This window comes from Legionella stuttgartensis (assembly GCF_977063405.2).
Genome location: NZ_CDRUHA020000044.1, coordinates 288358 through 346028, shown reverse-complemented (window position 1 = coordinate 346028; position 57671 = coordinate 288358). Strand labels below are relative to the sequence as shown.

Sequence of the window (57671 nt, the reverse complement as noted above, 5' to 3'; positions counted from 1 at the left end):
CACTGGTTTGAAATTATTATACGGCGGATGAAAACAACTACTCAGTAAACAGGTGATTAAACTACAAGATAGAATTCGTACTTTAGCTAATTTGAGTGACATGTTCACTCCCTTGTCCCGTGATTTTATCATTATTAAACATCTGGTTAAATTTCGCAATTGTAGCAAGTGTTATAAGAAGCGTAGCCTGAGTCCGCAAAAATGAACCCCATTTTTTTGCATTACCCCCAGGCTACTAATATATAATATAAAACGGCAGAATTCAGAAGAATTATTGACTAAAACAACAAGAGGCCTCTAACTCTTCATCGTTAGTTGAGCTATTTTCTTTTTCTTGATGAACTGGTTTAAAGAATGAAACCAAACTTATCTCATTAGTGTACTCAGTATCGTGGCGACTTAATGATCTAAATTCGGTGAGACAGTTACCGGCTTTGTGTATTGCTCCAAGCATTGCTCCAACAATAGTTATTCCGACTGCAACACCTAAAACAGGTTGGACAATGAGTACAGGTAGCGCGATACCGAAAATCCCTGCATATAATGAAAATGCTGTTGCTGCATAGAACATGAGTTCGCATGCTTTAGCAAGATTATGGAATAAAACGCCAATTTTTCTGGACTCACAGGCACTTCCAATGTGTTCTAATGCTGCTTTTGGATTCAGTTCCCCACTTTTTACCTTGGTTAATTGGTCAACAAATAATCCGTAGCTGGCGACAATTTCTTCAACCTTTTTGGCAGAGGTTGCTTTGGTATAAGAAAGGTTATAATACTTTTTTACTGCTTTTATTTGGCTTTGTATTTTTTCGTCGATTTCAGCGTTAGCAAACAGAGCATGTAATTTTTTGTCACAGGCGCGTAAACGTTTTTCAAATTTTGTATGATTAAAAGGCATGATTCATCTCGTTGTTATTATTAATAATAGGGAAACCATGGGGATTAAAACATTCAATTGAGTTTGAATGGGTTAAAAAGTCTTATATCATAATTAACATGAGTTCGACATAAAAATAAGATTATTTTTATGCAGAACTCAAAAGGTGAGTACTTATTCTTCTATTTGAAAACGACATAAACTCTGAAAATCACATTGCTGGCAAATAGTTATATGGACAGGTTGCGGTGCGCAGTAACCCTCTTGAAATTCTGTTGCTAAATCAGTGAGTTGTTTTTGCCAAATATCCCTATATTCTTCCCATGTTTCTTCTTTCTTTAAGGAAGTAATCCCACTAATACTTTGTTTTTCTTCACTAAAACCGGAACAACTAATTTTCCCTGTTTTCAATTGTAGGAGTAAGAGCGTATTAATTTGTTCATCGAGCAACGCATAAAGCAATAATTGTGATTCTTTAGGTCGTTCTTCATTCCAGGGTTTGCTGCTTGGCAGGGTACTTTTATAATCAATAACCCATTTTTTTTCTTCAACCTTATCTAAGCGATCAACCCGAACTTGAAAATCAAGACCAGCTAAATTGATTTCATAAGATTGCTCTAGAGCTTCGACTGTAAAAGGAGTTCGTTGTTTTTCCCATTCAAGGCATGTCTGTACCAGTCGTTTTAAACGCGTATACTCCACGTCCCGAAGTGAATCAATGGAGTCACAGTCTTGATTTTTTAGTAAGGCTAAAGCCGCATGAATGGCTTCATCAATATGCTGTTGCAACAGCTCGTCGGCTAAATGAAGCAGTTTGTATTGGCTCTCCAACTTTTGCCATAACAGCTCCATTACCTTATGAATGATTTGACCGCGTTCTTTATTATCTAACCCGTCTCTTGTTTGTAAAAAGGTTTTTGCACGGAGGCGGTGTTCCGCAAATGCTTTAAAAGGACATTTAGCTTGATTCGACAGGATTGCAGTGCCTCCATGAATTTTCTCTTCTGGCAATACAGGAATGTTAAAGCCTTCCTCTATAGTCATTAACTCAGATAAATTTATAGACTCGTAATGTGTTGGTAGTGGTTCAAAATTAGGGAGATGAGTAATTAATGAACAAGGTAAATTGGGTGTATCTCCCTGTAATTGTGCATAGCTAAATACTATTGAGTTGGCACCTCTTTGTAATCGTTGCAGGATCTGATAAGCAAATTGTAATTCACGAGCAGGCAAGCTATGAGGCATGCATAACTGACGTTGTAACGGTGGTGGAATAAATGCAGATAACTGAACTTTTTGAGGCAAACATTGATCGGTTAATCCCATGAACCATAAACTATCAAACTCACATCCTGAAGCTTCCAGGAGACCTGAAATTTGAATGGGGGCATTAGTTTTTTGCGCCTGGAAAATGGTGTTGTCGGTAAGATGTCGTATTGTTTCAAGGGCATCTGCTTTTGTGAAACTTGGCTTGAGTAGAGCAAATTGCCTCAGTTCATCAAACACAGCAATAAAACGATTAAGACACTGATAGTTTTCAGAGCTGAGGGTATAATCACCTGGAAATCCCAAAGTATTTAGACGCTTTTGAAATAAGTGAATCCATTCTTGTACCGTAGCTTCGCAAGGATAAGGCGTAAGATTGTCTAATAAATTAGCAAGACTTGGGGCGTATCGATGCAGTTCTTTTATCAAATTACTTAATGGGATTGAATGATTTTCTAATAATACTCCATCTTGCAAGTACTCAGAGCGTGCGATGAATTCTTCCTTAGAATCACCTAAGTAAGGTGATTGCAAAAGCAAACCTGCTTGATGTGAACTTAGATGTGTGGCATCTAAACTGAGCCAGCATAAGGCATGGGCCACTAAAGGGAAATTGCTTAGAGATTGTCCTAGAGAGATATTAAAGACGGAAGGATCGAAATGATGGGCCAACATTCTTTGTAATGAAGGAGATTCTCGCTCTAAATTAGGTACCACCACAGCGATGCGTTGGTTTCCTTCTTGTATTTTTAAATGCAGCCATGACATGAGCTGTTGATATTCTTCCTTGCTATCCTTAGCTGCGAATATTTTAGTATTTGAGAGTTTTTCTGCTAAATCATATTGGTATTGAGCGAACCCCTTGTTAGCCAGATGCTCCTGCAGAAGGATCTGCTGAGGAGTAAAATCATCAAAACAGACCCAAACAATATCTTGGGAAAAAAAAGAACTATCGGCATTGAGTAAATATGGGATTAATTGATATTCAGTAATTAAATGGAGTTGTTTTAATTGTTTATCAAATAATTGCCACCACTTTTGAAATTGTTGTGTTTGTGTTGTGTAATGAAAGGTTGGATCGTCCATACTAATTTGCCAGAGCTGGCAGCGCTCCCACGCACTGATGACGGACTGGAGCAAACCGTCGCTATAGGTTATATTCAACTCAGACTGAATTGTTTTGCGCCACAAATACTGACATTGAGAGCTGTTTAATAAAGTGGGATGGGAACTATGTGGATTAATACAATTGAGTTGCTCATAAGCCTTAACGAGTGCAACGCTAAAAGGCATGCATCGTGGTTTTTCTATGGTTTGCTTCTTACATTGGGCGAAATACTGTTGAAGTATTGCTTCACTAAGTCGGTTATTGGGGGTGAGAACAGTGTTGTTTTGAGCTAATCGAAAAAAAAGATGTTCTTTATCAGTGAAAGTACATGTAGGCATAAAAGTCCAAATCAATTATATCCTGGATTCTTTGTAGCCTGGGTGAAGCGAAGGTGAAACCCGGGAAATCTCGGATGGAGCCCCTGGTTATGACTTAAGCATTCACCCAGCCTAGAATGCAATGACAAGCTGAGTAATAAACGATTTTACTTAAGTTTTTTTGCGCTGCAAAGTACGAGTTTTTGGTGCAGGCTTGGATTTGGTTTTTTTTGGTGCACTTTTATACCGAGGTAGACTATGACTTTTTCTCTTGTCCGTATACAAAATATGGTGGACAAATTGGCCGCGTAGATAGATAGAGGCTAAACCCGATGCAATGGCGAGCAAGAAACCAAAAAGAATATAGCTATATAAAAGGACAACACAATACGCATACAGAAAATCGCTAAAATTATTAACTTTCAATGCTTGGTTTTCTGTTGTGTCCATAAAGAGCAACAGACCGAGATCAAAAAAGGGTAAGGAAAGGAGAACCATGATAAAGCCTAACAAAAAAGTTTTGAGTTTATAAGGTTCAGGGCAATGAACGATTCGTTCTCCAAATATAGCTCCAGTGATAGAAGCTACAATCATTCCCAGAATAATCGCCTTAAATAGAGGTACAAGTTCAACATAACCAATTGTTGTGAGAAAAGCATTAATGAGAATCGTTCCGACAACAGAGAGTAATCCATAATAAACACTTGCCAGTAAACGGGGGTTGGAAAATTCAAGTGCAGGATCTTGCTTATTCATTTGGCACTCCATAGCTCCACCTATATATGTATCATTTTAGTATAAATAATTACACCGTGGTGTTGGATTATTGATTTTTTTATCATTCTTGTTTTGGTGAACTCGATTCCATTGTGAGATAGAGGTGTATCAACATGATAATTTGTATATACTAAAAAAAATAATTATTGATTTTGAATATGAAAAAATTTGGTCGTTTTATTTTGAAGCTGTTTGGATGGAAAGTTGTCGGCGAATTGCCAAAAGATAAAAAATATCTGGTTGTTGTTGCTCCCCACACCAGTAATTGGGATTTTGCTGTTGGTTTATTTGCTCGTTTTTCAATGGGAGTTAAAATTAACTTTTTAGCAAAAGATCAATTGTTCTTTTTTCCTTTAGGTTTGTTGTTAAAGTCTTTGGGTGGAGCTCCTGTAGATCGTTCTAAAAAAAATAAGACTGTAGATCAAGTCGTCGATATATTTCGCTCTCGTGACGAGTTTAAGCTTGCGATTACTCCTGAGGGGACGCGTAGTGCAGTGACCCGTTGGAAAGAGGGCTTTTATCATATCGCTTGCCAGGCAGGGTTGCCTATAGTTATGGTAGGGCCTGATTATTCAACTAAAGAACTTCGCATTCATGAAAAGTTCCAACCATCAGGAGATATTGATAAAGATTTCCCGATGATTCTTGATTTTTTTAAAACGATAAAAGGTCGTTATCCTAAGGAAATCCCAGAATATCATTCCAGAAAAGAGGACTAGTTTTATGGGGAGGTTGAGTACAGCAGAAGAGGAGCCTATTATATACTTCATGCGTCACGCTGTACTCAGGCTTCCTATTAAAATACTATGATTATAAGTGTTTTGTCATTTTTAACATTTTAAACTTTTTCCCATTGGGGAGAGCAAAATATTCTGGTCCAATAATTTGATAGCCACAAACCTGATATAGTTTTACACCAGGCAAGGTCGCCATCATTTCCATTTTTATAAATCCATGGAATAAGGCTTGTTGTTCACAATACTCCAGAAGCATTTTTCCAAGACCTTGGCGAGCATGGTTTGGATGGACAAAGAAAGCCCGAATCTTGGCAAAATCAGTTTGTGGATTTAAAAAACCTTCTTCACGTGCATTACATTGATCGCCACCGAATAAGGTTTTCCGTTTACTCCACCCTCCGCAGGCAACTACAGTTCCTTCTTTTTCTATCACGTAATAGGTTTGGTCTTGAATAAGCTCTTTATCTATTCCAAAAATAAAATGAATGGCGTCTTCAATTTCATGTTTTGAATAGTCCTCTTGGCTCAACCCCCGTGCTGAGTATTCAATGAGTTTATTTAAGCTATTAATTTCGTCAATTCGCGCTTTTCTTATCATGATTGTATCCTTTTGGTTCTTTTGATGGGATTGAGAATTTATCATGAAATAAAAATAAATAAATTTTTAATTTATTGACTATTTATTTCGTTTTATAATGAACCATCTTTAATAATGGGTAATATATGAAAAAAAATGAGAGAAAAGTGTCAGAAAATATAACTGAACCGGTCCATTTGGATAAAATTGATCGGAAAATTTTAAATTTATTGCAAAAAGACAATCAAATTACCAACTTGGCTCTTGCTGAGAAAGTAGGAATTTCTGCTCCTCCTTGTTTTCGTCGTGTTAAACGATTGCGTGATGAGGGCATTATTGTTAAGGATGTTTCTCTGGTAGATCCTTTTAAAGCTGGCCGTGGGCTTATTGTCTTTGCAAATATTACTTTGGAAAAGCAAAGAGAGGATTTGTTGGCTCATTTTGAACGTAAAATGGCGGAACAAGAAGAGGTGAAACAATGCTATTTTGTTTCAGGGGAGACTGATTATTTGTTAGTGATCCATGTTGCGGATATGAATCATTATAATGAGTTTGCACGCAGAGTATTTGCCAATGAAGCAAATATTAAAGTATTTCGCAGCAGTTTTTGCCTTAATCGCACTAAGTACAACACCAATATTCATTTTTCAGAGGATTAAGAATGTGTTCGTGAATCCCTCGTAGATACAGTCTCTAATAGCAAGCAACCTATTTAATGAAATAACTTGCTTTTAAAGGACTGTATCTACGGGTTACGATAAAATTATCTTTTCAATATGGATTTGCCTGCATAAGGTAAGGTGGCAATTTCATTAATGCGTAACAATTGATTGTACTTTGCAACGCGATCGGTACGGCATAAAGAACCAGTTTTAATTTGACCACATCCTGTCGCAACGGCAAGATCTGCAATAAAGGTATCTTCTGTTTCACCTGAGCGATGTGACATCACACAACGATAGCCATTTTGGTGAGCTAATTGAATTGTTTGTCGGGTTTCACTTAAGGTTCCGATTTGGTTGACTTTAATGAGGATGGCGTTAGCCACTTTTTGAGTGATGCCTTCTTGTAAAATTTTTGGATTAGTAACAAATACATCGTCACCTACCAATTGAATTCTTGAACCCAATTGAGCAGTCAAATGACTCCATCCAGTCCAATCTTTTTCATCCAAGCCATCTTCGATACTTACTATAGGATAATTAGCAACGAGATTAGTATAATAATCAATGAGTTGCATCGAAGTGAATTTTTGATTTTCAGAAGCCATATGATACATGCCTTGGTCATATAGTTCTGAAGCAGCGACATCCAATGCGAGTACTATCTCATCACCTAATCTAAATCCTGTTTTTTCAATTGCTTCACAAAGTAGGTCTAGAGCTTGGCGGTTCGATTTAATATTGGGTGCGAAACCCCCTTCATCACCTACTGCGGTATTTAAACCTTGTTTTTTTAAAACAGATTTTAATCCATGAAAAATCTCAGTACCCATTCTTAAAGCAGTGGGAAAATCAGCAGCGCCCACAGGCATGATCATGAATTCTTGAATATCCACATTATTGTCTGCATGAGCTCCGCCATTTAAAATATTCATCATAGGTACAGGCATGCACATCTTTTCACCTTGGTTTAAGGCTGCATACAAAGGTAACTTATGCTCATTTGCGCGCGCTCTAGCCGCTGCAAGAGAAACTGCAAGAATGGCATTGGCTCCTAGACGTGATTTATTTTCTGTGCCATCTAATTGACATAGTTTCTGATCCAAGGCGTCCTGATCTTCAATGGAAAAAAGGTGTAAGGCGTGATTGATTTCTTGATTAACATAAGCAACAGCGTGTTGCACGCCCTTACCATTATAGCGTTTGGGGTCCTGATCGCGGAGTTCACAGGCTTCGCGACTTCCTGTGGATGCCCCGGATGGAACACTCGCTCTTCCTTGGGTTCCACTTTTTAAAATAACATCCGCTTCAACAGTAGGGTTACCACGAGAGTCCAGAATTTCACGGGCTTGTATTTTAGTAATTTGCATGTCGAGTCCTGGTTACGATTAAATTTTTTTCAATCTGCGAAAAGCAGTGGATTTTTACTGCTTATTCAAATTGAAGTATTGTTTTGATATGTACTGACTTTGTCAAGAGATAGATTGTTTCCCTGCTGTTACTTTACCCAGGTATTCATATTCTTCTGAGGTATCTTCTGATTGAGAGTATCCAAAAAGATAACTGATAAGTCGTTTAAACTGTTGAAGCAAGGATTCATCATGCTTGCCTTCGTTTTTGATCTGCAGTGTATTTTGCATCTTGGTTAAGATTTCCCTTGGGGAAATTTGGTTGAGTTGCTCTAAATGCGCTTTTAATTCATAGATACCTTGAGGGACAGATACTTTTTGTTCACCTTTATTTATCTTATGGCGTGATCCAAAATATCCGAGCGCCCAGGGCTGAGTATTTTCGTTCAAGGCTTGATCTATTTTTTTATCAAGGTACTTATTAATTTTGAGTAACAAATCACGGATTGCAAGGTTTTCTTTTTCGATAATAAAGGTTTTATCCGTGTCAGTTTGAACCTGTTTTTTGAGTGCAGCAAAAATATTTGATAGTTCAAATGTGTATTCCCGGGACGCTAAAATAGGGGCTAGCGCCTTAATGATCTCTGGGTCTTGGTGAGTCATATCCGCTAATTGATGGTTAGGAATTTTTGCAATGAGTTTCGGAGTCTGAATAATGAGTAAAGCTGAGGATTTATTTTTTAATGCTTCCTGAAATAATTCACTCGGGTCGAAAGAGAACAAAAATTTTAAAGATTTTATTTGCAGCAATTGTGATTGTAACTTTTCCAGATATCTGTTTTGTCTATCAATTTCACTGGTAATTCGAGGATTTAATTCCCATGTGTGGTTTATATATGCTTTAGCGGCGTTCAATTTCTCTTTATAAACTGCTACCTGCTCTTTAACTGTTGCCATCATCTGCTCATGTAGCCTAATAAGAGCATCATGTTCATTTTGTAATTCTAACTCGGCAATTCTCTTCTCATTATTTATTTTAAAAATTGCACACTCTTTCATATAGTTGGTGAATTGAGTTTTAAACTCAAACAAACTTAATGCAGGTGTTTCTACAACAGGATTTTCAATTTTTCCTTCCATTTTTTCTCAATTCCATAGCAAGTGATAAAGAATCATAACAAAATGATCTTAATAAATACAATAATTGATTAACCTAATGATTTTGTGGATTTTTTTGTGGAATAGATAGCCTGGTGACGTGCAACGAAATCCGAGAAATATGAAGTTCTTTTGTTCCGGCCTACGTTTTGCCTCACCAGTCCCTGAGCAAATAATCAGAAACGAACAGCCCCAAGCTTCATTAATGCGTTGGATAAAGGAAGTAAAGGTAAACCTAAAATAGTATCTTCAGAGCCTTGAACTTCTTTAAATAACCATTTACCTTGGCTTTCATATTGATAAGCTCCACAACTATGATAAGGCTTTTCACTTTGTAAATAAGCCTCGATTGATTTCTCACTTAAATGGTGCAATGTTAAGTACGCTGTTTCATGATGTTGCCAAAGGAGTTCATTATTTTTTGCGATGCAAAGACAGGCAATTTGCAGATGCTCTTTGCCACTTAATAAACGTAAGTGTTCAATAGCAGTAGGGTGGTTCAAAGGCTTATTCAATAGAGTTTGTCCAAACAGACAAAGTTGGTCTGCGGCAATAATAAAATGTTCTGGGTATTGCAGGCTTACTGCCAAAGCTTTGCTTGCTGCAAGCGCATAGCCTAAGTCTAGTGTGCTCTCTGACTTGAAGGACGCTTTAATTGCATCTTCATCGCAGTGAGAAGGAACCACAGAAAATTCAATACCAAGAGATTGCAGCAATTTTAATCTTATTGAAGAGCTGGAGGCGAGGATAATGGGTTCTTGTTGGAACAATTTAGACATAAACAGCCACCAATGCCATCAGTGAGAAGCCTATAATCACGAAACTGAAATCTTTCAGATTACAACAACGTTCTACCATTACACAGCGTTCCAAGCCATGTAGGGTTCCTAGATAGAGAAATGTTCCTGATGAAGCAGCAAGTAAAATGGGATCAAATAAGGAGTCAGTTTCTACTCCATGACCAAAATACCAACCCAAATAGATCCCGAGTGGGGTCATCAAGCTGAATAAAATAAAAAAGACTAAGCTGGTATTCATGCTCATAGAACTTTTATTTAATTGCACTGCAACGGCAAAACTTTCTGCCCATTTATGAGTAATAATTGCAAGAAAGATCATAATGATCATGGAGTTATAATGGGATAATCCTAAAGCTGCACCCAACATAATTGAATGAACAGAGAGCATACCCCAGGCTAAAAGGGCAAAGGCTGGATGTTTTGTATTGTTATGATGGTAAAGCTCTTTTCCTAAATGTTCGAACCAGAGGAAAATCAGAAATACAGCACCAGTAATGATGTAGGCAAAAGGGTAGTTATATCCCATTTTATTAAATAATGAATTCGCATCTGGAAGCATATGCAACAATCCAGCCCCTAAAAAAACTCCGGTTGCCAGAGTTTCTCCCACTGGAAAATCAATATGCTGATCATCTTTAATACGTTTTCTAAACGGATACCAGCCTGCAATTAAAATGACTATAAAAATGGAACATGCAAAAAAAATCTTTAAGCTGGTAGGTGATACCATTGTTTATCCTATTACTTATTCTAGAATTTAATCGTTTAAATTGTGTAAGCATTCACGCCATTCCCCAAGATTCAAGTACTCCCTGAACGGTTACTAAATTGTAGCCTGGGAGAAGGCCAGAAGAAACCCAAGCCATCCCGAGCGCAGCGAGGAATAATGGGAGATCCCCGTTACATTCGGGATGCGGTAAAAGAACCCCGAGTTCAGCATTGCTTCACTACTAAAGCTAAAACTACGTAGTTTAGTGGTGATGCATGGCCTCATGCAAGCTAAATAAACGAACTTCTATAATATTGGACTGTAGTTTTAATGCCAAAATTACTCGATCATGTAATTCTTGCCACTGGTTGAAGGTTTCGTCACAGACTATATCTATCCCGATTTTGCCATCTAGATAATGTAAATTCCAAAATAGAATTTGTGGAAAATCAATGTGTACTTCATTAAATAATAGTTCGTGTAATACCTCTCTGCTTGGCAAATGCAAAGAGGGGCAACAACGTTCATCATCTTCAGGATCCACATGTACAATCACATCTTTGACGCTTTCGATTTGATCTTCAAGAGCATGGTGGACGTGTTGTGCAATATAATGTCCTTCAGATACTGATATTTTAGGTGAAACTAAAATATGTACATCAATTAATACATTCTCTCCCATAGAGCGGGTTCGCAATTGATGGATTTTTTCAACCCCATCTACATTTTGGATTACTTCTTCAATTCGTGACAATAACTCAGGACTGACTGCGGTATCTACCAATTCTTTGACACTATTCCAAGCATAATCCCAACCCATTTTAACGATCATAAGGCCGACTATAATGGCTGCTACGGCATCAAGAGAACGAAAACCGGCAATAGTGCCTATCAAGCCTACTAAGACAACTAGAGAGGAAGCTGCATCTGAGCGATGATGCCAAGCATTTGCTGTAATTAATTTCGAATTAATGCATTTTCCTATATATAGGGTGTAGTGAAACAAAATTTCATTGCTCAGGATGGAAATACAAATTATTGGCAAAGTGAACCAATTGGGTGTGATGTAATTGGAATGTAGTAAGTCATATATTGAATCCCAGGCGATGCCAATACCTGCAAAAATAAGTAAAAGAGATAACAATAAAGTCGCAGCTGTTTCAATGCGTTGATGGCCATATGGATGACTGGCATCCGCATCAAGACTACCGTATTTAGACGCAAATAAAACCATTGCATCTGTTATGAGATCGGATAAGGAATGAACTCCATCTGCAACAAGTGCATGCGAGTGGAAAAAATACCCACCAATGAGTTTAATGAGACCAAGTAGAGCGTTTGAAATAGCTCCCAAAAGGGTTACTTTTTTTGCTTGTAAATATCTATCGTTCTGAGCCATATGATGTTTTTTTTAAGTTAACATAACCTAAGTAAAACGAAATGAGACCTTTAGTTTTTCACCCTGATTCGAGATTCAGTTTCGTCTATTTTTGTTGGTCTATTTAAACATGGTTAAGAATTTTTTTATATTAAAACTTTCATTAAATTGAATGGGTATGAAATCATCTGGCGCATTATAAGACGCACGCAAATAAGCTGATTCCACAAGATGTTATGCATCCTATACACAGGATTATCCACAGATTTTGTGGATAAATCGCTTTTAGTCAAATAATGAATAAAAGTTGAATAAGCCTTATAGAATAAGAATTTGTCGAAAATAAATATAAGTCTGATTTTTTATTCAGTGGTATGAGGAGAGAAATTATCCACAGGATGTGTTACGTGAGAATGGGAAATTTTCTTGGATATATTAACAAAGAAAAAAATAAAAAACAGTCTTGACTTGGGTATTTTTTTAAAAAAATTTTAACTTTAAGAAGTATATTTGCATTGATTAAAATTAATTCATTTTCGATGTCTAAAACTAAACCTCAGAGAGCACTTTGGAAAGTTCTGGAGCAGGTGCCAATCACGCTGATTGTATAAGGTGTTCTACATCATGTTCACAGGATTATCCACAGATTTTGTGGATAAATGATTTAAGAAAGTAAAATGACTAAATAAGTAATAAGCCTTATGAAACAAGGATTTTTCCAAAAAAGGTGAGGATTTAGTGCTTTTTACTCAGTGAAATGAAGAGGTGAGTTATCCACAGGATCTGTTTTGTGGAATAGAGGAATTTTCTTGGATATCTTAACAAAGAAAAAAATAAAAAACAGTCTTGACTTGAGTATTTTTTTAAAAAAAATTTAACTTTAAGAAATATACTTGCATTGATTAAAATTAATTCATGTTTTATTTCTAAACTTAAACCTCAGAGAGCACTTTGGAGAGTTCTGAAGCAGGTGCTAATCAAGCTGATTTTATATGGTGTTTTACATCATGTTCACAGGATTATCCACAGATTTTGTGGATAAATGGTTTAAGGCAATAGAATGACCAAATAAGCAATAGGCCTTATAAAATAAGGATTTTCCTTTTGATGCATGTAATTTGGGTTTTTATCAAGTGATATGGTGAGATTGAGTTATCCACAAGATGTGGTTTTTGAAAATAAGAAAAATAGCTCAGCTATGTTAACCAAAGAAAAAAATAAAAAACAGTCTTGACTTGGATATTTCTAAAAATATTTTTATCCCTGTAAAAATTGTTCAAAATTACCTAACCATCGCTGGGTAATTTTGCGGGCAGTTTGAGGTGACTCTTCTAATAGTTTTTTTGCTATAGCGGGCAAAAGTGGAAGTAAATTCCGATCCCGTTGGATATCCGCGATTTTAAATTGTCGATAACCCGTTTGCCGAGTTCCGAGTACTTCGCCGGCTCCTCTTAACTCCATATCTTTTTCGGCAATAATAAATCCATCATTGGTTGCGCGCATTATTTTTAATCGCTCAGTACCCTGTTGTGATAGGGGGGATTGATAAAGCAAAATGCAATGAGATTGGGTACTGCCTCTTCCTACCCGGCCACGTAATTGATGGAGTTGGGATAAACCCAAACGCTCGGCATTTTCGATAATCATAAGACTCGCATTAGGGACATCTACTCCTACTTCAATAACTGTTGTAGCCACCAGTAAGTTAATTTCACCACTTTTAAAGGCGGCCATAGTTGCTTCTTTTTCTAAAGGTTTCATCCGACCATGTACAAGACCTACACGAGCTTCGGGGAGTTGTTCTTGTAAGGCATGAGCTGTTTCGGTAGCGGCCATACATTGTAATTTTTCAGATTCTTCAATGAGTGTACATACCCAATAAATTTGTCGACCACTGGCTATGGCTACTTCTAATCGTTCAATGACTGTTTCCCGTTTGTTCTGACTTAAGACTGCGGTAGCAATGGGCATACGTCCAGGAGGTAATTCATCGATAATTGAGAGGTCCAAATGGGCAAAGTGAGTCATGGAGAGTGTTCTGGGGATAGGTGTGGCGGTCATTAATAATTGATGCGGAATGAGTTGGTCCTGTTGTCCTTTTTGTTGCAAAAGCAATCTTTGTTCCACACCAAATCGATGTTGTTCATCAATAATGACTAGACCTAAGCGAGCAAACTGCACTTCTTCTTGAAATAGGGCATGGGTGCCAATAATCAACTGACAACTATGATCTGCTAACGCAGCAAATGCCATTCGTCGTTCACTTAGTTTCATTTTGCCACTAAGTCTAAATATTTTGATTCCCAAAGGTTCTAGCCAACGGATCAAATTATTGGCGTGTTGTTCGCTCAGTAAATCAGTGGGAGCCATAAAAGCGACTTGTTGTCCATTGGCAATCGCTTGTAATGCTGCAAGGGCCGCGATGATGGTTTTTCCTGCCCCCACATCGCCTTGTACTAAGCGTAACATGGGTTTATTATGAGTCAGATCCTCGCTAATCTCTTGGGCGACTCTCTGCTGCGCGTTCGTGAGCGTAAAGGGGAGGGACTCTAAAAAACGCTGATTCAAATTTTGGTCCATAGGCAAAGCAACAGCATGTAATGTATTACGTGCTTCTCTGGCGAATTGCATACTGAGGCGTTGTGCTAACAATTCATCAAAAACTAACCGTTTTAGCGCGGGGTGTTGCCCTTCTTCTAGTGACTGCACGGAGATATCTGGCGGAGGATTATGTAATAATTGAATTGCATCACCTAAAGGGAAAAAACTATTTGCCTGTAATTGTTCTTCACTCATCCATTCCAATTGTTGAAGCTCGTGTTTGCAACTATTTAAGGCGACGTTCACCAATTGTCTTAATCGTGATTGACTCAAACCTTGTGTACTTGGGTAAATGGGGGTGAGTGTTTCATTGACTTGGCATTCGCTTTCATCATCGAGCAACTGATATTCAGGATGGGTCATCGTTAGGGTATTGCTGAACTCCCGAACCTCCCCAAAGGCATGAATCATTGTGCTGTTTTTTAGATTATTAATTTGAGTTTTATTAAAATGAAAAAACTGCAGTTTTATTATTCCGGTTTTGTCCTCTACATAACAATGCAGCATTGCGCGCTTCCCGGTTTTAATTTCTGTTTTGCATACCCGCCCAGCAATCACGCACCACTCATTAGCGCGTAAATCTTGAATGGGTGTTATTCGTGTTCTGTCTTGATAGCGATAAGGTAAGTGGAACAGTAAGTCACCTACAGAATGGATACCACATTTTGCCAGTTTGGCTGCAAGGGTTGGTCCGATACCGCTTAATGATTCACACGAGTTAGATAACACAGTATTAATGATATTGAGAAAAGTGAGTATTCAAGTGTAACTCATAGTTCATATAGGAACAATTTACTGTTTTTCAATAAGAGCGCAAATTGTGTTTCATTAGGTATATAAACCTTTTCATATGGTACAAAAAAGCGCATAATAGCATCATTTTTTGATGGAAAACTAAGTAGCATGAAACATACTGTAGAGCAGCTTTTAAAACACGCTTTAATATCATTACAAAGATCAGGCGAGGTACCTACTGATTTGGATGTTGATATTAAGGTAGACCGTTCAAAAGATTCTGCTCATGGTGATTATGCCAGTAATTTAGCTTTGATTTTAGCCAAACCGTGTCGTCAGGCACCGCGAAAAATAGCAGAGCTTTTAGTTCAAGCCATGCCAACTGACCCCTCGGTGGACAAAGTGGAAATCGCTGGGGCAGGGTTTATTAATTTCTTTATACGTAGCACTTCTCGTTCCCAAGTTATTGGGGAAATACTGGAAAAAGCCGAACATTTTGGACGTAGTACTATTGGCCAAAATCAAAAAGTATTGATTGAATTTGTTTCTGCTAATCCTACAGGCCCTTTACATGTAGGGCATGGACGAGGCGCTGCCTTTGGAGCTACTTTAGGTAATGTTTTAAAGGCTGCAGGTTATGATGTAACCTTAGAATATTATGTGAACGACGCTGGAAGGCAAATGAATATTCTTGCTGCCAGTGTGTGGTTACGTTATCTCGAGCTTGCTGAGGAGCCTGTTGTTATTCCTGCCAATGCTTATAAAGGTCAGTATGTTTCCGAAATAGCACAGGAGTTTTGGGCAGAACATGGTAAAGAATATGTACATCCATGGGCTAGTGTAGTTGACGGATTACCTCTTGATGAGCCTCATGGCGGAGACAAAGAAGTTTATATCGATGCTTTAGTTGAGCGTGCAAAACAATTGTTGAGCATGGATGTTTTTGCCCTATTTCACCAACATGCATTAAATACAGTGCTTGATGACATCAAAGATGATCTTGCTGAATTTGGTGTGAAATACGATAGTTGGTTCTCCGAACAATCCTTGTTTGAAGATGGATCTATTCAAAAAGGAATTCAGGCGCTTAAGGATAGCGGTCATACCTTTGAAAAAGAAGGGGCGCTTTGGTTTAGAGCGACTGATTTTGGTGACGAAAAAGATCGAGTATTGGTGCGTGCTAATGGCAATACTACTTATTTTGCTTCGGATGTAGCTTACCATTGGAATAAATATGATAGAGGTTATGACCGGGTAATTGATATTTTTGGTGCGGATCATCATGGCTATATCACCCGATTGCGAGCTGTAGTAAAAGCTTTGGGGCATGATGAAAGCGCACTGGATGTATTGCTTGTTCAATTTGCCATTTTATATCGTGGTTCTGAGCGAGTGCAAATGTCTACACGTAGTGGTTCTTTTGTTACTTTAAGAGAATTACGTAACGAGGTAGGAAACGATGCGGCACGCTTCTTTTATGTGGCACGCAAGTCAGAACAACATATGGATTTTGATTTGGATTTGGCAAAATCAGAATCAAGTGATAATCCGATCTATTATATTCAGTATGCTCATGCAAGAATATGCTCTGTATTAAGACAGTTAAAAGAACGAGGCTTGTCTTGGGACAAGGCACTTGGGTTAAAAAATATTGATTTATTAGATCAAGCTCATGAAACTCATTTGATTTCTTTAATTAGCCGGTATCCAGAAATTGTAGAATTAGCGGCTGCGCACTGTGAGCCTCATCAAGTGGCTTATTATTTACGTGAAGTAGCCAACGGCTTGCATAGCTATTATAATGCTATTCCGCTTTTGTGTGAGCAAGAGCAATTACGATGTGCTCGTCTTTGTTTGTTAGAGGCAGTACGTCAGATATTAAAGAATGGTTTGGACTTATTGGGCGTATCAGCTCCTGAGAGTATGTGATGGCAAAAGAATATGGAAATAGGCGTTCTTCACGGTCGCGCGGTGCTACACCGCATCAGCTTTTAGTGATTACGTTGACTTTTTTAGTAGGGTATATGACCGCTTCTTTTCTAGATATAGAAACCGTAAGTCAGTGGGTAAACTCCCAGGTTTTGGCCCATCATGAAATAAAAAAAGAACCCCCTAAACCCGGGGCACAGCATGCTGCGATCCCGCCTAAACCAAAATTTGAGTTTTATACACTCCTGGCCAATGAAAAAGTTCCAAACTCTCAACCCAATGGTAGTCCTGCCGCTTCCGTTCAATCCGCTGCAAATGCAACTGCAACAACCGTAGCGACCACACCAACTGCAGCTACCTCAGCGGTTAAGACAACGGCCAATGTCGCCAGTGCAGCTGCACCAATAAAACCAAACGGGGCTCGAGTACCTGTTGCTGCAAACAATGCCCCCGCTGCGAGACCTGCTACCGTAGATAAAAGTAAATATTTAGTGCAAGTAGCTTCTTTTAAGGCGCGTAGAGATGCAGAGCAAATGAAAGGTACATTGATACTTAAAGGTTTTAGTGTATACATCATTCCTGTAAGCCATGCCACAAAAGGTAATTGGTTCCGGGTTGTAGTAGGACCTTATTCTAATCGTGCTCTTGCCCAACAGGCTCAAATGAATTTGGCAAAAAATGAACGTCTAAACGGTATGGTTACCAGTGGCGGATAAGCGCGCTGTTAACACATAACTCAGGTTAGGATGAAGTAAACTCACAATTTGCTTAACGACGCACTACTACCTGAATGTTTGCAGCATTCTTGATTGCATGTGGCTTACTAATCCCTACTGTAATTTGAGAGACTTTAAACTGTTTTTTGATTAAGTCTGCAACTTCATTGGCAACTGTTTCAATGAGTTGGAATGATTTCGATTCCACATAGAGCGTTACACTATTACACAGCGCTTCATAATCTATAGTCTTAGTTAAATCTTCCTGGCACGCCCTGAAATCAGTATCAATACTGATATCAATCAATAATTGTTGATTAATGCGTTGCTCCCATGCGTAAACGCCAATTTTAGTACTTACGTTAAGAGCTTTGATATTCAAGGTATCCAAATTTCCGCCTACCCAAAGTAATTTATCGATGATTTTATCTAAATAGTTATAGTGATGTATAGAGTTATGTCGCCTGGGTTTGAGGAAACTTAACCCAGGTTCCAGCTCCATCATCATTCTATAAATCATTTATACCTTTAATTCATTGGTTTCTTCTTCCTGATTTTGAATTGCATCGGATTTATTAAAGAGGAGGCTCGCTCCTTTATCGTATCCCAGTATTGGTAATGCAAGTACTAACATCAAAGATAAGCCAAGAATCATTTTACTTAATAAAATAGGTCCAGCGACACTACCTGCCATTACGCGAAACGAAGTATGAACATTTTCATCCACAGCAACACGCCATAAATAATTAGCCATGGCGGGAACTAAAGTTAGGTCTAATAAACCAAAAGCAGGAAAACCGGTATACTCATCATCAAATTGTTTGCCTGTAATTGCATGATACGCGCTTTCAAAACGGACTGCTAAGCTGGATGAAGGGGAAAACAATAAACCTAAATGACGATATCGACTTTCACTTATAAACTGCCCTATTTTTTTGACGCTAAATTGTTCTATATCGTCTTTTTTTAAAATTTGCGAATGAATCTGTTGCTCATCCGCGTCCATATAAATTCTGGCAATGGAGTTTTTATCTTGTTCGGTTTTATCTTGTGGGAAATTGTACTCAACTGCATTGGCAATTAATCGCCCCATAATCGCAGACCCTTGTTCATTAGGTTCAATTTGCCAAGTATGCTTTCCACCTAAAGGGTTTAATGACGACGTCATATCAACAAAAACAATTTCTTTTTCTTTAGCGGCTGCGTAATTCAGGATTTCTCGATATAGTTCATTCATGGTTTCTTCAACCACAGTAAAAGGAGCGCGGCCTTTTCCTTCGGCGCGTGCTAAATGAGAAAATCCAGTATAAATAAAATAAGGAGTTAATTTTGTAATCGAGGGATAATATTGAGATAAAAGGACAATACGACTAAGTTGAGGGTTATTCTCAATTAACTCATCAATAATTTTTTTATAATCATTTAGTATCTTTGTTTTTACTTCATCGAAAGCCAAGTTGATGGCGGGTTTTGCATGCTCTGGTGTAATTCTTAAAAGGAGTTGGGGGTAATTCATTTCCTGCATTAAGGTATTTGCTAGCGCTTCTCGATAATTATTACCACCCACGCTGATGACCGCAACATCGGGTTTCCATGCTGTAACTGCCTTCAATTGCTGTACATAAGAGCTAGTATGATCCAGATCTTTGGGTAGAACTTTATCTAAGCGACAGTACGACATTAGATCTTCTGTTGTCGCACCATCAACAGCAAAGTTTCCTACCTCATAAGAATCTGCTAACTCATGATGAGCGAGAGCGACTGCAGTTTGATGCGTTACTGTATGGGTTTTTTGATCATAAGCTTTTCTTTTATCGACCCAATATCCATTGTCTACAGTGGAGTCGCCCATTAAAGCAACTTTTTTGGGGGATTTTTCATGACTTCCCTGCACAAGTTTTAATCTACCTGTGTCTTTAGGATATCCTAATCCTATCGATTGAGAAGAATTTTTAATTAGTCCCATAATAAACTCTTTATAGTAAAATTGATGCTGATTATGTTTCTAAACGTATTCCATAGTCAATTAATAAACAATTCTTGTTTTAGTTCGAGTGGATAATGCGTAAATATGTTAGCATTAGCGTATTTTGATGATGTTGGGATAACACGATGTATGATTTGGATCAATCTTTGTTCCTACGTGCTTTAAGAAGACAACCTGTAGAACGAACTCCTGTATGGATGATGCGTCAAGCAGGACGTTATTTACCTGAGTATCGAAAGACAAGACAACAGGCGGGTGATTTTTTAAGTCTGTGTAAGAATCCCGAGCTTGCGTGCGAGGTTACATTGCAGCCTTTACGTCGTTATGCTTTAGATGCTGCTATTTTATTTTCTGATATTTTGACCATTCCAGATGCAATGGGATTAGGTTTGTATTTCGCCGAGGGCGAAGGACCTTGTTTTCAGCGACCTTTGCACGAGATACAAGCAATTGCCAATTTGCAAATCCCAGAAGCAGATTCTTTAGCTTATGTAATGGATGCGGTACGACTAATCCGTCGAGAAATGCCAAAAGAGCTTCCTTTGATTGGTTTTGCAGGCAGTCCATGGACTTTGGCGTGTTATATGGTTGAAGGGAGAAGTACCAGAGACTTTAAGCGTATTTTGCATTTAATTTACACCGAAAATGAAGCGGCTCACATGTTGCTGCATAAGTTAGCAGTATCCGTAGCAGATTATCTTATGGAGCAAATTAAGGCGGGTGTTAATTCAGTTATGCTTTTTGATACCTGGGGTGGAATTTTAACACCAGAGAATTATCAAAAATTTTCCTTAGGATATATGCAGCAGATTGTGCAGCAAATTAAAGCGAATTACCCTAACATTCCCGTTATTTTGTTTACCAAAGGTGGGGGGCAATGGTTGGAAAAAATGGTTAGTACGGGTTGTGATGCTTTGGGTATCGATTGGACCTGTGACTTGGGGGAAGCGCGTCGGAGAGTCGGCAATCAAGTCGCATTACAGGGGAATCTTGATCCCTGCGTGTTGTTGACTTCTAAACAATGTATCCGAGAAGAGGTAAAGAAGGTGTTGGCGTCTTTCGGAGCAGGTTCGGGACATGTCTTCAATCTCGGACATGGTATCACTCCTGATGTGCCTCCAGAGCATGTTGCGGCTATGATTGAGGCTGTTCATGAATTTAGCCCTTATTATCATCAATAATGATATCAAGTTGCCTGGGTCTTACTGTACTCAGGCCTACAAGCAGGGAGATAGCGCTCTGGCTGGTTTTCTCTTTAAATGTTAACAAAAGAGATACTTAATTCCTACAGTAATTTCATTACCACTTAAAGAAGAACTATAAAGGCCTTTGGGATTATTAAAAGTAATAATTCGATGATCAATATTCGCGTGTGCATGATTGTTGTAGAAGTTATGAGAATATTCTAATTGAGCAACCCAATGTGTCTTTAAAATTGGTAAGTCAAAAGGCAATTGTGTTTCAGTCTGGTTTTTTAAATTTATTACACGAAATAGATTATTAGAAATAGTACATCCATTGTTTTGCAACAAAATATCAGATTTGCCTAATGCATTAGTATTGGTCTCTAAATTACCGAATTGATAAAATCCTTGGCGATAAGGTGAATTATTAAAAGTAACTCCACCCGGACCTTGGCCTAACTCAGACTTTGGGAGCGCGTCCCATTGTTGTAGTACAGTACCTTTATTCGCATCAAATAATGTAAGAGGGTATTGATGGCCCACTGGAAGTTTTTTGCAAATAAGAAATATGATAAGCAAGAATTGCTTTACTTGAACTATTTTTATCAAAATAAATAATTTTTTTCGTATTAATACCTGTAGTAACAGGATTTCCGGCTGCTGCTATCGTTTCTGCTTGTGCAATTGAAATTTTACCCTCTAAATTAGGAATATCTTGAGCAATATCATCAATTAATAGGCCTGTTACCGTTGGATTAGCTTGTGGTGAGATATGATAAATGACTTGTGCGCCAAAAACAGGTACCCCCCCATAACATTGATTATAACGAATATGACTTACTTGAAAGGCATCAATGTCACCGCCGACAAATTGTAAGGTATTAATCGCATTTTTTTGAGTGGATAAATTTGTAGGTAACTGTAGCCCTGGTGAAATAGGTGTTGCTTGTGTCAGGGAAAATTTTCTAATAATGATGCAGGATCATCCACTGTTCCCCATAGAATCTGTTGTTGAGCCGCATAACCAATTGTAAGAGGAGATAGGTATATGACTAATGTGAATCCTTGCAACAGTCTTGGCAACTTCCTTGCCTTCATGTTTTTACTCCTTTAATAATATATATCCTGAGACAAAACTAATTTCAGATTAAAAAATTACTTTAACTAAATTTTGGAAAAAAACTAGGGCTGTCGCTCATTTATTCCTCCCTATCAAATGTACAGAAAAATTTAATAGGGAAGTGATTTTGCTTATTAAATTCCCGTTAAGCATTTAGAGGTAGCCTGAACTTGGGAAATTATTGTGTCAAACATTTACTTAAACTAGATGGCACACAATCTTCTGAAAAATCCATCATAACATGAGACTCTTTGTGGAAAGAAACAGAGTATTCTTCTTCTACTGCTTGTTTTAGTTTCTGATATCGTTTGTCTTTAAGAGCATGCACTTTTTCAATGAGTTGATGATATAAGTCAATATCTGATTGGGTTTGGGGACGTGTTAATTTTCTTAATTGATCGGCATGTTCTAATTCTTCCTGAGTGGGGAATGTGGATTTTTCCGATTTATGAGAAAATAGCGAAAAAAGAGAAAAAGAAGGGCGAGGCTGAAGCGCAACCGATTTTTCTTCAGAATTCTGTGAAAAGGATGATGAAGAACCATTCTCAACCTCCTTTAATTTTTTAGAGTTATCTTGGTGCCTTGGTGAATTCAAAAAATTAAGATTTAATGATATTCTTTTTCTTGATTTGTTTGGCAAGGGATCACCGGCTTTAGTACCAAATGATGATGTTAATAAAGAGTTAGCCTCTGGCTTTTCTGCTATTCTAGAATTACTTTGATATCGAGGTGATAATAGAGGGTCCACAGAACAACTCACCTGTGATTTTTTTTGCTTTCCCGAATGTGAATGCTCTTCGGCCCACTCATAAATGATCCTACCAACATTCTTCATTTTCTTTGCTAAAAGTGCTTGCCTTGGTCCCCACGGCTCAGGAGCCATTAACGAGTTTACTTTCTCCCATTTCGTTACGGCTTCATTGAACGCTTTCTCTCCTGTCTTGGCTTGCTGAATTCCCTCATCCCCGAGGAGGCTTGGAAGAATTCTGGCTAAAATGAGATTTGCATTGTTTATTGTATCAAGCATTAATTTCTCAGGGGTTGTCTCTGGATATTTCAACGATTCAATGTAGCTTTTAGGGATATCGATTAATCGCTTCCTTACCTTTAGATGATTTAATAATTGCAGTTCAGTGGAAATTTGTTCAATTATTTTCTTACCTTCTTTTGCAGCACTTTCAAATCCTGAGTTTGCGATCCAAATACTAGACAATGATATATTTAGATGAAAGCTGCCTGTTTCATTAATACATTCTGTCCAAATCTCATTAAGAAGAGAAAAGGCTTGTTGGAGTGCTTGCTCTGCTTGGGATTGATATTTTTCTTGCAAAAATTTCTGGAGCTCATCATCTGAATCAAGTAATTCTTCTTGGGCTTTGCTCAATTCAATATAATTTTTTAGATAAGTAAGATACTGATTTAAACGTTCTAGAAAAAACAATTGATCTTCTAGGAACGCCGCAATGGCTGCCGCTTGAAAACCCGCACGCAAAGAAATATTTGGCATGCTTAGCCATTCTTGAACCGTATGGATTTCTTTGCCAATGGTTACATTTTTTTGTAATAAGTTATCGATTTTTAATATGTTTTCTTCGTGAAGAACCGTAGGCGACTTAACTTGCGCGTTTGAGGTTTGATGGTGAGTTAGCAATTCGGCCTCTTATTTTTCATGCTGAATTAATTATGCGCCGATTGTCGCACGATGTTTGAAAAAATCAAGCTAAGCCTGTTAATGAGTTTGTGACCAAAAAACATATCATCCTGTAAGCAGTTAGGCACCCACTACCTCATAGTACACGCTTTATCTAGGGATCTTATAGTTCTCTGGATTTGAATTTTCTTGACTTACCCTCTATGTTAAAAAGAGGAGTCTTCTCTCAATAGAAACGGATGTCACACACCATGACGCACTCTCAAAGAATAACTAATGATGTTCTTGTTGATTTAGCACTACAAGGTGGCGGTGCTCATGGAGCATTTACCTGGGGCGTGCTGGATCGTTTATTAGAAGAAAAGAAGCTACGAATCGATGGTATTTCGGGTACATCTGCTGGAGCTATGAATGCAGCAGTCCTTGCCGATGGTTATACCAAAGGGGGTTCTGAGGGAGCACGCGATATGCTCGAGTTGTTCTGGAGGAATGTCTCTGAAGCGGCACGTTTTAGTCTTTTACAACGCAGTCCTCTTGATATTCTATTGGGCCAGTGGTCGCTCGATTATTCTCCTTTTTTCATGACCGTGGATATCATGTCTCGATTGTTTTCACCCTATGATCTTGATCCATTCGGAGTGAATCCACTTCATACTATTTTGGTGAACACCATTGATTTCAAAATATTATCACGCAGTCCGATCAAATTATTTATTACTGCGACAAACGTGAGTACTGGCAGAGGAAGAGTTTTTCGCAATGACGAAATCACGCCTAATGTTCTTCTTGCATCCGCATGTCTGCCTACTCTTTTTAAGGCAGTGGAGATCAATGGAGAGCACTACTGGGATGGAGGATACTCAGGGAATCCCACAATTACACCGCTTGTTCGCGAATGTGAATCAAATGATACAATTTTAGTGCAAATTAATCCTGTCGCACGCCCAGATATTCCTCAGTCAGCACGGGCTATTCTTAATCGTCTGAATGAAGTTTCGTTTAATGCTGTGTTACTTAAGGAACTTCGTATGATTGCTTTATTACGGCAGCTGGCGCATCCACAAGATTCTGAAGGGGCAAAATGGGCTGGTATGCGGATACATCGGGTGAGCAGCGATATTATGCTTGAGCTTGGTTATTCCTCCAAACTCAATGCAGAATGGGACTTTTTACTTATGCTGCGAGATGAGGGACGTCAAGCTGCTGACGCTTTTCTCTCAGAACATGCGAATGACCTTGGCAAACGTTCTTCTCTTGATCTTGATGTATTACTTGAGGGCGTTTAGCGTTATTCATTTCTAAACTGTCTACTCAATTGAATGGCCATTTCTATTGATTGTTCGTAATTAAGCCGTGGATCAACCAAACTATGATAGGCTTTTTTCAGATCATCCGCTGATAATCCGCGAGCGCCACCAATACACTCCGTAACGTTATCACCAGTCAGTTCAAAATGAACGCCACCTAGATAACTACCCATATTGCGATGAATTTCCAACGCTTGTTTGAGCTCTAAGAGAATGTTATCAAAGTGACGGGTCTTAATACCATCCACTGTAGTTTCTGTATTTCCATGCATAGGATCACAAGACCAGGTCACTGGAATTTTTGTTTTTTTCACGGCCTCAATCAGTGGAGGAAGCAGTTTATCTATGTGTCGTGCTCCCAGTCGAGTGAACAACAAAAGCCGTCCCTCTTCACGCTGAGGGTTTGCGCGATTTAATACTTCTTCTAACCATTCGGGAGTAGCTCCTGGGCCAATTTTGATCCCAATGGGATTTTCGACACCACGCAAAAACTCCAAATGTGCACTGTCAGCTTGTGCGGTGCGCATACCAATCCAGGGTAAGTGCGTAGAGAGGTTATACCATAAGCCATCTTCCATTTGACGGGTCAATGCTTGTTCGTAATGTAAATGCAAGGCTTCATGAGAAGTGTAAAAATCTACTTTAGCTAAATTACTGGCTTGTATTCCACCAATGGTATCTAAAAAGTCCAAGGTATCACCAATTGATTTAACCAGGGTTTGATACTCATCTTTTTGTTTTGAATGTTCAACAAAACCCAAGTCCCATTGCTGAGGATGATTAAGACTGGCAAAACCACTGTCGAGCAAGCTACGAATAAAATTTAAAGTGATGGCTGAGCAGTTGTAAGCCTGCAATAATAATTTAGGATTGGGTTCCCGTGCTTCCTGAGTAAATTCAGGGGAGTTAACCAAATCACCTCTATAGCTTGGTAAAGTAACTCCCTCAAGTGTTTCATAATCGGAAGATCGGGGTTTTGCATATTGTCCAGCAATTCGCCCAACCCGAATAATGGGTTTGCGTAACCCGTGCAATAAAATCAAGCTCATTTGTAAAATGATTTTTAATTTATTGCTAATAATTTCTGAACGACAATCATTAAATGATTCGGCGCAGTCGCCGCCTTGAAGAATAAACGCTTCCCCACGTCCAGCACGTGCAATTTCTTTTTTTAAATTTTTTACCTCACTACTGGTAACCAGAGGAGGTAAAAGGCTCAGTTGTTCTACAATTTTATTTAACTGCTCTTCATCAGAATAAGTTGCAGCTTGTAAATACGAGTACTGGAGCCAAGACGTAGGCGACCATTTTTGCATAAAAAAACCTATGTAACTTTTTTGAGTCTAAGTATGGAATAAATGAACACATACTGCAAGCGAACCTGACCTTAAATGATAAAGCTTTTATCCATCTTGTCTATATGCATAGAAACTTTAGGAGCTTTGAGGGGCATATGGGAGAGGGAGTATACTTGATAATGGAGCAAAGCACATGACAACCTCTGTTGTCATGAGGTTCTTGAAGTCATTACTAACTTTTGCTCGGGGTAAAATCACTAAGACTTTCCATTGTATCCTTCACCATAGACACTATTGTATCTCGTTTGGCATACGCGACACCGCCCAAAAAGAGAGTACCTACGGCAAAGATGGAAAATTTTATCAAAGAGCTCTTAGAAAAAAAGGGTTTTTTCTCTTCAGGTAAAGCAATTTCTTTTTTGGTATCATACCAATCTGGTAAGTTATCTCTGTCATATAGCTCATGAGAGTCAGTATTATCTAATACAAAAAAGGAATAGGTATCTGCATTATTAATTGCCCTTGCTGTAACTCTAGAACATTCTACTTGAGTCGTTCTGGGTAACAATCGAAAATCCTCCGGATAAGGGCGTTCCTCAGTACTGTTTTTTACTTTTTTTTGACCATGATAATATCCTCTATCATTCACAAAACCATATCGATGTGAAGACTCATGGAGCAATGTTGCTAAAGCCTTGGAAGGATGGTTTGTAAGCATTCGATAATCAATATGGATTGGACCAAAATAGTCTCTTACGAATAATACCTCTCCCAAATCACTCTTTACCTCATGACCAAAAACATATCCAACGACTGTATTTTTAGGATTATTTAATAAGGACTGTCTGATATTACTGATATACACCTTATTAGGCTTAGACTCCACATTTTTGGCATGATAAAGCATTAAGTCTCTAAGTAATAAATGATAATTCAGTTTTGCGCCATCAACCGTTGATTGTGTGTTAATTTGAGGAATTAGCTCATCAATATTGTGTTCTACTGGGTTATCGTTCTTATTTTCAAAATAAAATAGATACCACTGATTATTTGCTCTTACCAGTACATAAGTCTTTTCTTCGAATGCCGCGATTTCATGCTGCAAGGGCTTGTGATCCATTATTTCAAGAGAGATGTTTAATTGCCTGTTTAATCCTTTATAAGTTTTGAGTAGGTTATTTTTAATTGATTCAATGTTTTCAAGAATATTATTTATAGAATGACCACCAGTAATGGGAACATAAAAATGTCTTTTTAACATTCTTAAAGCATGTAAAACTTTAGGAGGGGCATGATCATCAATGAACATCTGTTTAATATTTATATTTTTTTGATGTTTAATCCCTTGATCACAGTTATTTAAATAATCTTGGAGTTGAGTTAATAAGTATAGAGTTCTTTCCAGCCTCATTACGGATTCATTATAAATTTGATTAAGTGTTTCTTTTTCTTGTTTTGTTAAAAGTTCATCTTTAGACTTTAATGAAACAATTGTTTGATCCTGTGCAATATATTCAGGTTTTTTTTTCGAATTTTTATGATTTTTTGGCATTTTGGTTTCCTCGATACAACTGGAACTCAGTCCAAATTAAATTCAATACTTGATGCTAATATTGTACAATAATTAACCTTAATGAATTATTAAATTCCATTCGGGATAAAAATAATAAAATCAAATGCATTATTGAAGCGCTTTTAGTTGCGTAATCTGTGCATTAATCAGCGATTCGGAATAAAGTACCTGGTTATTTATTAATAAAATCAGGGGGGGAAATACTTTTTAGGTTTGTATCGCTGTGATTTACATTAATTTGTTGCAATAAAAATTTAATAACCCTTGAAATCTTATTAGGTGCCCCCATCTCTGGTTTTCACATAGCTAAGCTGTTGAAAAGGAGTAATTGCATGAGTAAAAAACAAGATAAAAATTGGCATCAATTTAAAGAAGAGAATGAATCAAAACATGTTGAAAATTCAGAAGACACTGTAGACTTATCTGAAGAAATAGACCACTCAGAACCCTCTTTAGCTCATCCAAGTTACATTGAGTTGAGTGAAAAGCTGACTCTTGCGGAACAGCAATCTCATGAAAATTGGGAAAAAGCAGTTCGTGCTCAGGCTGAATTGGACAATGTTCGTCGTCGTGCTGATCGCGAAGTAAGCAATGCTCATCGCTATGGTGTTGAGAAGATAATTACGGATTTATTACCGGTAATCGATAGTCTAGAACAAGCTTTACAACTGGCTGTTAAAGAAGAAGATGCAGCAATGCGTGAAGGCTTAGAATTAACTCTGAAACTTTTTATGGATGTATTGAAAAAATTTGAGGTTCAGCAAATTGATCCCATGGGTATGCCTTTTGACCCACAGATTCATGAAGCAATGTCGATGCAAGATGTACCCGGTGCAGAACCTAATACAGTATTAGCAGTATTCCAAAAGGGATACAAACTAAGTGATCGAGTGATTAGACCTGCACGTGTGGTTGTGTCAAAAAAATAAAAATGTAAGTTCTGTGGGTTGAAATTGGCAGGCTATGCCCCATATAAGAATCATTGCATTAGAAAACTACTACTTTGGAGCAAGAATAGAATGGCTAAAATTATAGGAATCGACTTAGGTACCACCAACTCATGTGTTGCGGTGATGGAAGGGGATAAACCTAAGGTAATCGAAAACAGTGAAGGTCACCGCACAACGCCTTCCATCGTCGCTTTTACTGATGATGGTGAAGTATTGGTGGGACAAGCTGCAAAACGTCAAGCAGTAACCAATCCAGATAATACTTTATTTGCGATTAAGCGATTGATCGGTCGTCGTTTCGAAGATGCGGTTGTGCAAAAAGATATCAAAATGGTTCCTTACAAGATCGTTAAAGCAGACAATGGCGATGCTTGGGTTCGTGTGAAAGGTCAGGACAAAGCACCACCACAAGTTTCTGCTGAAGTATTACGTAAAATGAAAAAAACTGCAGAAGATTACCTTGGTGAAGAAGTGAAAGAAGCGGTAATTACTGTACCTGCTTACTTCAATGATTCTCAACGCCAGGCAACTAAAGATGCGGGTCGTATTGCTGGTCTTGAAGTAAAACGTATCATTAACGAACCTACTGCTGCAGCTCTTGCTTATGGTATGGATAAAAAACGCGGTGATTCAATCATTGCTGTATATGACCTTGGTGGTGGTACTTTTGATATCTCGATCATTGAAATTGCAGAAGTTGATGGAGAACATCAGTTTGAAGTACTCGCAACAAATGGTGATACGTTCTTAGGCGGAGAAGACTTTGACTTGGCGTTGATTGAGTACCTTGCTTCTGAATTCAAAAAAGACACAGGTATTGATTTGCACAATGATCCATTAGCATTACAACGATTGAAAGATGCTGCTGAAAAAGCAAAAATTGAACTTTCTTCAGCACAACAAACAGATGTTAATCTGCCTTACATTACCGCTGATGCTTCTGGACCTAAACATCTAAACATTAAATTAACTCGCGCTAAACTTGAGTCTTTAGTTGAGAAATTGGTTGAGCGTACAGTAGAGCCTTGCAAAATCGCATTGAAAGATGCTGGATTGAACGTATCACAAATTAACGAAGTCATTTTGGTTGGTGGTCAAACACGTATGCCTTTAGTACAAAAAACAGTAGAAGAGTTTTTTGGTAAAGAACCACGTAAAGACGTTAACCCCGATGAAGCCGTTGCTGTGGGGGCTGCTATTCAAGCTGCAGTTTTATCTGGTGAAGTAAAAGATATTCTGTTACTTGACGTAACTCCTTTGTCTTTAGGTATTGAAACTATGGGTGGTGTAATGACCAAACTCATTGAGAAAAATACCACAATTCCGACTAAGGCCAATCAAGTGTTCTCTACTGCAGATGATAACCAAACAGCCGTGACTGTGCATGTACTCCAAGGAGAAAGAGAGCAAGCATCAGCGAATAAATCTTTAGGTCGATTCGATTTAGGTGATATTCCTCCTGCTCCACGTGGCGTACCACAAATTGAAGTAACTTTTGATATCGATGCTAATGGTATCCTGAATGTTTCTGCCAAAGATAAAGCTACTGGTAAGGCACAATCCATCGTTATTAAAGCATCAAGTGGTTTGAGTGACGAAGAAGTAGATGCAATGATAAAAGATGCTAAATCGCACGCCGAAGAAGACAAGAAATTTAAAGAAATGGCAGAGTTACGTAATCAGGCAGACAGTTTGATTCATAGTTGTGAAAAATCAATGAAAGATTTGGAGGCTGAACTTGCGGAAGATGAGAAGAAAGGCATAGAAACAGCAATTGCTGAATTAAAAGAAGCGATTCAGGGCACTGACAAAGCACAAATTGAAGAGAAATTAAAAGTGTTAAACGATGCTTCTGGTAAAATGGCTGAACGAGTTTATGCTAAAAAAGCATCTGAAGGACAATCAGGACAAGGTGAGGCTCCTCAGCAAGAACAAGCGAATACTCAAGAGTCAGCTAAAACTGATGAAGGAGTTGTTGATGCTGAGTTTGAAGAGGTTAAAGACGATAAAAAATAATTGTTATCGTGACTTAGTCGCCTAGGTGCTTTGTAGCCTGGGCATAATGAAGCGGGGCCCGGGATTAAAGTTTATTCTAGAAATCCCCGGTTCCGCTTCGCTATGCTTAGGCTACATTGTCAGTTTTATATTTTTAATATTGTGAGTAGTTATGGAACAGCAGGATTATTATGAACTTTTAGAAGTAAGTCGAACTGCAAGTGATGCCGAAATTAAAAAAGCATATCGCAAGTTGGCAATGAAGTATCACCCAGATCGCAATGCTGGTGATTCTGCTGCAGAAGAAAAATTTAAAGAAATTCAAAATGCTTACAGTATTCTCTCTGATCCACAAAAACGTGCTGCCTATGATCAATTTGGTCATGCAGGTGTTGATCCTTCTATGAGAGGCGGACAAGGTTTTGGTGGTGGTTTTGGCGGTTTTGGTGATGTTTTTGAGGATATTTTTGAAAATATCTTTTCTGGGGGACGGGGTGCTGGAAGGCAATCTCGTGGTCAACGAGGCGCTGACTTGCAATTTAATGTGCAATTAACGCTCGAGGAAGCGGCTTTAGGTAAAGAGGTGCAAATTACAGTTCCTAGACATGGCGCTTGTTCTACCTGCAGTGGTAGTGGCGCTAAAAAAGGAACCCAACCTAAAACGTGTGAAACCTGTAATGGTATGGGACAAGTCAGAATTCAACAAGGTTTTTTCTCTATTCAGCAAACCTGCCCTAGTTGTCATGGTGAAGGAAAAATTATTTCTGATCCTTGTCCAGATTGTCATGGTCAAGGTCGAGTTCGTGAAAGTAAAAAACTAACTGTTAAAATTCCTGCTGGTGTAGATAACGGTGATCGCGTTCGTTTAAGCGGCGAAGGGGAAGCCGGCATGCATGGTGGTGGCCCTGGTGATCTGTATGTACAAATCAACGTAAAAAAACATACCATTTTTGAACGTCATGAAAATGATTTACATTGTGAAGTACCCATAAGCTTTATAATCGCTGCAATGGGTGGTTCCATTGAAGTACCAACCCTTGAAGGACGAGTTACTTTAAAAATCCCTGAAGAAACGCAAACCGGTAAAGTGTTTCGTTTAAGAGGCAAGGGGATGAAGTCGGTACGGGGGCATGGTCAGGGCGATTTATTATGTAAAGTCGTGGTAGAAACTCCCGTGAATTTATCACGAGAGCAAAAAGAATTATTAACTAAATTCCAAGAATCATTGGAAAATGCCAAAGGAAAACACTCTCCACGCTCAAATTCCTGGTTTGCAGGTGTGAAAAAATTCTTTGAAGACATGAAATTTTGAACTAAGTAAGTTACAATGCTCACATTTATCTAAATGTGTATTTTTTGAGCTTGATGACCAAGGGATTTGTTATCGTTATGACTCTTATAAAAAGGAGTCATCGTAGCCCGAGTGAAGCGAACCTAGCCCGAATTGATCTGAACATTCTGGGCTCCTTCGCTTCCTCCAGGCTACAGATTCATTAAGGCTACTAAAAAACACATTGAATAACCAGACTAATAGAGTAGATCCATGATGAACCAACCAGCAATTTTAGTATTAGCCGATGGAACTGTTTATGAAGGTATTTCAGTAGGAGCAACAGGCGATTGTGTCGGAGAGTTGGTTTTTAATACCTCTATGACGGGTTATCAGGAAATGCTCACTGACCCTTCTTATACACGACAAATCATTACTTTGACTACAGCACATGTAGGAAATACTGGATGTACGCATGAAGATATGGAGTCAAATAAAGTTTGGGCTGCAGGACTAGTACTTCGTAATTCTTCAATAATCCATAGTAATTATCGCGCTGAACAATCTCTTCCAGATTGGCTCAAAAAAAATGGCGTGGTTGCGATTGCTGGAATTGATACTCGAGATTTGACCTTGCGTTTACGAGAACACGGTGCCATAGGTGCTTGCATCAGTACCGATGTAGAAAACCCTAAAGCGGTTTTAGCAAAAGCAAAATCGTTTGCTGGATTGCAGGGTGTTGATTTAGCCCTAGAAGTTTCTAGAAAAACTATAGAACGTTGGCATGATGGCCAAGGCGAGTGGGGGAAAGACTCACAGCCCCAAAAATTTCATGTAGTTGCTTATGATTTTGGAGTAAAGCACAATATTTTACGTATTTTACATGACAAAGGTTGCCATTTAACTTTAGTTCCGGCAAAAACTTCGGCAGCAGAAGTTTTGGCAATGAATCCTGATGGTGTATTTTTATCTAATGGTCCTGGAGATCCACAGGCTTGTGATTATGCAATTCAGGCTACCCGAGAGTTTTTGGCGCAGAATATTCCCTTATTTGGCATTTGCCTAGGTTTTCAAATTTTGGCTTTAGCGTGTGGTGGAATAACCAAAAAAATGAAATTTGGTCATCATGGCGCCAATCATCCTGTCATTGAAACTGAAGGGAAAAAACGTGTTTTTATAACCAGTCAGAACCACGGTTTTGCAGTGGATGAAGAGAGCTTACCTGACTGTCTTTCTATCACTCACCGTTCATTATTTGATAATACTCTTCAGGGCATTAGACATAAGGAAAAACCGGCATTGGGTTTTCAAGGTCACCCGGAAGCAAGTCCTGGACCACATGATATAGAAATAATATTTGATGAATTTATAAAATTGATGAAATAGGATATACACATATAATTAGAGGATTAACTAATGAATGAAAGTCACGTTTTTACTTCTGAATCGGTTTCTGAAGGACATCCGGACAAAATCGCAGATCAGATTTCTGATGCAATTTTAGATGCTATTTTAATGCAAGATCCTGCTGCGCGTGTTGCTTGCGAGGTATTTGTTAAAACAGGTATGGTCTTAGTAGGTGGAGAAATTACTACTAAAGCATGGGTTGATGTGGAGGCCGTAACGCGACAAGTTGTTAAAGATATAGGTTATAACAGCTCACAAATGGGTTTTGATTGGGAGTCTTGTGCAGTACTCTCTGCCATTGGTAAGCAATCTCCTGATATTGCTCAAGGCGTAGATAATAAAGAAACAAAAATGCTTGGTGCGGGAGATCAAGGTTTAATGTTTGGTTATGCCAGCCGTGAGACCGATGTATATATGCCTGCTCCCATTGCTTATGCACATCGTTTGATGGAAAAACAAGCTCATTTACGTAAATCAGGAGCATTACCCTGGTTGCGACCTGATGCTAAATGTCAAATAACCTTAAAATATGAAAGAGGTATACCTGTTGAGGTTGATACAGTTGTTTTTTCAACACAACATGCAGCTGAAATTGGATATAATGATTTAGTTGAAGCAGTACGTGAAGAAATTATTAAAACCACATTACCTGGCGAATGGTTGACCCATAAAACACGTTATTTCATTAACCCGACAGGGCGTTTTGTGATTGGCGGCCCCTTAGGGGATTGTGGACTAACTGGTCGTAAGATTATCGTAGATACTTATGGTGGTATGGCGCGACATGGTGGGGGATGTTTTTCGGGTAAGGATCCCTCTAAAGTAGATCGTTCTGCCGCTTATGCAGCACGACATGTAGCAAAAAACATAGTAGCGGCTGGACTGGCTGATAAATGTGAACTTCAAGTTTCTTACGCAATTGGGGTTGCAGAACCCACGTCTATTTTTGTTGAAACCTTTGGTACAGGTCGTTTATCAGATGGTGAAATAATTGAATTAATTCACTCTAATTTCGATTTAACGCCACAAGGTATTATCGAATATCATGATTTACTTCGTCCAATCTATAAGCAAACAGCTACTTATGGCCATTATGGACGCGAGAATTTACCTTGGGAACGTTTGGATAAGGTTACGGAGTTAAGCAAAGCTTTATAAGGAGAGCTAATGGAACTAGTCAATAAGGTAGAGGCAGGGAGCAATATGACAAAAGATTATAAAGTAGCTGATATGTCACTGGCTTCTTGGGGACGCAAAGAGATTGCGATAGCCGAGACTGAAATGCCAGGATTAATGGCTTTGCGTGAAGAGTTTGCTGCAACGAAACCATTAAAAGGTGCTCGCGTTGCAGGTTGTTTGCATATGACAATTCAAACTGCAGTGCTTATTGAAACGTTGATCGCTTTAGGCGCTGAAGTTCGTTGGTCTTCCTGTAATATATTTTCTACACAGGACCATGCTGCTGCAGCAATTGCCGCAAAAGGTATTCCTGTCTTTGCCTGGAAAGGTGAAACTGAAGAAGAATATTGGTGGTGTGTAGAACAAACTCTTATTGGACCGAATCAATGGACTCCTAATTTACTACTGGATGACGGTGGTGATTTGACACAAATGGTTCACCAAAAATTCCCGGAACTGTTAGCTGGAATTAAAGGCGTTTCTGAGGAAACAACCACGGGTGTTGCGCGGTTATATGAAATGGCTAGAAAGGGTGATTTAAAAATCCCAGCGATTAATGTGAATGATTCCGTAACTAAATCCAAATTTGATAACATGTACGGTTGTCGCGAATCGTTACTGGATGGAATAAAACGCGCGACGGATGTAATGATTGCTGGAAAGGTCGCTTTAATTTTAGGTTATGGTGATGTAGGTAAAGGATGTGCTCAAGCATTACGTGGTCAAGGTGCGAATGTTTTAATCGCAGAAATTGATCCTATTTGCGCGCTACAAGCTGCAATGGAAGGATATCGTGTTGTGACTTTGGATGATGTAGCCGAGCAGGTAGACATCGTTGTGACTGCCACGGGTAATTACCATGTAGTGACTCACGATCATATGAAACGTATGCGTCACCAGGCTATTTTATGCAATATTGGTCATTTTGATTCTGAAATCGATGTTCACAGTTTGAAGAAATATCAATGGGAAAATATCAAGCCCCAAGTGGATCATATTATTTTTCCAGATGGTAAGCGCTTAATTCTTTTAGCTGAGGGACGATTGGTTAATTTAGGATGTGCTACAGGCCATCCAAGTTTTGTGATGTCAGCCTCTTTTTCCAATCAAATTTTGGCACAAATCGAATTATTTAAAAATGCTGCTCAATATGACCTAGAAGTGTATGTTCTGCCAAAGTTATTGGATGAAAAAGTAGCTCGCTTGCATTTGGGGAGAATTGGCGCGAAATTAACCCAACTCACGAAAGAACAAGCCGACTATTTAGGCGTGGCAATCAGTGGTCCTTATAAGCCGGAGCAATATCGATATTGATTTGTAAATTCGTAGCCTGGGTGAAGCACAGCGGAACCCAGGTTTTCCTCGCTCAGATTTCCCTAGTTAAGGTTTGTGCTTTCACTCAGGCTATAGGCCACGCTTGTTTAGTAAAAAATTTCTCACAAACCTGCACTCAAATCCAACCGCTTGAGTAAACATGAACATGGTTTAATTTTACCATCTATCTGATTGCGCCTTTTGCACAAAATATTCATCAAGCCTTCGTTTCGTTCCAGGGCTAACTAATTCAGGCAATTGATAGTAATCATACCAGGCCATTTGTTCAATTTCGAACGAATAAGTTTGAGTAGAAGTAAAACTTTTAATAATAAAAACAATCGGATAGTCACTTACCCCCATATACATATGAAAATAAATCCCAAATAATTGTGGTTCTTCAATGGGGATTATTCCTACCTCTTCTTTTAATTCACGTATAAGGGTCTCTTTAGCCGACTCACCTTTCTTTGCACCACCGCCTGGAAGATACCAATGGGGTTGATATGTGTGTTTTACCAAAAGGACCTTGTTCTCATGATTTAAAATAATAGCGCGTGCTCCTACAGTTGTTATTCCAAGCAGGGATTGCACTTTTCGTATGCAACGAGTGGCTGTTTTATAAAAAAAATATCGTAGCTCCATGATCAGTTTTTATAAATAGAAATAAAGGCCCATAGATGGAGTATATAGAGCGTCTTAAGAATTTCAATCATCTATTTTTAAGCTTACTACATTAAGGATAGGAGGGTAGCATTTTTGGGATAGGGCTCATCTTGTTTTGCCCTTTTTCTTATAGCATACTGATTTCGATGTATTCTTATAAGGAGATTGTTGCATGTTTAAATCAGGGATTTTAGGTTTAGGTCTTTTAACTATGGCGCAAGGTATTTTTGCCTCCACTGGTGAAGATACAGTGCGAGTAATAATCAAATATAAAGAACAAATGACCAGCGTTTCTTCTTTAAAGTCACAAATAAAACAGATAACCCAATTACCCGTAAAAGAATTAAATCCTATGGCCAATGGTGCCTTTTTATTAATTTTAGACTCAACAAACAGCACTTTAGCTAAAGGCGATAATGAGGATCCTACATCCTTGGTTTTAGAGCGTTTGCGTAAAAATCCTCAAGTTTTATATGCAGTTAAAGACAGAGTAAGTTATTTTAAACCTGTTCCTGATCCAGAGATTCTGGGCACAGGTGATATATTAACACACGAAAGTCAGTGGGATGAGTTTTCTCGCCCTGCAGGAATTATGTTGGAGTCCAAGCCTGGATTTAGAGATGGAGCTTGGGCATATACCACTGGGCTTTCTAAAAAGCCAATAGTGGTTGCAGTATTAGATACTGGAATTGCTTTAAATGACAGTTTAATAAATAACCTAGTAAAGGATAGTTCCGGTAACTTATGGGGTTGGAATTTTGCTGGAAATAATAATAATTTGGTTGATGAAACCCGATCGTACCATGGTACTCATGTTGCCGGGACCATTGCCGGTTATGGCAGCGTCATGAGTGGAATGGGGGAGGATTTAAAAATTCTTCCTTTAAAAATTCCTGGAGCTAATGGGATGTTTTATGAGAGCTACGTTATTAATGCAATATATTGGGCAGTAGGAGGCGATGTTCCTGGGATACCACAAAACATTCACCCTGCAAAAGTATTAAACATGAGTTTTGGGGTCGATAGAGGTCCTAAAGATGAAATAGATTATTGTGATCAAGCACTACAAGAAGCAGTCTTTTTTGCACGCAAAAAAGGCGCGGTATTGGCGGTCGCAGCGGGAAATGATAACGTTTGGGAACATTTTAATGCACCTGCGATTTGCAATGGAACCATTAAAGTGGCCTCTACTGGACCTGAAGGCCTTAGATCCTATTTTTCGAACTACGGCCCAAGTGTTACTTTAGCCGCTCCGGGGGGAGACAAGCGTTATGGTATTTGGGGAGGAATTTTATCCACAGTGAATCCTGGCGGGGGATATAATGGATCTGGCTTCGATTTTTATCAGGGAACCAGTATGGCTACCCCTCATGTTGCTGGCGTTGCCGGATTAATTTTTGCTGCAAGTGAGAAAGTACTTAGTCCGGAACAAATAGAACAATTACTGTATTCAACAACACATGATTTTGGAGTCAGTGCTGATGCGAATAAATCATGTGTAGGTAAAAAACCTTGTGGACATGGTATTTTGGATGCTGAAAATGCAGTAAAAGCGGCAGCAGCAGGTTATGATCTAATCTTTTCTGCCCCCAAAATAGAACATTTGGCCATTAAGGATTGTGGAAGTAACGCACTGACTCCAAGTACCAGGCGTATTGTTTCCGAGGGGGGAGTCTGGATACAAAACCGTGCTACCTGTGAGAGTGCAGAGAACTTTCAAAAACCTCATGTAGAGCAAACTAAAGATGGAAACATTGTTGCCTATTATGGTTCTGTAAGTTATCGACTCGAACAAAGTGGTTACAAGTCATGTCATATAATTGGTTACGATGGCATTGGTTGTTATTTGTAATTCAGCTCCGGCCACAACCAGAGTGACAACTTAAGTTTGTCTCTCTAAGAGACATTCACAACCATGTCATTCTGGGAAGTGAACGACGAAGGATCTCCTGATTTTTACTCATACCCATCTTCAGGAGATCCCTCACTACGTTTGGGGTGACGTATCCTCTACTTTTAAAAATCTCTAATTGAAAAAGGGGCGTAATCGCTTGGCTGCTGCACGTTGCTCTAACTGCTCGGAAGAGAGTGTTTTTGGTAGTGTCAAAGTATTGCTTGGTTGAGTTAAGGTATTACTTGGTGGGGTCAAATTATAATGAGGCTGCGGTTTATAAATTGAAGGCATGATAGTGAGCACTTCTTCTGCTTGCTTTAAGAGAAGATCGAGTTTTTGATTCAGCAACTCGTTCTTATTAATTTTTTCATAAAGTTCTTTAGCGACCCCAAGACCATGTAATGTGGCTTGATAATATTGGGATATTGGGCCTCTCAGCGCGGCTATATGATCAAAAAGCGGTCCTACGGATTGATACTCTAAAAGTAAGGTCACATTTTCTGCAAGTTTACGCATCAAACTTAAAAAATGATCCTGTAGCAAAATCAGTTTTTGCATTCCTTTGATGAATGTGTTTTGTCTGATGTGTCTACTTTGATGCGCTTTTAATTCAAAACTTAAGTGATCTTTTTGATAGCGGTGTGTAATTCTTAATAGAGAATTAACGAGTAACGTCAGCGCATGAATGACTTGTTTTAAATCTTCATTACCTAAAGCATAGGCAAGGCGATCCATATTCATTTTAGACGAATTTCGTGGCTGAATATCTAAGAGATAAAGCAAGTTTTGATCAATGCTTAGGAGTATAGCCAGGGTATCTTGATTACTTAAACGATATTGTAAAACTAATTGGATGGAACAAATTGTATCCTCTGTGGAAGATGATTCGTCTACCGGCTCTTTATTTAATTCATCAAGAAGACGTTCTGATGATTTAATACTCTTGGTTGCTTCATCCAGTAGATTTTTTAATTGTTCTACATTGATCTCATTCATTATGTATAAGGCACCACGGTGATTAAGAAAAAACATCCTTATCTTTAATAATAACATTTAAATGCGCTTTTAAACTATAATTTAAAAAATTAGCAGGACTTCCTAACTTCTTATGAATAATTATAAGAAATTTAAAAACTTTGATGAGTTTTATTCTTTTTATCTAAATGAGCATAAAACAGTGATGTGTCGACGCTTGCATGCTCTTGGGACTTCTTTAGCCTGTCTAAGTTTGATGTTCTTCCTTTGGACTTGGCATGGTTTATGGCTTGTTCTGATGCTTGTAGTTGGTTACGGATTTGCCTGGATTGGGCATTTCGTTTATGAAAAAAATAAACCGGCTACATTTCATTATCCTTTATATAGCCTGATGGGGGATTTTGTCATGCTTTGGCAGATTTTAAGGGGAAAATTAAAAATCTAATTTGATGATTCTACCTTAATACCCCTGTATTTTTGTTCAAAAATAGTCTAAATTGCAATTAAATGTTTCATTAAAAGGAGTATGCAATGAAACTAGAAAGCCCTGCATTTGCTCATAATGAATTTATTCCTAGAGAATATACTTGTAATGGTTCTGATCATTCGCCACCATTAGTATGGGATAATGCACCTAAAAATACCCAATCTTTTGTTTTAATCATGGATGATCCAGACGCTCCAATGGGTTTATGGATACATTGGATATTATTTAATTTACCTGCAGATTGTCATGAGCTTAAATTGGAAACTGGGGTTCCATCGGAAGCAATAAGTGCAAGAAATAGTTGGGGTAAAACAGGATATGGTGGACCTTGTCCCCCAACCGGTACTCATCGTTATTTCTTCAAACTTTATGCTTTGGATACCTCATTAACTCTTGGAGAACATGCGACAAAAAAAGAAATAGAAACTGCCATGCAGAATCATATTATTGAGCAGACCGAATTAATTGGTAAATACAGTCAATCGTCTTAAACAGAGAGCTGTAGTTTGAGTAAGCTGAAAAGGAGTTTAATGAGACCTGGGCTTCGCTTTCGCTCCACCCTGGTTTTTATTTAAATTATTACTCGATTAAAAATGAGCAATAGTTAAATTACAACACGATTCAGTGATGTCATTTAAGTGATCAACCACAGTGCTTAGACATCGAGTAAGTAGATATATTGGATTAAAAACAATAGCAGCGATTGCTGCGCATGTTGCAATAATACCCATGGTTGCATCCACAATTGTATGCGCTGCGGCTTTTTGAAATGAAGAACAAGCGTTTGTTTTGGGTGCACAAACTGCTAACAATAAAGCGGGTATAAGTAATAATGCTGTAGCTGCTAAATAAATAAAGCTTTTCAAAAAGAGTAATAGCGCATTGACACCTAGCCAGATAGGGTTGTGGATAGGGTTGATAAGTAAGCTAGTAAAGTCAGCTATATCATCAATTGGACGAAAATAGGAGGGATTAGGTATAGGAATTAAATTAGAGTATTTAGCTCTCAAACCAGAGTATTCTCGCCAAGTTGATCCGATTTTTGAAAAAAAACTAGACATCACATTTCCCTTATTATTATTTTGGGGCGTATCATGCCAATTAATAAAAATAAATGAAATACTTTAATTAAAAAATTTGCTCACCGGTTACTTCGACTGGGATAGTCCGGATTTAGACGGTATCTGAATCCGGATGAAAAACGTTATTTTTGTATTATGAAGGGATTTTTCCACATGCAATACGATCACCACCACCTCCTAAAGGAGGATTATCACTGTAATTATCTCCGCCTGCATGAACCATAATGGCGTGTCCTTTAATATCTTTGGTTGTTAAACGAGGTGCTAATGTGGGCACATTCGCTGATCCATTGCTGTCAACAATCAAGACTGGTAAATCACCTAAATGACCTTGGCCATAGGGACCAAGATGTTTTTGAGTGTTCGCTGGATCTAGGTGTGAACCAGCGTTTTTGGCGTGGTCGCCGCAATCAGGGTGTTGATGGATGTGAAAACCGTGAACGCCAGCAGAAAGTCCAGTAAGGTGGGGGGTAATAAGTAATCCATACTTACCGTCTTCAAACACGACTTTTCCTATTGAAGCTCCATCTGTGGTAGAAATCTCACTAGTCACTGTTTCTGCAGTAATTATCGATGAAAAAAATAAGGCCAAAGCGCCGATGAATATTTGTTCTTTCTTTTTGATTTTATGCATGGCTAAATCCTTTTTAGTGACAATTTCGCCATTCTAACATAGCATAGTACATATTAGGTTATCTAAAAGTGAATTTTAAAAAACGTGAATAATTTATTTGCAAATAGAAATTAATTACGTCTTTAAGGTTTTTATTATGATTAAAAATGTAACACCCAATATTAGAACAGCCACATTAGATGATGCCGAGGCCATAGCAAAAATTCATATTTGTTCCTGGCAAAAGATGTATCGAGATTTCATTCCTGAAATTATATTACAAAATTTATCCTTAAGGGAACGAACACGGCAGTGGCATGACTTGATAGAGCAGGAAGTTAAAGTATTAGTTATGGAAGTTCATAATCAAATTATTGGTTTTGCGAGTATTTGTCCTTTTCGTGATTTTAGTGCAGATGATTCAATGGGGGAAATCAGTGCAATTTATTTGCATCCTGAGTACTGGCGTATGGGATTGGGTACCCAATTATGTATGGCAGCAATTTCTGAACTTGCAAACCAGGGGTACAAAAAAATACTGCTATGGATATTCGAAGACAATATTCAAGCCCGAAAATTCTATGATGCTTTAGGTTTTGAAGCCACGAACTCAACTAAATTAGCCGAGTTTTACGAGGATGGCGCTTTATTAAAAGAAGTTCTTTATCAAAAAATACTTTAATTTGTTCTTGAAGCCTAGGTATAGCAAAGCGAAGCCTGAGATTTCTATTCAGAAATAAGATCTCTAACTTCCGGGTTCCGCTACGCTGCATCCAAGCTAAAAAAGCAGAAGAGACGTTATACCGAACGCGGTGCTTCCAATTCACCTTTAGTTTTACTTGACAGTCACTGAGGGCTATATGCTGCGACTTGGTCGCAGCATTCAGGAAAAAGTGAGTTTAGTGCCCCAATCCCTGGATCCCGCGGCCAAGCCGCGGGATGTGGGGGTATTGTTATAAGTCATAAAGCTTAAGTTGAATTGGAAGACGAACTCCTTCGTCGTAAACTCCTCAAGATGACATGTCGTAAAGGCCTTGTATCTACAATTTAGGTCCCACAAAATGTTTGGTAAACTCGCTCATGAGGCAATGGTAAACATTGTAAATGTTCAGTTCCTTCTTGTTGATGATAGGGATTTTTCAGGACTGATAAAAGATTATCCATTAGAGTGCTGTCATTGTGCTCAATGAAATCTCGAATTGCGTTTTCAACTAAGTGGTTTCTGGGAATATAGGCGGGGTTAACTCGATTCATCTTAGTCTTTAATTCAGAGCTTTTAATTTTTTGTTGTTTGATACAACTTAACCAGTCATTAACCCACTGTTCACTGGCGGGTTGATTCCCCAAAGTCTCTATTAAATTGTTCTGATAGCGTTCACAATCAATGGCTTGACTCATTAGGCGAAAAGTATTTGTAAAATCGGGTTTATATTGTTGTAATAGTCCGAAGAACTTTTTAATAAGTTCCACCGCTTGAATTTCTTCATCAAAAAAACCTAACTTTTCTCTTATTTTTCTATTCCAATATAGAGAGAAGCGCTCTGTAAATGAGTGAAGCACTTCTTGCATTTGCTGCTGTGTGTGCCCGTCTTTAAATAACGGCAGTAGAGTCAGACTCAATTGCGCTAAATTCCATTTGGCGATGGAGGCTTGATTTCCAAAAGCATAACGTCCGGCAAGATCAATAGAGCTAAATACCGTATTAAAATCAAATTCATCCATAAAAGCACAGGGACCATAATCAATCGTTTCCCCCGATATAGTCATATTATCCGTATTCATGACTCCATGAATAAAGCCTACCCCCATCCACTCAGCGATAAGATGTGCTTGGCGATCAACAACCTTTGTAAATAATTCAAGATAAGGGTTTGCGCTGGGTAAAAGTTCAGGGTAGTGTCTTTCAAGAGCGTAATTAGCTAACGCTCTAAGTAACTGATCATCTTTTTGAGCCGCAGCATATTCAAACGAGCCTACTCGTAAACTACTTGATGCCACTCGGGTTAAAACCCCTAAGGGTACAGGACCATTTTGGCGATAAATTTGTTCTTTGCTTGCGATCGCAGCCAAACATCGAGTGGTTGGAATATTTAATCCATGCATTGCTTCGCTAATCAGATATTCTCTTAATACCGCAGAAAGTGGTGCTCTGCCATCACCGGTTCGTGAAAACATTGTTCTCCCAGAACCCTTGAGCTGAATATCCCATAAAATTCCATCTTGGCTACGTATTTCACCAAGTAATACAGCACGGCCATCTCCTAAAAGAGGTACATAGTATCCAAATTGATGTCCTGCGTAGGCCAATGCGATACTTTCAAGATGCGGGGGAACCACGTTGCCTGCATAAAAAGGAACGATGTCTGATTCAGTTGACGAAAAGGAATGGGGTGCACAAAGATAAGAAGCTAATTCTTGATTAAATTTAACCAAATAAGGCTCTACAATCGGTGTGGGTTCAATCACTTCATAAAAATTAGGAGGTAATTTAAAGTAAGAACTACGACGAATATAAGGAATCAAATCAGCCACCCATAAAAAAGTGCATGTTAAATATTTAACGGAACCCCTCAATTTAGCTCTATGCCCAATTAGTGAGAGTTAGTCCTGAACTAATTAAAGGAACCCCTTAATCATATTATAGTGTCTTTGTTAGAAACACAGTTAAAATTGAGAAATAAGAAATAATAAATTTTTAATTGTGACTTGCATAAAATACCTCGAATATAGCTTATGCTCTGTTTATCTTTAAGAGTTAATTAATCGGTAAATCAATAGGGATGCACGTTGAGTTTGTGTTAGAAGCGAAGAGATTTCTAAAGTTTCTTTCTCAGAATGTGCTCCAGTACCCACAGGGCCTAACCCTGCTAATGCTCCATCGACGAGGAAAGCAATGTGGGAGATATCACCTGCACCCCTGGCTGCTGGATCAAGAGGTAGGACCATTCCTTGTTCTAAGTCCTCACTTACTTGGCTGTATTGTCGTAATAATTCCTCGTTAGCAGCAGTAGGAGGCATACTCGGTATTCCATCTTGAAATTTAATAGAGGCCGTGGTTCCTGGCAAATGATCCGCAACAATATCATTTATTTTTTTCTCGGCCTCATTTTTTTGATCTTCAGTAATAAAACGTAAGTCGCCATTTGCCATAGCAATTTTTGCAATCACATTGTCTTTACCAAAAGCAGCACCTTGAATGCTATTTCTATTGTTAATCGTGGTCCCTCCTAAAATAAGACCTGGATTAAATGATAAAAAGTGCTCCCGACTCAGTTTAGTGCGCATTGTATTTAGGATTCTTACTAGCTCGAATGTAGCGCCATAACCTGCTTGTTGTTGAAAAATTTCAGAGGAGTGGGCCTCATTGCCGTATGCCACCACTTCCCAGTGTGCTATGCCTCTACGTGCAACGGTGACTGTATCTGATGTAATTGACCATTCAAAATCCAGGGCAATATCACTGTTTTTTGCCGCATCAATTAAAGGTTTTCTCGAAATTGAGATCGGTTTTCCCGAGTCTTCTTCATCACCTGTTAAAATAATCGTTATATTTGCATTATCTAGAGCATGTGTTTCTTGCAATGCTTTCAATGCATAAAGGATAACAATCACGCCACCTTTGTCATCGATGATTCCTGGACCTGTTGCCACATTTCCTTTACGTACAAAATGTTGAAATGGACTATTTGCAGGAAACACGGTATCCAGATGGCCAATTAAAAGCAGTTTCTTGCCTTTATTACCGGTATGCTGGGCAACCAATGTTCCCGCCCGTTGAAGGGCTGGTGGCTCAGCAACCCAAGATGTTTTAAATCCAAGTTTCTCTAATTGGGGACGTATAATATTTCCAACTTTATGAATGCCTTTATGATTGGTAGTGCCGCTGTTGATATTGACTAATTGTTCCAGTAATAAAAGTTGCGCTTGAGATTGAGTTGTAATGTACTGAGTTATTTGATTTTCTACTGGAGTGAGATTGTTCGCGTTTGAAATTTGAACGCTCAGATTTAAGAAAAGAAAAAAAGTGCCAGCGAACTTTTTCATTATATTTTTGGTTCCAAAAACTAATTTGTTTATGCAGCAATCATACACTTTTGCAAAAAAGAAAAAACTCAGTTAAGACGTTTAATTTATTCTAATTAGGGGGATTTATTTGCTGCCGCACGAACTAAGTGTTCGTTCACAGGAAGTATAACCTTGTTTTGAGGTTTCTTTAAGAATTTGGTCGCAGCAATTTACAAGTGCATCAAAGTTCTGAGATGTCTCTCCTTGATGCGAGAGAAAAGACGCTGCTTCTCGAAATAGGGTGAGGCTGGAGACCAGTTTTTTGGTATCAACCTCTCCATGCATGAGCATAAGAACCGGAATTTTTCTTTTTAATTGTTGCTCTACCAATTGAGCAATTGCATAATAATTACCGAACAATACTTCATTTTGCAAATAGTCACAGGCTTCTTTGAAATCAACCACACCAAAATGTTGCGACATTGAACTAAATCCAAGTTCTTTCAATTGAGGAAATATATACCATATCCAATGGCTTTGTTTGCTTCCAGCTTCAAGTTCAGCATAAGCTTCTTGGAATGAAACATACATATCTTGGCCTTGTTGGGCTTTGATAAAGCGTTGAATGTTGCTCATCACGAATATGCCTTAATTAGCCAGGTAATTTTTATAAAAATAGTTAAGATAGAGCAATATGACAAGTGGAATTTATACTTTTGTATGGAGAACAGTTTTAGGACTCTTACCCAAGAACGCGTCGTATTTCAGCTTCTTGTAAGCGTTCGGCAAAAGCCTCATCGGATTCTATTTGCTCACCTTTTTCATTTGTAAGAGCCTCTGCTTTATCAATCTTATCAACATCAATCTTATTTTTAACTTGAGCAAACATACCTTGAGCCGATGCAGCTTGAATGAGTTCTTTTACATTTTTTCGATAAAGGTCAACTTTATCTTTTTCGCTTTGAGTGCTTACAGTTGCGACAATCACTTCCTCTTCTTTTTTAGAAAAGGATCCGTCTTTTTCTGCTCGTTTTTGGCGTTTATGGGGTACAGGGGATTTTTCAATATACTCTTCTTTAGAGGGTTTAATCTGTGGCTGAGTTAATTGTTCGACACTCGTTGTCCAATGTGCATTACCCTCATTATTTAGAGTAACAGTTGGAAGATGAGGTCTAGCTACTCCATTTTCTTTACCCACCACGTGAAGATTTACATCAAGATGTGCGGCGATTTCTTTTAAATCATCATGTGTAGCCCATCGCCCTTGTTCCTTGATTTTTTCTACGCCCTTTAAAATCACAGAGTGTGGATTTTCTTTGTCTTCAGATATTACGTCATGTATCACTACATCTCGAATATGGTTGAGCACAATTGTCTCTGGTGAAACAGGAGATGGTTTTTCAAGTGTTTCACGTAAGGTCTGAGCGGTTTGTTTTGCTAAGAGTAGAACTTCAGGAGATAAAGCTAATTCATTAAATTGACTTATACTAGCAAGAGAACCTTTATTATCTAAATAAAATTGAACCAGTTCTTTAAATTTGCCAAATATTGGGGTTGATTCAATTTGAGCTCGGTTGTCTTTTAATACCTCTTCCCCTCTTTTTCTATTAATCACTTCGTCCTTGTATATATTAAAAGCGATATTTCTTAAGGACATTTGTAACATGAATAAGAGTTGATTTTTGTAATTTCTAGGTGAGTGATACAATTGATTTAAGTCAACTTCTAGAATTTCTTGCAAATCGACGTTGCGAAGCCCCTCGGTTTTCCAACGATCATAGGTTTTACTTGTTCCGTCGAGGGCGTGCTCGTTTTGAATGGTGTTGATTAATCCTATTGCAAAAGCATAAAATCCACAGTCACCGCCACCAGAATTATCTATTCTATAAGACATTTTATGCTCACTTTTAGGATTTATATTTACATATATTACACAAATTATACAATATTAACATTAAGTAATTATTATGTAATTGATGCTTCGTGGATGATACATTAATAGACAAAATGATTTTTATCAAATAAAATATGGTTTATTTTTATGCAGAAAGTAGTAACAAGCGAATCAAAGGAGGTTTGAAAGCATGAGCTTAATTGATAATAGGATTATAAAGGCCTCCTTTAGAGAAAACCCAGTAGAAGAACGAAAACTCTTTCCTCAATCTTCTTGTCTTATGCCAATTAGTGTTGGACAAGCGATTCATGAGGGCGAAAAATTCGCAGCGGTTATTAAATTAATTAACGCCTCATTTAAACAGTGTACCATTCTTGTTGATGATAGTGTTCAACGTCACACTATAGGTATTATGAATTATGCAGCCCCGGATGAATTATATCAGTTAGCTGTACAAGAAGGGGATGATTGGTTGAAACGAAATGAAATGGCTTATAATGAATTAACCATTCCTTTTGAGATTATGCGCTGGGATGATTGGTATAACAGTCAAAACTACATTAACAATCATATTCGTGTGCAAAAGGAATATAATGCCAATGAATCATTTCGTGATGCAATTAATGCTAATATTGACGAGTTTTTAACCCGATACTTGAGCCGATTTTCTGCTGTGGATGTTGATCATGAACGAGCATTTAGCCTCTGTCTTGATTATTTGATTGAAGAGTGTTCAGTGATGTGCTTGTGGACAGAAAAAGCTTATGATTTCGAAGTTTATCCCAGTGGAAGAAATAAGGCGATGGCTGCCACTTATGAGCATTTGATAAAGCCTTATTATCCAGACTACTTAAGGCCTGTTGCACTGCGATTTAAAAAATATCCTGCAAAAACACCAGTAGAGAGTTTGGAAGTGATTCAAGAAGTTGTTCCTGAAAATGAGTCGGTAATTGGCAGTTTCGAGTTTTAATTCTGCCTTAGTGCAACGCAGCGGAACGGGATTTTTGGGGCATGAATCAGGCCTCTCAATTCCAGTCTCCGCTGGCACCACACTCAGGCTATATGCTTGATTAATAAGGTGATTTTGTTTTTATCCATTTTCTAATTTCAGAGGTTGTTTCCTCAATGACGCGTAGGATTTGCTGATATAACTGTTCTGATAAAGCGCGTTGACCTGATTTCCAATAACACTCAAAGTATTGGCAGGCTATTTTTAAACGAATGGCTCCAACATATACCACTCCCCCTTTTATTTTATGAGCAAGTTTTTGAATTTTTTCCCAGTCACCTTGCTCATGAGCTCTTTTGAGCAGGACAACATCTTCCACAAAAGAGTGACTCAACATCAGGTTGAGCATTCCGCAAAGCGTTGCTTCTGTGCCAGTAGTTTTAATTCCTTCTTCAACATCAAGTATTGGAAATTCAGCGAGTTGAAAAAATTGTTCTTCTTTTGTTGGTAAATCAAAGAGACCATGTTCGGGAGAAGTCCCTTTTTCTATAGAGGGGATAAATGAATTTAAAATATCACAACAATTTTTTTGAGTGAGTGGTTTGCTAAGTACAGCATTTATCCCGGATTCAATACATCGTTGTTTGTTTTCTTCCCCTATATGAGCTGTTAACGCAATGATGGGAGTATGATGATTTTTAGCGATTTCTTGCACTCGAATATGGCGCGTTACTTGATATCCATCCATATCGGGTAAACCGATATCCATAAAAATTAAATCATATTTATTTTTCTTCCAGAGCCCTAAAGCCGTTTGCCCATCAGCGGCTACATCAACCTGACAGTCACACTGATGAAGCATTTCTTTGGCGATGGTTTGTGCAATGGTATTGTCTTCAACCAGTAAGATACGGTGTTTAAATGGTTTTTCCAATTGAGCTGGATGTTTATTGGTGATGGGAGTATTTTGCTCCAATCTTGGAATAGTAGAATCAATAAAATCTTTATCAATACCGGTTTCATCCTCAAGAAGAGCTGTTTTTAAGGGAATGACACAAGTAAATGAGGTTCCTTTTGCAACTGTACTTTCAACATATATCTCACCATCTAATTCATCAATAAATTGTTTGATTACAGCAAGCCCTAGACCCGCTCCTTTATAAATTCCCTTGTAGGAAGGTGTTAGACGTTTAAATTGGAGAAAAATTTCCTGTTGTTTATCCTTGGGGATACCTATACCGCTATCTTCTACAATGAATTTAATGACGACCTCACGGTTTTCCTGTTTGGCTAATTTAGCTGTTAACGTCACAAAACCCGAGTCGGTAAAATTTAGCGAATTGGCAATTAATTCAAGTAGAATTCGATGGATGCGGACGGGATCGCCGATGAGATATTGGGGGATATTGGTATCAAAATCCAGCGATAAATCCAGGAGTTTTGCAGATGCTTTGGCCTTGTTAAGATCAATAATGTGTTGAGCCACTTTTTGCAGAACGAATTTTTTTCTCACTTTGGGCACTTCGCCAGAACTTACATGAATGGCTTCAAGCACATCATCCATAAAATCAAGAAGGGCATGGCTTGATGCAACCAGATTATCTGCATATTCGTTAATTCGAGGGGTTTGGGCCTCGTATTTGATAAGATCTGCAAATCCAACAATGCCAGTAAGAGGGGTACGGAGGTCGTGACGCATATTTTCAAGAAATTCTGTTTTTGCAAGACTCGCTGCTTCAGCTTTTTCTTTTGCAATATTGAGTTCTGCTTCAATTTTTTTTCTGTCAGTTATATTAATTGAAATACCTAATACTCCTGTAATTTCCCCTTTTTTATTGCGCATCGGTGATTTATGACTTAAGACAATGGCTTTTTTACCATCGATTTGGGCTTTTTCCTCAATGATTTCAGTTTCACCAGTCTGCATGATATGAAGATCATTTTGGCGAAATAATTCGGCTTGATTCTCACCCCAAGGTAAATCAAAATCAGTTTTTCCTACAATTTCATAACCAAATTGAAATCCTAAATTCTGAGCCTGTCGGTTGTTGCAACCTAAATACACTCCATTCTTGTCTTTCCAATATACATGGCCTGGCATATGAGCAAGAATGTTTTCCAAAGTGGATTGTGTTTTTTCTTGGCTTAAACGGAGATCGGCTTCTTGTTTTTTACGGTTGGTTATATTTAACGAAACACCTACAATCCCGATGACATTACCTTTTTCGTCGCGGAGAGGAGTTTTTCTGGTTAATACTACTACTTGTTGTCCGTTTGCTATGGTTCCGGCTTCTTCCAATTCTAAGGATGTATTAAGCGCCATTACTTTTAAATCATTATTCCGAATTGTTTCTGCAGAAGCCGCCCATGGCATTTCAAAATCTGTTTTTCCAATGATGGATTCCATGCCAGTCAGTTCCAACATGTTGTCATTACAACCCAAGTACACTCCATTTTGGTCCTTCCAATAAATACTTCCGGGTAATGCTTTAAATATGCTTGCAAGAATAGAAGAATTGGCTTCGACGGGAGGAGTGGGAGCCTCCTTTATATAACTGGTTTTAACTTTAGGTTTCTTTTCTGACATAAGCTGTTCTCTTTTATTCTTAAAGTTATAGACCCAATATCGACTACATACAAGATAAGGATTTATAAAAGTATTACTATTTTTTTCTTGCTAAATTACCTATCAGAGTTTTTAATTAAGAAGTGTTTATTTACTTGGAGCAAGGAATGCCAGTTAGTAAAGAATGCATTATACTATTACAAAATTTAGTGGATGGATATAGGTTAGAAGGGAAGGAAGATAGGGATTATTCCTTTGTATACTCTTTATTAAAAGAATTTTCATTTCTAGTAGTTCAGCACCAAAAAAATCACAAAGACGAACGAATAATTGGTTTTCTTAGTGCTTCGGCATTGATTCTTGAAGAAAATCCTTGTTTTGCGAAAGTATGTAGAACATTTTTAATCTCTTACCAACAAAAAACGCATACTTTAGATTCAATGTTGGATACGAAGTTAAATATTAAATCCGAATTAGATGCGTCATGGGGAAAGAAACAGGAATCCGAAGCGAACCATTCTATAGGGCCTTCTCCTTTTTTTCTGGAATTACAAGAAGCAATTGCCAAACGAGCACAGCGTCTTGCTGGAAAAGAAATACTAGAAAAGCCTAATCCTTAGATGGTTTGCAAGCGAATTCATGATACCTTTAAAGGATTGATTCCGTATGAATGTAAATTTCTATTATTCATTTTAGTAGTTTATTGTATTAATTTATCCGAAGAGTGTGCGAATTATCTTTAATTTCCATTGATTATAGGGCTTGTATTTAATAGGTAGCTCAAACCAAAAAGGTCTTTTCAAAATGCTTTTGAAATGACTGAAGGATTTAAATCCTGCTTCGCCATGGTAACTTCCCATACCACTTTCTCCAACACCACCAAAAGGAAGATGAGCGTTACAAATATGCATAATCACATCATTAATACAGCCTCCTCCAAAAGAAATCTCATTTAAAACTCGAGTTTGCAGATCGGAATTTTTTCCAAAAACATAAAGTGATAAAGGGTGGGGTCGCATTTTTATTTCCTGCAAAACAGGTTGCAGATCGCTAAAAGGGATAACAGGTAAAATCGGCCCAAAAATTTCTTCTTTCATGATTTCATCGGCAAAATTTACATCCTTAAGAATCGTGGGCTCAATGTATTTTTCTGCTTCAATGACGAGGCCTCCGGTGAATATTTTTTGCGGATCGATGAGTTTTTTTAAACGCTGTACATGTTTTTGATCGATAATCCGTACATAGCTTTCACTTTCAAGCGGGTTGGGGCCAATAATTTTGTGGATTTGTTTTTTAAGTTCTTCCAGTAGCGGTTGATAAATTGATTGTTCAACTAAAAGATAATCAGGGGCAATACAGGTTTGGCCTGCATTTAAAAATTTACCCCAGACAATTCGCTGGGCTGAGATTTTGAGATCTGCATCAGCAAAAACAAAGCACGGACTTTTTCCACCTAATTCGAGAGTTACAGGAGTTAAGTGTTCTGCTGCAGCTTTTGCCACAATTTTCCCTACGGTAGTGCTGCCTGTAAAAAATAGTTTATCAAAACGAAAACTAAGAAGCTCCTGAGTTATTTCAGGGCCTCCTTCAGCAACATAAAGATAAGCTGGATCAAAATTTTGATTTATTATTTGTGCCAAGACTGTTGAGGTATTTTGGGGTAGTTCACTTGGTTTGATGATGCTGGTGTTCCCTGCTGCCATAGCCGAGATTAACGGAATTAATGTTAATTGATAAGGGTAATTCCAGGCGCCAATAATTAGAGTCGTGCCATAAGGTTCAGGTAAGATAAAACTTTTTGCCGGTTGAACAATCAACTCTGTTCTTTTCGATCTGGGCTTAGCCCATTTATGTACCCATTTAATTGCCTGATCAAGCTCATGATATATCATGCCAAGTTCAGTTAAATAGGTTTCAAATTTAGATTTTTTTATATCTGCATAAAGCGCTTCATAGAGAAGTGGCTCATTTTGCTTGAGAATGGTTTTTAATTTCTGAAGTTGCTGTTTACGAAAATCAATCTTTTTAGCCTGTCCGCCAGCAGCAAATGTTCTCTGCTTTTCAACAACAGTTTGGATATTCATGAATTAATACCTGTGCAAAAAGTTTTTATTTATCAGCAGTTAAGCCTATCATTCTAGTTAAATCTTCCAGGCTTCGCTAGAGATTGGTTGTGTTTTTTTCGATTGCCGTTTTCCCTTAGTGGTTAAAACAGGTCCCAGTCTTGATACCGCGCATGAGCGCGGTACGTAGGGGAAACATTCTTGGGGCTCTTAGGCGTATATCGTAGAGGGAAAACATTCAAAGGTAGTCGGTTTTGGTTACCAACACCTAGGCCAAGGCAAATTAAATTTTATATTCTGGTGCTGCACCTTTCTTATAAACCAAGACGGTTCGTTCAAATGACATAAATAGTTCTTTATGTTGGTTAATTCCTCTTGTTTCTACGGTAACAATTCCTTGATTGGGCCTTGATTTTGATTCGCGTTTTGCTTTTATTTCGCTTTCGGCATAAATGGTATCTCCTTCAAATACGGGTTTTAGTAATTTGACTTTATCCCATTCCAAATTAGCGACCACTTTCTTAGAGATCGTATTGACAGTCATTCCTGTGATAATCGCTAGTGTAAATGTGCTATCAACTAAAGGTTTCTTCCATTCCGTTTGTTCGGCATAATGAGCATCGAAATGCAATTGAGCTGTATTCATCGTCAGTAACGTAAACCAAATATTGTCATTTTGAGTAATGGTCCTACCAGGTCGGTGCTCAATAATTTGTCCTATTTCAAAATCTTCAAAATAAAAGCCAAAATCTTCACGCAAGCGATTGTTTCCAACAGATTTGTAACTTTGCTGAGACATATTCATTACCTTTTTAAATGTTCTGATAATTTAAGCACCTCTTGAGCATGTTGGTAGATAGGGACATCAATCATTTGACCTTCATATTGACAGGCTTTCCCTCCAGCTTGTTCGTAGAGTGCAACAATTTTTTTGGCACGTTCAATCTCTTTTTTATCCGGTGCGAAATTGTGTTTTATCGGGGTGATTTGTCTGGGATGAATAGCAAGTTTTCCTTTAAAACCAAGCTCCTTAACTCGAATTACTTCGGAAATTAATTGTTCTTCATTCGTAAAATCGAAAAAAGGGGAGTCAATGGCAGGAATATGAGTCAGAGCGGCCGCCTGGATGATTTGCTGACGCGCGTATAAAAGAACATCCCAGTTCATATCACAACCTACATCGACGGCAAAATCTGCTGCCCCAAAGACCAGACCGCTTACTGGGGAATCAGTAACAATTGAATTTAGGTTCAATAATCCCTTGGCGGTCTCAATTAATGCTAAAAGTTTAATGTTGCGTGCTTCCAAATTAAGTACTTTATAAATAATGTTTAATTCTTCAGCACTTTCTGTTTTAGGATATAAAATGGCATCACAATATATATGTTCTTGTTTGAATGCGAGCAAGTCAGACAACCCGGCATCAGTGGTTATATGATTGATGCGTACAATTATGAGTAGCTCAGGATGTTTGCTTCGCAAAAACTGAATAACATGGTTGCGGGCGCTGTCTTTTTCGTCAGGTGGAACAGCATCTTCCAACTCCAATATAAAGCCGTTTGCTCCAGAAGCCAATGCTTTTGCAAAAAGCTCTGGTTTGTTACCTGGGGTAAATAACAGGGCAGGGGAAATTGATAAGTCCATTTTAAATAAATCCTTGTTGTTTCGCTTGTTGCTCTAATTGTTCACGAAATTTTGGATGAGCAATTTTAATTAATTGATGTGTTCTTTCTGTGGTGGAGCGTCCTTTCAATTGTGCTACTCCATATTCAGTGACCACATAATCAATATCAAGTCGGGTATCTGTGGCTATGGAAGAAAGTCGAGGCACAATACGGGATAAGGTTTCCCTCCTTGCAGTGGAACTACTGGCAATGATCGTTTTTCCGCCTTCTGAATAATGAACGCCACGGATAAAATCCAATTGTCCTCCTGGACCAGAAAATTGATGCCCAATAAATTCTGCATTCACTTGTCCACTAAAATCAATCTCAATGAAGGCGTTGACGGAGGTCATGAGATTGTTTTTCGCAATCACATTGGGTTCATTAACATAGGAAACTGGAAGACAAAACATGGATGGATTATTGTCAATAAAATCATATAATTGCTTATCTCCAATCGCAAAAGTAAACACATTAACATAAGGGTGTAATGTTTTATTTGTATTTGTAACCACTCCTTTTTTGATGAGATCAATTAAGCCATCCGTCATCACCTCAGTGTGAATCCCTAGATTTTTATGATGAGCGAGTTGTTCACATACTGCATTAGGCACTCCTCCTATCCCCATTTGAATGGTTGCACCATCTGGGATTAGAGCGGTGATGTGTTGGCCTATTTGACGATCCAATTCACTTGCGGGCTTTGATGCTCCTTCGAGCAAGTCGACGGTGTTTTCGACAATGGCATCAACCTCACTCACATGAATTAAAGTAGATCCTGCAGTTCTGGGCATATTTTCGTTTACTTCTACGATCAATTTATTGGCATAGCGTGCCAGTTCAATCGCATAATCGCCATTGGGGCCCAAATTGAAAAAGCCAAATTTATCCATAGGAGCCACGGTGACAATAAAAGCATCCAATTTTGTGATGGACTTAATGGTATCAGGGTAGCGACTAAAACTTATGGGTACAAAATTGATGTATTTCTTTCCTAAGGTATATCCACGCTCGGCTAATTCAACTTCTCCTTGTGACATCATTGAAGTGTAGGGCCTAATAATATGGAGTAATTCTTCTTGAAAAATTGTCTGTAGAGCAACAGGACCACAGCGAAGATAATAAACTTTCACTTCTTTTAAATCACCTGCCTTCGCACGCGCAGCAAGAGCATGGCAAAGAGCTGGGGGAGTAGCGACACGCATACCCATGGAAATTACGGCCGTGGGGGGAATCAGATTGACAGCTTCATCTGGGGAATGTAATTTTCGTTGGTATTGTTTATCAAAGCTCATTCGTCATCCCTAATAAATACGCAAAATGTGCCGATTGAAATTATGATTATCTATCAGGCTTGTTAAATGTCAATCGTAGCAGGCGTTGTAACACGTACTTCTAATTTCATGTTTAATGAAACGATTCAGGTAGTAGTTTTAATAAACTGCTTCAGCCGTACTTGAGGAAAAGGTCTCTTTGGGAAGCTATTCTTGGTAGGAAATACCTAGAATGTTTAGGCCTCGTTCAATATCATCTGCGACCATTGGTCTGGATAATAAATATTCTCCAGTATGGTCAGTCAGTTCCTCTTGAGCAAAATTTAATGCCTCTTCCCACTCATCCTGAGTATAGTCTCCTCGACCTAAATACATTAATGCAACTAAGGTAGCTTGTTGATCAGGTCGTAAATTATCAACGAATTCGGTGATCTCTTGATAAACCGGATCGTCTTGGTAATCGGCTAACACATATAGTGAATCCATTTCGTCGGTGACTTCCGGAAAACTAACGTCTTCCTTGGCTTGAAATTGTCGGGCTTTATAAAGAAGATCACCAATTGTTTCACTATCAAGATTCAACATATTCATCTCCTTATTCCTATGTCAATAAATAATCGCTTAAATAAAATATAGTTTATTAATTAGGATCCTCAAGCGGATAGTTTATTTATGGGTATGTAGGTATTCTTAGTGAGCTTACTCATATGAGAAAATATAGAACTCGTATGAGTTCTATATAATTTACTAACGAGTTTTAGAATGAGTAGAGGAGTCTTTTGGATTTATTTCTTCTAACTCATCGTGAAAAGTTAAATCAGAATAAGTTCTAGGTTTTACCTGTGAAACGGTGTTTAAGACTCCATATTCAAATGCCTTCATGAGGTCTATTCTATATGAAGAATTTTGCACCTTAGAAATTTGTTTGCGGAGGTCGCTTAATCCTTCCCAATCAAAAGTTGGTTTATTGACCTCAAAATACCTCTTGAAATAGTTCACCGCCTGTTCTTGTAGCGAATCTAGTTGTCGATATATATTGATTTCATTATCAAAATCGTACAAGTACACTAATTTAGGATGAAAACTTGCAAGTTGTGTTAAGACATTTCGATAACGCTTCATTACTTCTACTGTTTCTTTGTCTAAAGGCAATAATTGAATTGAACTGAGAACGCTTTTAAGTAACGAAAAATTAAATGCTTTGGGTTGGCCCAGGTAATGGGTTTTACCATAAATATAAACTTTTGACGTTTCTTCTAGCAGATCTAAATCTATGAGGAGGGTGGACGGTATCATAATTATTTATTATTAGTATTATTAATGAAAACTTATTGTACATTATTTTTAAATGCGGTCAATTATGACAATTTCATAACAATAAATTAACTAATTGATAAAAAAAAATTTTTATAAAAAATTTTGAAAATAAGTCATAATAAATGGTGGTAAATTTATTGATTTATTTCACTCAATAACTATATTTAATATTATTTTCGTTACATTTTCTTACTATTGCGTTGTTACTAAGGAGGGTATTAACATGAAAAGTTCCGGTGAAAATAGAGCATATACTCCTAAAGATCATCTTGAAGCGGCTGCAAGCCAATT

53 protein-coding genes (2 of these 53 only partly in view) are annotated in these 57671 nt (G+C 38.1%); 19 read left to right on the top strand and 34 right to left on the bottom strand.

Going from position 1 to position 57671, the window contains the following annotated elements; all coding sequences use genetic code 11:
• From cmpA to ACWTEW_RS12430, 4 genes are all read right to left on the bottom strand, one after another.
• A protein-coding gene (gene cmpA / locus ACWTEW_RS12445) for a C-OmpA-like family protein CmpA (protein WP_454781951.1) crosses the window boundary here: on the bottom strand, window positions 1-102 show its start. Its footprint begins 618 nt before the window's first position; the window shows 102 of its 720 coding nt (coding positions 1-102); it begins with the start codon at window positions 100-102; the stop codon falls past the left edge of the window.
• A gap of 169 nt (window positions 103-271) precedes the next feature.
• A complete protein-coding gene (locus ACWTEW_RS12440; RefSeq protein ID WP_454781950.1) occupies window positions 272-898 on the bottom strand; it encodes a DUF5638 domain-containing protein in 627 nt (208 codons plus the stop codon).
• Window positions 899-1051: 153 nt separating this feature from the next.
• Entirely contained in the window at window positions 1052-3589 is a 2538-nt protein-coding gene (locus ACWTEW_RS12435) for a PD-(D/E)XK nuclease family protein (RefSeq protein ID WP_454781949.1), read from the bottom strand.
• A 150-nt stretch (window positions 3590-3739) separates the two neighbouring features.
• Window positions 3740-4324 (bottom strand): hypothetical protein, encoded by a 585-nt coding sequence (locus ACWTEW_RS12430; protein ID WP_454781948.1) that lies wholly within the window; start codon window positions 4322-4324, stop codon window positions 3740-3742.
• A 179-nt stretch (window positions 4325-4503) separates the two neighbouring features.
• Here ACWTEW_RS12430 and ACWTEW_RS12425 point away from each other — a divergent pair, with 179 nt between their 5' ends.
• Window positions 4504-5064 carry a 1-acyl-sn-glycerol-3-phosphate acyltransferase gene (locus tag ACWTEW_RS12425; protein ID WP_454781947.1) on the top strand — a complete coding sequence of 187 codons (561 nt, stop codon included), beginning with the start codon at window positions 4504-4506 and terminating at the stop codon, window positions 5062-5064.
• A gap of 91 nt (window positions 5065-5155) precedes the next feature.
• Here ACWTEW_RS12425 and ACWTEW_RS12420 read toward each other — a convergent pair whose 3' ends face one another.
• Window positions 5156-5680, bottom strand: coding sequence for a GNAT family N-acetyltransferase (locus ACWTEW_RS12420; protein ID WP_454781946.1), 525 nt, complete (start codon window positions 5678-5680; stop codon window positions 5156-5158).
• A 125-nt stretch (window positions 5681-5805) separates the two neighbouring features.
• Between ACWTEW_RS12420 and ACWTEW_RS12415 the strand changes: the two genes are divergently transcribed.
• Window positions 5806-6318, top strand: a complete 513-nt coding sequence (locus tag ACWTEW_RS12415; RefSeq protein WP_454781945.1) for an Lrp/AsnC family transcriptional regulator — start codon at window positions 5806-5808, stop codon at window positions 6316-6318.
• Between the two features lie 104 nt (window positions 6319-6422).
• On the opposite strand, the gene eno is transcribed toward ACWTEW_RS12415, so the two are convergent.
• From eno to recG, 6 genes are all read right to left on the bottom strand, one after another.
• Entirely contained in the window at window positions 6423-7691 is a 1269-nt protein-coding gene (eno, locus tag ACWTEW_RS12410) for a phosphopyruvate hydratase (protein ID WP_454781944.1), read from the bottom strand.
• Between the two features lie 102 nt (window positions 7692-7793).
• Window positions 7794-8810 (bottom strand): hypothetical protein, encoded by a 1017-nt coding sequence (locus tag ACWTEW_RS12405; RefSeq protein WP_454781943.1) that lies wholly within the window; start codon window positions 8808-8810, stop codon window positions 7794-7796.
• Between the two features lie 194 nt (window positions 8811-9004).
• Window positions 9005-9607, bottom strand: coding sequence for a Maf family protein (locus ACWTEW_RS12400; protein ID WP_454781942.1), 603 nt, complete (start codon window positions 9605-9607; stop codon window positions 9005-9007).
• Complete coding sequence (locus ACWTEW_RS12395) at window positions 9600-10358, bottom strand: ZIP family metal transporter (protein ID WP_454781941.1); 759 nt, start codon at window positions 10356-10358, stop codon at window positions 9600-9602. The genes ACWTEW_RS12400 and ACWTEW_RS12395 overlap by 8 nt, the downstream gene beginning before the upstream one ends.
• A 241-nt stretch (window positions 10359-10599) precedes the next feature.
• Window positions 10600-11736, bottom strand: coding sequence for a cation diffusion facilitator family transporter (locus ACWTEW_RS12390; RefSeq protein WP_454781940.1), 1137 nt, complete (start codon window positions 11734-11736; stop codon window positions 10600-10602).
• 1236 nt (window positions 11737-12972) lie between these two features.
• Complete coding sequence (recG, locus tag ACWTEW_RS12385) at window positions 12973-15045, bottom strand: ATP-dependent DNA helicase RecG (protein WP_454781939.1); 2073 nt, start codon at window positions 15043-15045, stop codon at window positions 12973-12975.
• A 174-nt stretch (window positions 15046-15219) separates the two neighbouring features.
• Between recG and argS the strand changes: the two genes are divergently transcribed.
• Complete coding sequence (gene argS / locus ACWTEW_RS12380) at window positions 15220-16980, top strand: arginine--tRNA ligase (RefSeq protein WP_454781938.1); 1761 nt, start codon at window positions 15220-15222, stop codon at window positions 16978-16980.
• Window positions 16980-17696 carry an SPOR domain-containing protein gene (locus ACWTEW_RS12375; protein WP_454781937.1) on the top strand — a complete coding sequence of 239 codons (717 nt, stop codon included), beginning with the start codon at window positions 16980-16982 and terminating at the stop codon, window positions 17694-17696. Before argS ends, ACWTEW_RS12375 begins: the two co-directional genes overlap by 1 nt.
• A 52-nt stretch (window positions 17697-17748) precedes the next feature.
• Here the strand turns inward: ACWTEW_RS12375 and folB are convergent, their stop codons facing one another.
• Window positions 17749-18087: a dihydroneopterin aldolase gene (gene folB / locus ACWTEW_RS12370; RefSeq protein ID WP_454782065.1), complete on the bottom strand. Its 339-nt coding sequence runs from the start codon at window positions 18085-18087 to the stop codon at window positions 17749-17751.
• A gap of 129 nt (window positions 18088-18216) precedes the next feature.
• The gene (locus ACWTEW_RS12365; RefSeq protein ID WP_454781936.1) at window positions 18217-19662 is read right to left on the bottom strand and encodes an SGNH/GDSL hydrolase family protein; all 1446 of its coding nucleotides are present in this window, start codon (window positions 19660-19662) and stop codon (window positions 18217-18219) included.
• Between the two features lie 146 nt (window positions 19663-19808).
• On the opposite strand from ACWTEW_RS12365, the gene hemE reads away from it, so the two are divergent.
• Window positions 19809-20864 carry a uroporphyrinogen decarboxylase gene (gene hemE, locus ACWTEW_RS12360; RefSeq protein WP_454781935.1) on the top strand — a complete coding sequence of 352 codons (1056 nt, stop codon included), beginning with the start codon at window positions 19809-19811 and terminating at the stop codon, window positions 20862-20864.
• An 81-nt stretch (window positions 20865-20945) separates the two neighbouring features.
• On the opposite strand, the gene ACWTEW_RS12355 is transcribed toward hemE, so the two are convergent.
• The 4 genes from ACWTEW_RS12355 to ACWTEW_RS12340 all read right to left on the bottom strand — a co-directional run bounded on the left by ACWTEW_RS12355 (window position 20946) and on the right by ACWTEW_RS12340 (window position 23638).
• Window positions 20946-21446 carry a hypothetical protein gene (locus ACWTEW_RS12355; protein WP_454781934.1) on the bottom strand — a complete coding sequence of 167 codons (501 nt, stop codon included), beginning with the start codon at window positions 21444-21446 and terminating at the stop codon, window positions 20946-20948.
• On the bottom strand, window positions 21379-21723 hold the full coding sequence (locus ACWTEW_RS12350) for a hypothetical protein (protein WP_454782064.1): 345 nt from the start codon (window positions 21721-21723) through the stop codon (window positions 21379-21381). The genes ACWTEW_RS12355 and ACWTEW_RS12350 overlap by 68 nt, the downstream gene beginning before the upstream one ends.
• Before the next feature lie 95 nt (window positions 21724-21818).
• Complete coding sequence (locus ACWTEW_RS12345) at window positions 21819-21965, bottom strand: hypothetical protein (protein ID WP_454781933.1); 147 nt, start codon at window positions 21963-21965, stop codon at window positions 21819-21821.
• Window positions 21966-22165: 200 nt separating this feature from the next.
• Entirely contained in the window at window positions 22166-23638 is a 1473-nt protein-coding gene (locus ACWTEW_RS12340) for a hypothetical protein (RefSeq protein ID WP_454781932.1), read from the bottom strand.
• A gap of 251 nt (window positions 23639-23889) precedes the next feature.
• Here ACWTEW_RS12340 and ACWTEW_RS12335 point away from each other — a divergent pair, with 251 nt between their 5' ends.
• Complete coding sequence (locus tag ACWTEW_RS12335; RefSeq protein ID WP_454781931.1) at window positions 23890-24924, top strand: patatin-like phospholipase family protein; 1035 nt, start codon at window positions 23890-23892, stop codon at window positions 24922-24924.
• A 2-nt stretch (window positions 24925-24926) separates the two neighbouring features.
• Here the strand turns inward: ACWTEW_RS12335 and ACWTEW_RS12330 are convergent, their stop codons facing one another.
• The gene (locus ACWTEW_RS12330) at window positions 24927-26261 is read right to left on the bottom strand and encodes a 3-deoxy-7-phosphoheptulonate synthase class II (RefSeq protein WP_454781930.1); all 1335 of its coding nucleotides are present in this window, start codon (window positions 26259-26261) and stop codon (window positions 24927-24929) included.
• Between the two features lie 214 nt (window positions 26262-26475).
• Entirely contained in the window at window positions 26476-27795 is a 1320-nt protein-coding gene (locus ACWTEW_RS12325) for a hypothetical protein (protein WP_454781929.1), read from the bottom strand.
• Between the two features lie 353 nt (window positions 27796-28148).
• Between ACWTEW_RS12325 and grpE the strand changes: the two genes are divergently transcribed.
• The 6 genes from grpE (at window position 28149) to ahcY (ending at window position 35931) form a co-directional block, all read left to right on the top strand.
• Window positions 28149-28745, top strand: a complete 597-nt coding sequence (grpE, locus tag ACWTEW_RS12320) for a nucleotide exchange factor GrpE (RefSeq protein ID WP_454781928.1) — start codon at window positions 28149-28151, stop codon at window positions 28743-28745.
• 90 nt (window positions 28746-28835) lie between these two features.
• Entirely contained in the window at window positions 28836-30782 is a 1947-nt protein-coding gene (dnaK, locus tag ACWTEW_RS12315) for a molecular chaperone DnaK (protein WP_454781927.1), read from the top strand.
• Window positions 30783-30933: 151 nt separating this feature from the next.
• The gene (dnaJ, locus tag ACWTEW_RS12310) at window positions 30934-32073 is read left to right on the top strand and encodes a molecular chaperone DnaJ (protein ID WP_454781926.1); all 1140 of its coding nucleotides are present in this window, start codon (window positions 30934-30936) and stop codon (window positions 32071-32073) included.
• A gap of 231 nt (window positions 32074-32304) precedes the next feature.
• A complete protein-coding gene (carA, locus tag ACWTEW_RS12305; protein WP_454781925.1) occupies window positions 32305-33417 on the top strand; it encodes a glutamine-hydrolyzing carbamoyl-phosphate synthase small subunit in 1113 nt (370 codons plus the stop codon).
• A 30-nt stretch (window positions 33418-33447) separates the two neighbouring features.
• Complete coding sequence (metK, locus tag ACWTEW_RS12300) at window positions 33448-34596, top strand: methionine adenosyltransferase (RefSeq protein ID WP_454781924.1); 1149 nt, start codon at window positions 33448-33450, stop codon at window positions 34594-34596.
• A gap of 9 nt (window positions 34597-34605) precedes the next feature.
• A complete protein-coding gene (ahcY, locus tag ACWTEW_RS12295; RefSeq protein ID WP_454781923.1) occupies window positions 34606-35931 on the top strand; it encodes an adenosylhomocysteinase in 1326 nt (441 codons plus the stop codon).
• A gap of 177 nt (window positions 35932-36108) precedes the next feature.
• Here ahcY and ACWTEW_RS12290 read toward each other — a convergent pair whose 3' ends face one another.
• Complete coding sequence (locus ACWTEW_RS12290; RefSeq protein ID WP_454781922.1) at window positions 36109-36576, bottom strand: NUDIX domain-containing protein; 468 nt, start codon at window positions 36574-36576, stop codon at window positions 36109-36111.
• Window positions 36577-36769: 193 nt separating this feature from the next.
• On the opposite strand from ACWTEW_RS12290, the gene ACWTEW_RS12285 reads away from it, so the two are divergent.
• On the top strand, window positions 36770-38449 hold the full coding sequence (locus ACWTEW_RS12285; protein ID WP_454781921.1) for a S8 family serine peptidase: 1680 nt from the start codon (window positions 36770-36772) through the stop codon (window positions 38447-38449).
• A 174-nt stretch (window positions 38450-38623) separates the two neighbouring features.
• Here the strand turns inward: ACWTEW_RS12285 and ACWTEW_RS12280 are convergent, their stop codons facing one another.
• A complete protein-coding gene (locus ACWTEW_RS12280; RefSeq protein ID WP_454781920.1) occupies window positions 38624-39487 on the bottom strand; it encodes a hypothetical protein in 864 nt (287 codons plus the stop codon).
• A 112-nt stretch (window positions 39488-39599) separates the two neighbouring features.
• Between ACWTEW_RS12280 and ACWTEW_RS12275 the strand changes: the two genes are divergently transcribed.
• Together ACWTEW_RS12275 and ACWTEW_RS12270 are read left to right on the top strand one after the other, a co-directional pair.
• Window positions 39600-39911: an Mpo1-like protein gene (locus ACWTEW_RS12275; RefSeq protein ID WP_454781919.1), complete on the top strand. Its 312-nt coding sequence runs from the start codon at window positions 39600-39602 to the stop codon at window positions 39909-39911.
• A gap of 86 nt (window positions 39912-39997) precedes the next feature.
• A complete protein-coding gene (locus tag ACWTEW_RS12270; protein ID WP_454781918.1) occupies window positions 39998-40444 on the top strand; it encodes a YbhB/YbcL family Raf kinase inhibitor-like protein in 447 nt (148 codons plus the stop codon).
• 96 nt (window positions 40445-40540) lie between these two features.
• Here the strand turns inward: ACWTEW_RS12270 and ACWTEW_RS12265 are convergent, their stop codons facing one another.
• Window positions 40541-41014 (bottom strand): hypothetical protein, encoded by a 474-nt coding sequence (locus tag ACWTEW_RS12265; protein ID WP_454781917.1) that lies wholly within the window; start codon window positions 41012-41014, stop codon window positions 40541-40543.
• A gap of 154 nt (window positions 41015-41168) precedes the next feature.
• Window positions 41169-41669 carry a superoxide dismutase family protein gene (locus ACWTEW_RS12260; protein ID WP_454781916.1) on the bottom strand — a complete coding sequence of 167 codons (501 nt, stop codon included), beginning with the start codon at window positions 41667-41669 and terminating at the stop codon, window positions 41169-41171.
• A 136-nt stretch (window positions 41670-41805) separates the two neighbouring features.
• Between ACWTEW_RS12260 and ACWTEW_RS12255 the strand changes: the two genes are divergently transcribed.
• A complete protein-coding gene (locus ACWTEW_RS12255) occupies window positions 41806-42330 on the top strand; it encodes a GNAT family N-acetyltransferase (RefSeq protein WP_454781915.1) in 525 nt (174 codons plus the stop codon).
• A 365-nt stretch (window positions 42331-42695) separates the two neighbouring features.
• Here the strand turns inward: ACWTEW_RS12255 and ACWTEW_RS12250 are convergent, their stop codons facing one another.
• The 4 genes from ACWTEW_RS12250 to ACWTEW_RS12235 form a co-directional block, all read right to left on the bottom strand.
• Window positions 42696-44180 (bottom strand): protein adenylyltransferase SelO, encoded by a 1485-nt coding sequence (locus tag ACWTEW_RS12250; RefSeq protein WP_454782063.1) that lies wholly within the window; start codon window positions 44178-44180, stop codon window positions 42696-42698.
• 216 nt (window positions 44181-44396) lie between these two features.
• Window positions 44397-45692 (bottom strand): M20/M25/M40 family metallo-hydrolase, encoded by a 1296-nt coding sequence (locus ACWTEW_RS12245; RefSeq protein WP_454781914.1) that lies wholly within the window; start codon window positions 45690-45692, stop codon window positions 44397-44399.
• A 105-nt stretch (window positions 45693-45797) separates the two neighbouring features.
• A complete protein-coding gene (locus ACWTEW_RS12240; RefSeq protein ID WP_454781913.1) occupies window positions 45798-46289 on the bottom strand; it encodes a DUF1810 family protein in 492 nt (163 codons plus the stop codon).
• Between the two features lie 106 nt (window positions 46290-46395).
• Window positions 46396-47547 (bottom strand): hypothetical protein, encoded by a 1152-nt coding sequence (locus ACWTEW_RS12235; RefSeq protein WP_454781912.1) that lies wholly within the window; start codon window positions 47545-47547, stop codon window positions 46396-46398.
• A 190-nt stretch (window positions 47548-47737) separates the two neighbouring features.
• Here ACWTEW_RS12235 and ACWTEW_RS12230 point away from each other — a divergent pair, with 190 nt between their 5' ends.
• Window positions 47738-48517 (top strand): hypothetical protein, encoded by a 780-nt coding sequence (locus tag ACWTEW_RS12230; RefSeq protein WP_454781911.1) that lies wholly within the window; start codon window positions 47738-47740, stop codon window positions 48515-48517.
• A gap of 100 nt (window positions 48518-48617) precedes the next feature.
• Here the strand turns inward: ACWTEW_RS12230 and ACWTEW_RS12225 are convergent, their stop codons facing one another.
• Window positions 48618-51083 carry a PAS domain-containing sensor histidine kinase gene (locus tag ACWTEW_RS12225; RefSeq protein ID WP_454781910.1) on the bottom strand — a complete coding sequence of 822 codons (2466 nt, stop codon included), beginning with the start codon at window positions 51081-51083 and terminating at the stop codon, window positions 48618-48620.
• 146 nt (window positions 51084-51229) lie between these two features.
• Between ACWTEW_RS12225 and ACWTEW_RS12220 the strand changes: the two genes are divergently transcribed.
• Entirely contained in the window at window positions 51230-51682 is a 453-nt protein-coding gene (locus ACWTEW_RS12220) for a hypothetical protein (protein WP_454781909.1), read from the top strand.
• 93 nt (window positions 51683-51775) lie between these two features.
• Here the strand turns inward: ACWTEW_RS12220 and ACWTEW_RS12215 are convergent, their stop codons facing one another.
• From ACWTEW_RS12215 to ACWTEW_RS12190, 6 genes are all read right to left on the bottom strand, one after another.
• Window positions 51776-53146 carry an aldehyde dehydrogenase gene (locus ACWTEW_RS12215; protein WP_454781908.1) on the bottom strand — a complete coding sequence of 457 codons (1371 nt, stop codon included), beginning with the start codon at window positions 53144-53146 and terminating at the stop codon, window positions 51776-51778.
• 262 nt (window positions 53147-53408) lie between these two features.
• The gene (locus ACWTEW_RS12210) at window positions 53409-53924 is read right to left on the bottom strand and encodes a MaoC/PaaZ C-terminal domain-containing protein (RefSeq protein ID WP_454781907.1); all 516 of its coding nucleotides are present in this window, start codon (window positions 53922-53924) and stop codon (window positions 53409-53411) included.
• A 5-nt stretch (window positions 53925-53929) separates the two neighbouring features.
• On the bottom strand, window positions 53930-54769 hold the full coding sequence (locus ACWTEW_RS12205) for an HpcH/HpaI aldolase/citrate lyase family protein (protein WP_454781906.1): 840 nt from the start codon (window positions 54767-54769) through the stop codon (window positions 53930-53932).
• Window position 54770: 1 nt separating this feature from the next.
• On the bottom strand, window positions 54771-56084 hold the full coding sequence (locus ACWTEW_RS12200) for an acetyl-CoA hydrolase/transferase family protein (protein ID WP_454781905.1): 1314 nt from the start codon (window positions 56082-56084) through the stop codon (window positions 54771-54773).
• Between the two features lie 186 nt (window positions 56085-56270).
• Window positions 56271-56648 carry a DUF3775 domain-containing protein gene (locus ACWTEW_RS12195; protein WP_454781904.1) on the bottom strand — a complete coding sequence of 126 codons (378 nt, stop codon included), beginning with the start codon at window positions 56646-56648 and terminating at the stop codon, window positions 56271-56273.
• A gap of 162 nt (window positions 56649-56810) precedes the next feature.
• The gene (locus ACWTEW_RS12190) at window positions 56811-57359 is read right to left on the bottom strand and encodes a hypothetical protein (protein WP_454781903.1); all 549 of its coding nucleotides are present in this window, start codon (window positions 57357-57359) and stop codon (window positions 56811-56813) included.
• A gap of 244 nt (window positions 57360-57603) precedes the next feature.
• On the opposite strand from ACWTEW_RS12190, the gene ACWTEW_RS12185 reads away from it, so the two are divergent.
• Window positions 57604-57671: the 5' portion of an ElaB/YgaM/YqjD family protein gene (locus tag ACWTEW_RS12185; RefSeq protein ID WP_454781902.1), read on the top strand. It continues 187 nt past the right edge of the window; the window shows 68 of its 255 coding nt (coding positions 1-68); its start codon is at window positions 57604-57606; its stop codon lies off the right edge, out of view.

Bases quoted from the DNA above. Each gene is read 5' to 3' on its own strand.
- ACWTEW_RS12200 (WP_454781905.1), bottom strand. From the start codon at position 56,084: ATGAGCTTTGATAAACAATACCAACGAAAATTACATTCCCCAGATGAA.
- ACWTEW_RS12280 (WP_454781920.1), bottom strand. From the start codon at position 39,487: ATGAATGAGATCAATGTAGAACAATTAAAAAATCTACTGGATGAAGCA.
- ACWTEW_RS12240 (WP_454781913.1), bottom strand. From the start codon at position 46,289: ATGAGCAACATTCAACGCTTTATCAAAGCCCAACAAGGCCAAGATATG.
- ACWTEW_RS12265 (WP_454781917.1), bottom strand. From the start codon at position 41,014: ATGTCTAGTTTTTTTTCAAAAATCGGATCAACTTGGCGAGAATACTCT.
- argS (WP_454781938.1), top strand. From the start codon at position 15,220: ATGAAACATACTGTAGAGCAGCTTTTAAAACACGCTTTAATATCATTA.
- ACWTEW_RS12270 (WP_454781918.1), top strand. From the start codon at position 39,998: ATGAAACTAGAAAGCCCTGCATTTGCTCATAATGAATTTATTCCTAGA.
- ACWTEW_RS12260 (WP_454781916.1), bottom strand. From the start codon at position 41,669: ATGCATAAAATCAAAAAGAAAGAACAAATATTCATCGGCGCTTTGGCC.
- ACWTEW_RS12205 (WP_454781906.1), bottom strand. From the start codon at position 54,769: ATGGACTTATCAATTTCCCCTGCCCTGTTATTTACCCCAGGTAACAAA.
- ACWTEW_RS12395 (WP_454781941.1), bottom strand. From the start codon at position 10,358: ATGGTATCACCTACCAGCTTAAAGATTTTTTTTGCATGTTCCATTTTT.
- ACWTEW_RS12235 (WP_454781912.1), bottom strand. From the start codon at position 47,547: ATGTCTTATAGAATAGATAATTCTGGTGGCGGTGACTGTGGATTTTAT.
- ACWTEW_RS12195 (WP_454781904.1), bottom strand. From the start codon at position 56,648: ATGTTGAATCTTGATAGTGAAACAATTGGTGATCTTCTTTATAAAGCC.
- ACWTEW_RS12330 (WP_454781930.1), bottom strand. From the start codon at position 26,261: ATGCAAAAATGGTCGCCTACGTCTTGGCTCCAGTACTCGTATTTACAA.
- ACWTEW_RS12420 (WP_454781946.1), bottom strand. From the start codon at position 5,680: ATGATAAGAAAAGCGCGAATTGACGAAATTAATAGCTTAAATAAACTC.
- ACWTEW_RS12440 (WP_454781950.1), bottom strand. From the start codon at position 898: ATGCCTTTTAATCATACAAAATTTGAAAAACGTTTACGCGCCTGTGAC.
- ACWTEW_RS12230 (WP_454781911.1), top strand. From the start codon at position 47,738: ATGAGCTTAATTGATAATAGGATTATAAAGGCCTCCTTTAGAGAAAAC.
- ACWTEW_RS12290 (WP_454781922.1), bottom strand. From the start codon at position 36,576: ATGGAGCTACGATATTTTTTTTATAAAACAGCCACTCGTTGCATACGA.
- hemE (WP_454781935.1), top strand. From the start codon at position 19,809: ATGTATGATTTGGATCAATCTTTGTTCCTACGTGCTTTAAGAAGACAA.
- ACWTEW_RS12210 (WP_454781907.1), bottom strand. From the start codon at position 53,924: ATGTCTCAGCAAAGTTACAAATCTGTTGGAAACAATCGCTTGCGTGAA.
- ACWTEW_RS12400 (WP_454781942.1), bottom strand. From the start codon at position 9,607: ATGTCTAAATTGTTCCAACAAGAACCCATTATCCTCGCCTCCAGCTCT.
- ACWTEW_RS12245 (WP_454781914.1), bottom strand. From the start codon at position 45,692: ATGAAAAAGTTCGCTGGCACTTTTTTTCTTTTCTTAAATCTGAGCGTT.
- carA (WP_454781925.1), top strand. From the start codon at position 32,305: ATGATGAACCAACCAGCAATTTTAGTATTAGCCGATGGAACTGTTTAT.
- ACWTEW_RS12255 (WP_454781915.1), top strand. From the start codon at position 41,806: ATGATTAAAAATGTAACACCCAATATTAGAACAGCCACATTAGATGAT.
- ACWTEW_RS12220 (WP_454781909.1), top strand. From the start codon at position 51,230: ATGCCAGTTAGTAAAGAATGCATTATACTATTACAAAATTTAGTGGAT.
- dnaJ (WP_454781926.1), top strand. From the start codon at position 30,934: ATGGAACAGCAGGATTATTATGAACTTTTAGAAGTAAGTCGAACTGCA.
- ACWTEW_RS12225 (WP_454781910.1), bottom strand. From the start codon at position 51,083: ATGTCAGAAAAGAAACCTAAAGTTAAAACCAGTTATATAAAGGAGGCT.
- metK (WP_454781924.1), top strand. From the start codon at position 33,448: ATGAATGAAAGTCACGTTTTTACTTCTGAATCGGTTTCTGAAGGACAT.
- ACWTEW_RS12325 (WP_454781929.1), bottom strand. From the start codon at position 27,795: ATGCCAAAAAATCATAAAAATTCGAAAAAAAAACCTGAATATATTGCA.
- ACWTEW_RS12285 (WP_454781921.1), top strand. From the start codon at position 36,770: ATGTTTAAATCAGGGATTTTAGGTTTAGGTCTTTTAACTATGGCGCAA.
- ACWTEW_RS12335 (WP_454781931.1), top strand. From the start codon at position 23,890: ATGACGCACTCTCAAAGAATAACTAATGATGTTCTTGTTGATTTAGCA.
- ACWTEW_RS12275 (WP_454781919.1), top strand. From the start codon at position 39,600: ATGAATAATTATAAGAAATTTAAAAACTTTGATGAGTTTTATTCTTTT.
- eno (WP_454781944.1), bottom strand. From the start codon at position 7,691: ATGCAAATTACTAAAATACAAGCCCGTGAAATTCTGGACTCTCGTGGT.
- ACWTEW_RS12405 (WP_454781943.1), bottom strand. From the start codon at position 8,810: ATGGAAGGAAAAATTGAAAATCCTGTTGTAGAAACACCTGCATTAAGT.
- ACWTEW_RS12375 (WP_454781937.1), top strand. From the start codon at position 16,980: ATGGCAAAAGAATATGGAAATAGGCGTTCTTCACGGTCGCGCGGTGCT.
- ACWTEW_RS12390 (WP_454781940.1), bottom strand. From the start codon at position 11,736: ATGGCTCAGAACGATAGATATTTACAAGCAAAAAAAGTAACCCTTTTG.
- ACWTEW_RS12430 (WP_454781948.1), bottom strand. From the start codon at position 4,324: ATGAATAAGCAAGATCCTGCACTTGAATTTTCCAACCCCCGTTTACTG.
- dnaK (WP_454781927.1), top strand. From the start codon at position 28,836: ATGGCTAAAATTATAGGAATCGACTTAGGTACCACCAACTCATGTGTT.
- ACWTEW_RS12190 (WP_454781903.1), bottom strand. From the start codon at position 57,359: ATGATACCGTCCACCCTCCTCATAGATTTAGATCTGCTAGAAGAAACG.
- ACWTEW_RS12215 (WP_454781908.1), bottom strand. From the start codon at position 53,146: ATGAATATCCAAACTGTTGTTGAAAAGCAGAGAACATTTGCTGCTGGC.
- ACWTEW_RS12345 (WP_454781933.1), bottom strand. From the start codon at position 21,965: ATGAAGGCAAGGAAGTTGCCAAGACTGTTGCAAGGATTCACATTAGTC.
- ACWTEW_RS12365 (WP_454781936.1), bottom strand. From the start codon at position 19,662: ATGGGACTAATTAAAAATTCTTCTCAATCGATAGGATTAGGATATCCT.
- ACWTEW_RS12435 (WP_454781949.1), bottom strand. From the start codon at position 3,589: ATGCCTACATGTACTTTCACTGATAAAGAACATCTTTTTTTTCGATTA.
- grpE (WP_454781928.1), top strand. From the start codon at position 28,149: ATGAGTAAAAAACAAGATAAAAATTGGCATCAATTTAAAGAAGAGAAT.
- ACWTEW_RS12425 (WP_454781947.1), top strand. From the start codon at position 4,504: ATGAAAAAATTTGGTCGTTTTATTTTGAAGCTGTTTGGATGGAAAGTT.
- ACWTEW_RS12415 (WP_454781945.1), top strand. From the start codon at position 5,806: ATGAAAAAAAATGAGAGAAAAGTGTCAGAAAATATAACTGAACCGGTC.
- ahcY (WP_454781923.1), top strand. From the start codon at position 34,606: ATGGAACTAGTCAATAAGGTAGAGGCAGGGAGCAATATGACAAAAGAT.